50 protein-coding genes and 1 pseudogene (2 of these 51 running past the window's edge) are annotated in these 57,671 nt (G+C 60.8%); 14 read left to right on the top strand and 37 right to left on the bottom strand.

The window, feature by feature from the left end:
- The 7 genes from mmsA to AC3WOG_RS03490 form a co-directional block, all read right to left on the bottom strand.
- A protein-coding gene (gene mmsA / locus AC3WOG_RS03520; protein WP_492576694.1) for a multiple monosaccharide ABC transporter ATP-binding protein crosses the window boundary here: on the bottom strand, nt 1-439 show its 5' end (the start). The gene continues 1,091 nt to the left of window position 1, outside the view; the window shows 439 of its 1,530 coding nt (coding positions 1-439); its start codon is at nt 437-439; its stop codon lies beyond the left edge, outside the window.
- Nucleotides 440-531: 92 nt separating this feature from the next.
- A complete protein-coding gene (gene chvE, locus AC3WOG_RS03515; RefSeq protein WP_492576693.1) occupies nt 532-1,602 on the bottom strand; it encodes a multiple monosaccharide ABC transporter substrate-binding protein in 1,071 nt (356 codons plus the stop codon).
- A 96-nt stretch (nt 1,603-1,698) separates the two neighbouring features.
- Nucleotides 1,699-2,787, bottom strand: coding sequence for a Gfo/Idh/MocA family protein (locus tag AC3WOG_RS03510; RefSeq protein WP_492576692.1), 1,089 nt, complete (start codon nt 2,785-2,787; stop codon nt 1,699-1,701).
- 24 nt (nt 2,788-2,811) lie between these two features.
- The gene (iolG, locus tag AC3WOG_RS03505) at nt 2,812-3,804 is read right to left on the bottom strand and encodes an inositol 2-dehydrogenase (protein ID WP_492576691.1); all 993 of its coding nucleotides are present in this window, start codon (nt 3,802-3,804) and stop codon (nt 2,812-2,814) included.
- A 41-nt stretch (nt 3,805-3,845) separates the two neighbouring features.
- On the bottom strand, nt 3,846-4,727 hold the full coding sequence (locus tag AC3WOG_RS03500) for a sugar phosphate isomerase/epimerase family protein (protein ID WP_492576690.1): 882 nt from the start codon (nt 4,725-4,727) through the stop codon (nt 3,846-3,848).
- A gap of 66 nt (nt 4,728-4,793) precedes the next feature.
- Entirely contained in the window at nt 4,794-5,717 is a 924-nt protein-coding gene (locus AC3WOG_RS03495; RefSeq protein ID WP_492576689.1) for an intradiol ring-cleavage dioxygenase, read from the bottom strand.
- A gap of 144 nt (nt 5,718-5,861) precedes the next feature.
- Nucleotides 5,862-6,776, bottom strand: a complete 915-nt coding sequence (locus tag AC3WOG_RS03490; RefSeq protein WP_492576688.1) for a LysR family transcriptional regulator — start codon at nt 6,774-6,776, stop codon at nt 5,862-5,864.
- A gap of 241 nt (nt 6,777-7,017) precedes the next feature.
- Here AC3WOG_RS03490 and AC3WOG_RS03485 point away from each other — a divergent pair, with 241 nt between their 5' ends.
- Together AC3WOG_RS03485 and AC3WOG_RS03480 are read left to right on the top strand one after the other, a co-directional pair.
- Complete coding sequence (locus AC3WOG_RS03485; RefSeq protein ID WP_492576687.1) at nt 7,018-7,197, top strand: hypothetical protein; 180 nt, start codon at nt 7,018-7,020, stop codon at nt 7,195-7,197.
- A complete protein-coding gene (locus AC3WOG_RS03480) occupies nt 7,176-8,219 on the top strand; it encodes a LacI family DNA-binding transcriptional regulator (RefSeq protein ID WP_492576686.1) in 1,044 nt (347 codons plus the stop codon). The genes AC3WOG_RS03485 and AC3WOG_RS03480 overlap by 22 nt, the downstream gene beginning before the upstream one ends.
- Nucleotides 8,220-8,430: 211 nt before the next feature.
- Here the strand turns inward: AC3WOG_RS03480 and AC3WOG_RS03475 are convergent, their stop codons facing one another.
- From AC3WOG_RS03475 to AC3WOG_RS03365, 23 genes and pseudogenes are all read right to left on the bottom strand, one after another.
- A complete protein-coding gene (locus AC3WOG_RS03475; RefSeq protein ID WP_492576685.1) occupies nt 8,431-9,615 on the bottom strand; it encodes a porin in 1,185 nt (394 codons plus the stop codon).
- Between the two features lie 302 nt (nt 9,616-9,917).
- Nucleotides 9,918-10,988 (bottom strand): annotated as a pseudogene (chvE, locus tag AC3WOG_RS03470) (multiple monosaccharide ABC transporter substrate-binding protein).
- A gap of 724 nt (nt 10,989-11,712) precedes the next feature.
- The gene (locus tag AC3WOG_RS03465; protein WP_492576684.1) at nt 11,713-12,711 is read right to left on the bottom strand and encodes a sugar-binding protein; all 999 of its coding nucleotides are present in this window, start codon (nt 12,709-12,711) and stop codon (nt 11,713-11,715) included.
- Nucleotides 12,712-12,749: 38 nt separating this feature from the next.
- Nucleotides 12,750-13,766, bottom strand: a complete 1,017-nt coding sequence (locus AC3WOG_RS03460; RefSeq protein WP_492576683.1) for an ABC transporter permease — start codon at nt 13,764-13,766, stop codon at nt 12,750-12,752.
- A gap of 20 nt (nt 13,767-13,786) precedes the next feature.
- Entirely contained in the window at nt 13,787-14,527 is a 741-nt protein-coding gene (locus AC3WOG_RS03455) for an ATP-binding cassette domain-containing protein (protein ID WP_492576682.1), read from the bottom strand.
- 119 nt (nt 14,528-14,646) lie between these two features.
- Nucleotides 14,647-14,859: a hypothetical protein gene (locus tag AC3WOG_RS03450; protein ID WP_492576681.1), complete on the bottom strand. Its 213-nt coding sequence runs from the start codon at nt 14,857-14,859 to the stop codon at nt 14,647-14,649.
- A 35-nt stretch (nt 14,860-14,894) separates the two neighbouring features.
- The gene (iolG, locus tag AC3WOG_RS03445; protein WP_492576680.1) at nt 14,895-15,890 is read right to left on the bottom strand and encodes an inositol 2-dehydrogenase; all 996 of its coding nucleotides are present in this window, start codon (nt 15,888-15,890) and stop codon (nt 14,895-14,897) included.
- Between the two features lie 728 nt (nt 15,891-16,618).
- On the bottom strand, nt 16,619-17,827 hold the full coding sequence (locus AC3WOG_RS03440) for an arabinose transporter (RefSeq protein ID WP_492576679.1): 1,209 nt from the start codon (nt 17,825-17,827) through the stop codon (nt 16,619-16,621).
- A gap of 350 nt (nt 17,828-18,177) precedes the next feature.
- Nucleotides 18,178-19,347 carry a Gfo/Idh/MocA family protein gene (locus AC3WOG_RS03435; RefSeq protein ID WP_492576678.1) on the bottom strand — a complete coding sequence of 390 codons (1,170 nt, stop codon included), beginning with the start codon at nt 19,345-19,347 and terminating at the stop codon, nt 18,178-18,180.
- On the bottom strand, nt 19,344-20,411 hold the full coding sequence (locus AC3WOG_RS03430) for a sugar phosphate isomerase/epimerase family protein (RefSeq protein WP_492576677.1): 1,068 nt from the start codon (nt 20,409-20,411) through the stop codon (nt 19,344-19,346). The genes AC3WOG_RS03435 and AC3WOG_RS03430 overlap by 4 nt, the downstream gene beginning before the upstream one ends.
- An 81-nt stretch (nt 20,412-20,492) precedes the next feature.
- Nucleotides 20,493-21,302 carry an SDR family oxidoreductase gene (locus AC3WOG_RS03425; protein WP_492576676.1) on the bottom strand — a complete coding sequence of 270 codons (810 nt, stop codon included), beginning with the start codon at nt 21,300-21,302 and terminating at the stop codon, nt 20,493-20,495.
- A complete protein-coding gene (gene iolE, locus AC3WOG_RS03420; RefSeq protein WP_492576675.1) occupies nt 21,299-22,213 on the bottom strand; it encodes a myo-inosose-2 dehydratase in 915 nt (304 codons plus the stop codon). Before iolE ends, AC3WOG_RS03425 begins: the two co-directional genes overlap by 4 nt.
- A gap of 24 nt (nt 22,214-22,237) precedes the next feature.
- Nucleotides 22,238-24,079 carry a 3D-(3,5/4)-trihydroxycyclohexane-1,2-dione acylhydrolase (decyclizing) gene (gene iolD / locus AC3WOG_RS03415; protein WP_492576674.1) on the bottom strand — a complete coding sequence of 614 codons (1,842 nt, stop codon included), beginning with the start codon at nt 24,077-24,079 and terminating at the stop codon, nt 22,238-22,240.
- A 242-nt stretch (nt 24,080-24,321) separates the two neighbouring features.
- A complete protein-coding gene (locus AC3WOG_RS03410) occupies nt 24,322-25,278 on the bottom strand; it encodes a MurR/RpiR family transcriptional regulator (RefSeq protein ID WP_492576673.1) in 957 nt (318 codons plus the stop codon).
- Between the two features lie 308 nt (nt 25,279-25,586).
- Nucleotides 25,587-26,708: a Gfo/Idh/MocA family protein gene (locus AC3WOG_RS03405; RefSeq protein WP_492576672.1), complete on the bottom strand. Its 1,122-nt coding sequence runs from the start codon at nt 26,706-26,708 to the stop codon at nt 25,587-25,589.
- A gap of 208 nt (nt 26,709-26,916) precedes the next feature.
- The gene (locus AC3WOG_RS03400; protein ID WP_492576671.1) at nt 26,917-27,897 is read right to left on the bottom strand and encodes a hydroxyacid dehydrogenase; all 981 of its coding nucleotides are present in this window, start codon (nt 27,895-27,897) and stop codon (nt 26,917-26,919) included.
- A gap of 1 nt (nt 27,898) precedes the next feature.
- Nucleotides 27,899-28,714: an HpcH/HpaI aldolase family protein gene (locus tag AC3WOG_RS03395; RefSeq protein ID WP_492576670.1), complete on the bottom strand. Its 816-nt coding sequence runs from the start codon at nt 28,712-28,714 to the stop codon at nt 27,899-27,901.
- 10 nt (nt 28,715-28,724) lie between these two features.
- Complete coding sequence (locus AC3WOG_RS03390) at nt 28,725-30,161, bottom strand: NAD-dependent succinate-semialdehyde dehydrogenase (protein ID WP_492576669.1); 1,437 nt, start codon at nt 30,159-30,161, stop codon at nt 28,725-28,727.
- Nucleotides 30,162-30,664: 503 nt separating this feature from the next.
- Nucleotides 30,665-30,871 carry a hypothetical protein gene (locus AC3WOG_RS03385; protein WP_492579855.1) on the bottom strand — a complete coding sequence of 69 codons (207 nt, stop codon included), beginning with the start codon at nt 30,869-30,871 and terminating at the stop codon, nt 30,665-30,667.
- A 155-nt stretch (nt 30,872-31,026) separates the two neighbouring features.
- Complete coding sequence (gene argE, locus AC3WOG_RS03380; RefSeq protein ID WP_492576668.1) at nt 31,027-32,190, bottom strand: acetylornithine deacetylase; 1,164 nt, start codon at nt 32,188-32,190, stop codon at nt 31,027-31,029.
- Nucleotides 32,183-32,860 carry a DUF1028 domain-containing protein gene (locus AC3WOG_RS03375; RefSeq protein ID WP_492576667.1) on the bottom strand — a complete coding sequence of 226 codons (678 nt, stop codon included), beginning with the start codon at nt 32,858-32,860 and terminating at the stop codon, nt 32,183-32,185. The genes argE and AC3WOG_RS03375 overlap by 8 nt, the downstream gene beginning before the upstream one ends.
- Nucleotides 32,857-33,309, bottom strand: coding sequence for a RidA family protein (locus AC3WOG_RS03370; RefSeq protein WP_492576666.1), 453 nt, complete (start codon nt 33,307-33,309; stop codon nt 32,857-32,859). Before AC3WOG_RS03370 ends, AC3WOG_RS03375 begins: the two co-directional genes overlap by 4 nt.
- A gap of 54 nt (nt 33,310-33,363) precedes the next feature.
- On the bottom strand, nt 33,364-34,722 hold the full coding sequence (locus tag AC3WOG_RS03365) for a flavin-containing monooxygenase (protein WP_492576665.1): 1,359 nt from the start codon (nt 34,720-34,722) through the stop codon (nt 33,364-33,366).
- A 264-nt stretch (nt 34,723-34,986) separates the two neighbouring features.
- Between AC3WOG_RS03365 and AC3WOG_RS03360 the strand changes: the two genes are divergently transcribed.
- From AC3WOG_RS03360 to AC3WOG_RS03325, 8 genes are all read left to right on the top strand, one after another.
- Nucleotides 34,987-35,913 (top strand): LysR substrate-binding domain-containing protein, encoded by a 927-nt coding sequence (locus tag AC3WOG_RS03360; RefSeq protein WP_492576664.1) that lies wholly within the window; start codon nt 34,987-34,989, stop codon nt 35,911-35,913.
- A gap of 182 nt (nt 35,914-36,095) precedes the next feature.
- Nucleotides 36,096-37,259 (top strand): aromatic ring-hydroxylating oxygenase subunit alpha, encoded by a 1,164-nt coding sequence (locus AC3WOG_RS03355; protein WP_492576663.1) that lies wholly within the window; start codon nt 36,096-36,098, stop codon nt 37,257-37,259.
- 32 nt (nt 37,260-37,291) lie between these two features.
- Complete coding sequence (locus tag AC3WOG_RS03350; protein WP_492576662.1) at nt 37,292-38,473, top strand: ABC transporter ATP-binding protein; 1,182 nt, start codon at nt 37,292-37,294, stop codon at nt 38,471-38,473.
- Between the two features lies 1 nt (nt 38,474).
- A complete protein-coding gene (locus AC3WOG_RS03345) occupies nt 38,475-39,530 on the top strand; it encodes an ABC transporter substrate-binding protein (protein WP_492576661.1) in 1,056 nt (351 codons plus the stop codon).
- Between the two features lie 37 nt (nt 39,531-39,567).
- On the top strand, nt 39,568-40,821 hold the full coding sequence (locus tag AC3WOG_RS03340; protein ID WP_492579705.1) for an ABC transporter permease: 1,254 nt from the start codon (nt 39,568-39,570) through the stop codon (nt 40,819-40,821).
- 38 nt (nt 40,822-40,859) lie between these two features.
- Entirely contained in the window at nt 40,860-41,687 is an 828-nt protein-coding gene (locus tag AC3WOG_RS03335; protein ID WP_492576660.1) for an ABC transporter permease, read from the top strand.
- Nucleotides 41,688-42,052: 365 nt separating this feature from the next.
- The gene (locus AC3WOG_RS03330) at nt 42,053-42,625 is read left to right on the top strand and encodes a hypothetical protein (protein WP_492576659.1); all 573 of its coding nucleotides are present in this window, start codon (nt 42,053-42,055) and stop codon (nt 42,623-42,625) included.
- Nucleotides 42,626-42,710: 85 nt separating this feature from the next.
- Complete coding sequence (locus AC3WOG_RS03325) at nt 42,711-43,670, top strand: hypothetical protein (protein ID WP_492576658.1); 960 nt, start codon at nt 42,711-42,713, stop codon at nt 43,668-43,670.
- 65 nt (nt 43,671-43,735) lie between these two features.
- Here AC3WOG_RS03325 and AC3WOG_RS03320 read toward each other — a convergent pair whose 3' ends face one another.
- Nucleotides 43,736-44,809: a glycosyltransferase gene (locus AC3WOG_RS03320; RefSeq protein ID WP_492579704.1), complete on the bottom strand. Its 1,074-nt coding sequence runs from the start codon at nt 44,807-44,809 to the stop codon at nt 43,736-43,738.
- Nucleotides 44,809-46,062 carry an oligosaccharide flippase family protein gene (locus AC3WOG_RS03315; RefSeq protein WP_492576657.1) on the bottom strand — a complete coding sequence of 418 codons (1,254 nt, stop codon included), beginning with the start codon at nt 46,060-46,062 and terminating at the stop codon, nt 44,809-44,811. Before AC3WOG_RS03315 ends, AC3WOG_RS03320 begins: the two co-directional genes overlap by 1 nt.
- Before the next feature lie 323 nt (nt 46,063-46,385).
- Here AC3WOG_RS03315 and AC3WOG_RS03310 point away from each other — a divergent pair, with 323 nt between their 5' ends.
- Nucleotides 46,386-47,591, top strand: a complete 1,206-nt coding sequence (locus AC3WOG_RS03310; RefSeq protein WP_492576656.1) for a glycosyltransferase — start codon at nt 46,386-46,388, stop codon at nt 47,589-47,591.
- A 39-nt stretch (nt 47,592-47,630) separates the two neighbouring features.
- Here the strand turns inward: AC3WOG_RS03310 and AC3WOG_RS03305 are convergent, their stop codons facing one another.
- On the bottom strand, nt 47,631-48,926 hold the full coding sequence (locus tag AC3WOG_RS03305) for an acyltransferase family protein (RefSeq protein ID WP_492576655.1): 1,296 nt from the start codon (nt 48,924-48,926) through the stop codon (nt 47,631-47,633).
- 269 nt (nt 48,927-49,195) lie between these two features.
- Here AC3WOG_RS03305 and AC3WOG_RS03300 point away from each other — a divergent pair, with 269 nt between their 5' ends.
- A complete protein-coding gene (locus AC3WOG_RS03300) occupies nt 49,196-50,692 on the top strand; it encodes an O-antigen ligase family protein (protein ID WP_492576654.1) in 1,497 nt (498 codons plus the stop codon).
- Nucleotides 50,689-51,900 carry a glycosyltransferase gene (locus AC3WOG_RS03295; protein ID WP_492576653.1) on the top strand — a complete coding sequence of 404 codons (1,212 nt, stop codon included), beginning with the start codon at nt 50,689-50,691 and terminating at the stop codon, nt 51,898-51,900. Before AC3WOG_RS03300 ends, AC3WOG_RS03295 begins: the two co-directional genes overlap by 4 nt.
- Nucleotides 51,901-51,954: 54 nt before the next feature.
- Here the strand turns inward: AC3WOG_RS03295 and AC3WOG_RS03290 are convergent, their stop codons facing one another.
- Both AC3WOG_RS03290 and AC3WOG_RS03285 read right to left on the bottom strand, forming a co-directional pair.
- Nucleotides 51,955-53,691, bottom strand: a complete 1,737-nt coding sequence (locus AC3WOG_RS03290; RefSeq protein ID WP_492576652.1) for an FAD-dependent oxidoreductase — start codon at nt 53,689-53,691, stop codon at nt 51,955-51,957.
- A gap of 230 nt (nt 53,692-53,921) precedes the next feature.
- Complete coding sequence (locus AC3WOG_RS03285; RefSeq protein ID WP_492576651.1) at nt 53,922-54,569, bottom strand: LbetaH domain-containing protein; 648 nt, start codon at nt 54,567-54,569, stop codon at nt 53,922-53,924.
- 182 nt (nt 54,570-54,751) lie between these two features.
- Between AC3WOG_RS03285 and AC3WOG_RS03280 the strand changes: the two genes are divergently transcribed.
- The gene (locus tag AC3WOG_RS03280; RefSeq protein ID WP_492576650.1) at nt 54,752-55,270 is read left to right on the top strand and encodes a hypothetical protein; all 519 of its coding nucleotides are present in this window, start codon (nt 54,752-54,754) and stop codon (nt 55,268-55,270) included.
- Nucleotides 55,271-55,301: 31 nt separating this feature from the next.
- On the opposite strand, the gene AC3WOG_RS03275 is transcribed toward AC3WOG_RS03280, so the two are convergent.
- Both AC3WOG_RS03275 and AC3WOG_RS03270 read right to left on the bottom strand, forming a co-directional pair.
- The gene (locus tag AC3WOG_RS03275; RefSeq protein WP_492576649.1) at nt 55,302-56,651 is read right to left on the bottom strand and encodes a glycosyltransferase WbuB; all 1,350 of its coding nucleotides are present in this window, start codon (nt 56,649-56,651) and stop codon (nt 55,302-55,304) included.
- Nucleotides 56,652-56,708: 57 nt separating this feature from the next.
- Nucleotides 56,709-57,671, bottom strand: partial view of a glycosyltransferase family 4 protein gene (locus AC3WOG_RS03270; RefSeq protein ID WP_492576648.1) — the 3' portion only. 180 nt of this gene lie beyond the right edge of the window; 963 of the gene's 1,143 nt are visible here — the last part of the coding sequence; its start codon lies beyond the right edge, outside the window — the gene reads right to left on this strand; the stop codon is at nt 56,709-56,711.

The raw sequence follows: 57,671 nt of genomic DNA, 5'->3' as shown, positions 1-57,671 counted from the left end.
TGCCGATGCCGAGCGTGCCTACGGGGGTATCGGGGGAGTCAGTCAGACCGACCTTCGCCAGCAGTTCCTTCGCCCTGGACCGGGAGCCCTGCCAGTCGATCACGCCCCGCCTCGACTGTTCGTTACCCAGAAAGATGTTCTCGGTAATCGAAAGCATGGGCACGAGTGCGAGTTCCTGATGGATGATGATGATCCCCACCTCCTCGCTGTCGGAAATATCGGAAAACGCACGATCTTCACCGTCGTAGACCACATTACCCGCGTAAGAGCCGTGTGGATAGACGCCGCTCAGGATCTTCATCAGCGTCGACTTACCCGCGCCGTTCTCGCCGCATATGGCGTGAATCTCGCCTTTGCGGACTTTAAGATTGACGTTATTCAGGGCTTTGACCGCGCCAAAGCTCTTCTGAATTTCGCTCATCTCCAGAATGGTTTCCATCGTCGTATTCCTCGGGTCGGTCACGTGCAATACGTGTCTGTGTGGTGCCGGCTATAACTACACGCCCGGCACCCACGGAAGCCAGAACTTCGTTACTTCAACTGCGCCTGTGTGTAATACCCGCTCGTGACGAGCTCCGACTGCCAGTTGTCCTTGTCGACGAGGATCGGTTTCACGAGATAGGTCGGAACAATCTTGGCACCGTTGTTGTAGCTCTTCGTGTCGTTCACGGGCACGGGCTTTCCAGTCAGCGCGTCGTCCACGATGTCGGCCGTGATGCTGGCCAGCTTGCGCGTATCCTTGAACACGGTCGTCGTCTGGTCGCCGCGTATGATTCCCTTGACGTTCTGCAGGTCCGCATCCTGTCCCGTGACGACCGGCATCGGCTGTTGCGCCGAACCGTAGCCGACACCCTTGAGCGAAGAAATCACACCGATCGCGATGGCGTCGTTCGGCGTCCACACGGCATCGAGCCGGTTGTTGCCATAGAAGGCGCTCAGCAGATTGTCCATGCGGGACTGGGCCGTGGCGCCGTCCCAGTTGCGGGTCGCGACTTTCTCGAAGGGCACCTGCTTGCTGCGAACAACGAACTTCCCGCTGTCGATATACGGCTTGAGTACCGACATCCCGCCGGCGTAGACCATATGCGCGTTGTTATCGTCCGACGAGCCGCCAAAGACCTCGATGTTGAAGGGGGTCTTGCTGCCCTTCTTCTGCCAGGCGGTGACGATGCTCTGGCCCTGCAGGACACCCACGCCGTAGTTGTCGAACGTCGCGTAGTAATCGACGTCCCTGGTCTGGCTGATCAGGCGGTCGTACGAGATGACCTTGATATGACTCTTTTGCGCAAGCGCCAGAGCGTCGGAGAAGGTCTTGCCATCAATCGGAGCGATCACGAGCGCCTTGACGCCCTTGGCCAGCATGTTCTCGACCTGATTGACCTGAGTCGGCACGTCGTAGTTGGCGTACTGGAGATCGGCGGAATAGCCCTTCGCTTTCAGCGCGTCGACCATGCTTTTGCCATCGGTAATCCACCGCGACTCCGTCTTGTCCGGCAGCGAAATCCCAATGACCCCCTTGTCCTGCGCGTAAGCGGATATTGACACCGCAGACAATGCAATCGAGGCAGCCAGAGCCGCTGCAACGTTCTTGATAATGTTCATCGTTTGTCTCCTGATAAGGACTACATATTTAGCTTCTGACTCTCGTTAGCCAGTTTTTGACGGCAAGCCCTGAAAGGAGGCCTGCCGTTCACCTTCCTAGTCAATAAAGACCTCTGCACCGGCCTGCTTCGACGAAGCGAACATCGCCTCAATGACGCGGCTGATGTTGTATGCCTGTGTGGCGGGAACAACCGACGGCGTGCCGTTGCGAAGCGCGTCGAAGAATGCGTTCGATTCGCGGTCGAAGTAAACCGGGTTCCCGATTTCGGCAATGTCGGGCGAATATTCGGTCTTCTTCGTGGCCCAGATTTCGGGGAAGCTCGTTTCCTGCCATTCGGTCCATCCTTCCGGATAGGCGCCCTTGCCCGCGTCGTAGATCTTGTAGCTCGACGGCAGCGAACGGGATGACATGATGCCTTCGGTACCGTACGCCGTGATGTCCCAGCTTTCCGTCCAAGGCAGCACGTCCCACGACATGAAGTCGATGACGACAATCTTGTCTTCGTAGTTCAGCACGGCGCCTGCGGCATCTTCGCGAGACTCGTCGCCGTGGAAGTTCGGGAACTTCGTGATACGGGCATTGACGGATCGCGGCAGGCCAAAATGCAGCAGAATGCGGTCGACGAGGTGGCAGCCGATGACAAAGACGGCGCCGCCGATGTCGCCCGGCTGGGTCATGTGTGCCGTTCCCGCCTCGTCATGTGAGCAACCGCCGTGCGCACGCACCTGGACGACCTTTCCGAGGCGGCCGCTCTTGAGCGCCGCCTGCATGGCGTCAACCGACGGAGCAAAGCGCCAGCAGTAGCCAACCTGCACGAGACCGCCCGTACGCTCGACCGCTTCGACGATACGTTTGGCATCCGCGGAACTGCGGCCCGCGGGCTTTTCGCACAGCACTGACTTGCCGGCCCCGAGTGCTTCGATGGTCAGGTCGGCCATCTTCTCGCTCTTCGAGTGCACGAGTACGACGTGCACCTTGTCGTCCGCGAGAATGTCTTCTTTCGTGCGCGCTTCGAGGCCGAGCGCATCCACGAACGGCTCAAGCAGCGGACTGGTGTCCCACGCGCCGAGCATTTTTGCGTCGGAACGACGCTGGATTGCCTTGACCCGACCGGACGTGTGTGGGTGGGTAATGCCGAGGCACGCCACGCCTACCGTTTCGTTGGCACCAATCTTTCGCGTCATGTCTTGTCTCCTCCGGATTACCAGTTACACCTTGATCGATTTCCCCGACATCGCGGATTCGAGCGCGCAGTCAGCCAGACGCAATGCCTTGAGGCCGTCCTGCACCGAAGTCGGCAGAGGCGCGTTCGTACGCAGTGCCTCGACGAACGCTTCGAGTTCAGCCTTGTAGGCCGCCTCGTACCGCTCGAGGAAGAAGTTGAGAAGAGGTTCGCGGACATCGGTTGCCTCCTTCGTCCAGCGACGGATCGTCGAAGGCCGGAGGTTCTCCTGCAGGAGCATGCCCTTGGAGCCGGACACCTCCATGCGTTGGTCGTAGCCGTACACAGCCTCGCGGCAGCAATTGATGTGGCATTGCTTGCCCGAAGCAGTACGAAGCTGCACCATCACCGTATCGAAATCGGAGAGCTCCGCCAGCGACGGGTCGACGAGCCGGCTCGCCATTGCCATCACTTCGACCGGCTCTTCGCCCAGTAGCCAACGGGCCATGTCGAGGTCGTGAATCACCATGTCGCGGAAGATGCCGCCGGAATGCTCGACGTAATCGCGGGGTGGCATACCCGGATCGCGACTGGAGATGACAACCTGGCGCACCTCGCCCACATCGCCTGCGTCGATCGCCTTGCGGAATGCCTGGGACGTCGGATCGAAGCGCCGGTTGAACGCGAGCATCACACGACCGCCGAGGCGCTCGACCTCGTTCGCCGCTGCGAGTGACTTTTCCATGTCCAGGTCGATTGGCTTTTCACACAGCACAGCCTTGCCTTTCGCCACCGCTTGCAACATGAACGTGATGTGGGTGTCCGTCGGCGTGCCGATGACAACGGCATCGATGTCATCGCGCTCGAGGACAGCCGAGGCATCTGTCGACGCTTCGCAGCCGAGTCGTTCGGCGAGCGAGTTGGCAGCCTTCTCAAAGGGGTCTGCTACGACAACCAGCTTCGCGTTCGGGCTGGCGGCAACGTTGCCTGCATGAATACGGCCAATCCTGCCAGCGCCGAGTACAGCGATTCGAATCATGTGAGTCTCCAGAAGTACTTTGTGGTTTAAGGTCAAGCGCTTCAGGCGGAAGTCGCGCTTCTTGCCGAGAACTGAGCGATGGTGGTGTCGTAGGCGCGCTTTGCCATCTCGTCGAGCGGCAACTTCCGGTGCTTCTCGGAGATGAGCTCCACGCCGTAGTAAGGAAGCGTGCAACCTGCTTGTTGCAGGGCATCAATAAAGGCGGGACAGTCGCCGGCACCTTCGCCGCAAAGCTGGCGGTTAAAGCTCGAGTCCTCAAACAGCGTCCCTTTAACCTGCGCGCCTACGTCATTCAGCTCTACTCCCTTGATGAAGCGCGCCGGGATTCGGGCGACCTCGCTATAGGGGCTGCCACCGCGTACTACGTGCCAGTGGTCAACCATCAGGCCACCGTTGGGTTGGTCGGCGCCTTCAGCAATCTTCAGCGCGTCGCCGATGTTTCGGATGGGAGAAAAGGGCATAAATTCGATTGCGACCGTCGCGCCAACTGTCGCGACGTCCTGGCAAAGTTTCGCGAATTCGTCGGTCATGCGCGCAAAGTCGGCCGGACTTTCGTCGAAGGGGCTCGCGCCGATTTTCAGATTGCGCATACCAAGTTCGCCGCCCAGTTCGATGACACGGCGACGGAAACTGTCCGATTTGGTACGCGCCTCGCCATCGAGGTACCAGTCCATAAGAATTTCGAGCTCGAAGTTCTTCATGCCCGTGTCGTCCAGAATATTCTTGACCCCGGAGAGCCCGTATTTCTCGACGCTGTACTCGAGGTCATCGAGGATGAGGCCGATGCCGCTCCAGCCAGCACGCGATGCCGCTTCGCAACGGTCTCGCAGCGGGAACGGACTGATTTCGGCCGGTCCACACGGATAGACGTCGCCGGCAATAGTCCAGTACGCAGCCAGCAGTTCAATGTTCTTCGCGCTCATGTGTAGTAGTCCTGTTTCTCAGTTTCATCAGTTCGTCGACGGCACGCGCGCCCGCGTGCCAAACGATTACGGGATTGCCCGCGTGGGGTTGGTGGACGTCGCGAGAGTGAAGTCCCACGACACAGACCAAAACGGAGATGAGAACCCGACGCGCTTACCAGCTTCCGGGTCGTCAATCCTGTTGAATTCGGCGATGAGCTCACGCTTGACGCCGAAGACCGCGTCTTCGGGGAGATACGGGCAGTCAGGCGTGAAAATGTGAGTGATGACGGGATCAAAGCCAGGCGCGGTCACGATGAAGTGCAGGTGAGCAGCTCGGTTCGGGTGTCGGCCCATTGCGCCCAAGAGCTTCCCGACCGGCCCGTCCGATGGAATCGGGTAGTGGCGCGGCTTGACGGACTTGAACCAGTACCGGCCCTCTGCATCCGAGGTGAATACGCCACGCAGATTCGATTCCGGCTGAATCCCCTTTTGCTGGACGTCGTAAAAGCCATCGTCATTGGTCTGCCAGACTTCGAGCTTCGCGTTCGCGACAGGTGTGCCCTCGATGTCCGTCACGCGCCCTGCAACGACCAGAGGCTCGCCCTTTCCGTCGAGGCAGATGTTCGCGCCGTTCTCATATTCGGGTGCATTCGCGACATAGAACGGGCCGAGAATCGTATTCGGTGTGGCCCCGTTCGGCCGGCGATGATTGATCGCGTCGACAAGCATCGAAACGCCGAGGATGTCCGACAGCAGGATGTACTCCTGTCGCCAGTCGGTGCACATCTGACCGGTTTCAGTCAGGAAGCGGATCGCGGCAAACCACTCTTCGTGCGTCGGCTCGATTTCCTTCACCGCCGCATGCAGATGCTTGACCAGAATCGTCATGACCTGTCGCAGCCGCTCGTCGGCATTCTGATCCATGCGAGCGTTGACGACGTCGGCCGAGCGCGCTTCGTCGAAATACGGTGACGGGGGCGGCGAAACAGAGGGTGCTGCATGTTGCATGGAGCGTCTCCTTCAATGTTCTCGTACAGCTTTGAGACGAGTCTATATTCCTCGAAGCCGGCAAAACAGAGCTGAAAAGGGAATCTCTTTCGTGCAAGGTGGGAAAGTGGGAAGGGCCGGCAGGTTGACTGTGCCGCGCGACCGTCATGCGGTCCAGTGCCGCTCGTACTCGTTCTGCTGGAACCGCTCGACAAGTGCGTCGATAAACAGGCGAACCTTTGCCGGCATATGAGCGCGGGTCTGGAATGCAATGTTCATCGTGAGCCGGGGCAGGTCCCAGTCATTCAGCACTGGAACCAGGCGGCCCGCCTTGAGGTCGTCGTACACAATATATTTGGGTTGCACGAGAATGCCCATGCCGTCGAGCGCGGCGACCCGAAGTATCTGGCCGTCGTTGGATTCAAGAAGAGGCTTGATCTTGACGAGAACCGATTCGCCTGTGCGACAGAATGCGAGCTCACGCGGATTGTCGGCGAGTGCGTAATTCAATACCTTGTGCCTGACCAATTCTGCCGGGAAGCACGGCAAACCATTTGCTTCGATGTACGAAGGAGCCGCAACCAGTATTCGCCGGGTCGCGGCAAGCCGCCTGACCGTTATGTTGCTGTCCGCCTCAAGAACCTTGGTACGGATTGCAACGTCAATGCCATTTTCGATGATGTCATAGTAGCGATTGGCTGCCACAACATCCACCGTGACGTCCGGATAACACGCCGTAAACTCACGGAGCATCGGCGCAATATGCAGCATGCAGAACGAGAGCGACGCGGTAACGCGAAGCACGCCACTTGGCCGTACGATCGCTTCCTTGATGACCGACTCAGCTTCGCCGAGGTCTGCCAGGATGGACTTGCAGCGCCGGTGAAATTCTGCGCCAGCCTCCGTGAGATAGAGATTGCGCGTCGTCCTGCGCACCAACTGGACACTCAGTCGAGTCTCCAGCGAGATCAGGTAGCGGCTTGCTGCGGAGATGGAGAGGTCTACAGCCTCCGCAGCCCGACTGATACTGCCCGTCTCGGCAACCTCAACGAATAGCTGTAATTCCTTGAACTGGTCCATCTGCTTGCACCTTCCCACCTTTCCTCAAGCTCACGCAGCACGACAGTGCACGCAGACGAGCGCCATCGATAAATACGTCCAACCAGCCACTTGCCACACGCAGCAGATCATAAGCCAGAAAATCTATCGGCGGGTGACACGAAACACATCAAAAACACATCAATATTCGGAGTTACCCTGACCTGGCCGTGAATTTGCGCCGTGTTGCGTGGCAACGTGTGATCATTTACTCATACGCAATGTGAACGATCTGCTGACAGTCGAACAACGGGATCCGCTGCCTGGCGTCCGCCGCATCACGCGTCGCGCAGCAGTCGCCCTCCTTCTGAAACATGGCATCCGTAGCTGGTGCCGGGATATCATGAACCATCAAAAGACCATCAAACACGAGGCGCAGGAATGGCTCACCGCTTTCTTATAAAGGAGATAGCTCTGCAGGCAGGGCTCGGAGTGGCAACAGTCGACAGGGTGCTGAATGGGCGCGCTCATGTTCGCGAACACACACGCAAGCGAGTCGAACAAGCCATCAAGGAACTCGAAAGACAGGAAGTGCAGTTGGCGAGCGCTGGTCGGAAGCTCGTAGTCGATGTAGTCGTAGAAGCCCCCGCACGCTTTGCTGACGAAATCAAAAATGCACTTGAAGCAGAATTGGCCGCGTTGCGCCCGGTCGTCTTTCGGCCGCGCTTTCTAATGCGCGAAACGATGACAACGGCCGAGGTACTCGAAGCTCTTCGGTCAATTGGACACAGAGGAAGCCATGGGGTTTTCCTGAAGGCGCGCGATGTTCCCGAAATTGCGGAGGCAATAGGCGAACTACAGCGCCGCGGCATTCCAGTGATCACGATCTTCACCGATATCCCGTTGTCCCGTCGCGTCGCATACGTGGGGCTGGACAATCGGGCCGCCGGCGCCACTGCCGCATACCTTCTTGCCTGGTTATTAGGTCCGCAGCCCGGTAACATCCTGATAACGATGAGCGACGAACGCTTCAGGGGCGAGGAAGAACGTGAAATAAGCTTTCGACGCACGCTGAGGAACCGATCTCCACAGCTTACGTTAATTGACGCCAGTGGCGGCCACGGCCTTGACACGCCCACGGAAGAACGAGTCCGCAGGGTCCTCGCCGCACATACCCGTATCGCTGCGGTCTACTCCATGGGAGGTGGAAATCTCGCCATTCTCCGAGCGCTCGAAGCTCAACAGCAATCACCGCTTTGCTTTATCGGGCACGATCTGGACCAAGACAACGTGCGCCTGCTGCGCGAGGGCAAGGTGCAAGTGATTCTATATCACGACCTGCGCCAGGACATGCGATCGGCGTGCCAACACATCATGCACTTCCACAAGCTCCTGCCAGCGTCTGCCGTATCGCCCTCCTCATCGGTCGTCGTCGTGACGCCCGAGAACATTCCAGAGCATATAGCGAGCCGGTTTCGTTCATAACGATGTTGATGGAGGCAGTGTCCAAAGCGAGCGGGGAGCGGGTTGCGACTGGCCGCCTCCTGTCGGCTCCTAATCTCGCGGTCGAACCTCGCTCGCAAATCGTCTGGCGCGAAGTCAGCCTTCGGGCGGGAACGGTTAGATAACACGGAAAAGTGCGCCCGCCCCAGTCGAGGTTCGAGATACAAACTGTCCCGAACCCCTTCCACGCGCCCTAGAACTGGTGGGCGATACCCGCGATTACGCCGAACTGGCTCTTGCCATAGTTCGGGTTTGTGCTGGACGCGGCGCTGCTCACCGGGTCGTTATTAGTGTTCGCGCCATACAGCCCGCTGTCTAGCCCAAGATTGGACGTCGAACTATTCCGAACGTAACCGAGCTCGGTATAGAGGAGCGTGCGCTTCGACAGCGAATAGTTCGTGCCCAGCGTGTATAGCGTCGCGTTACCATTGCCGTGATTGGCGTTTGCGTGATACACCGCACCGGTGATCGAAAGCGCTGGCGTGGTCTGCCAGATGGCCCCAATCCATTCGTGATTTACTGCTGTCGGCAGCGATGTGCCTGACGGCAGCGTTGTCGGAGTGGCCGTACCAAAGTATCCTGCATTGGACGCGTTGGGTGCGCTGAGGTGCTGATAGCCAATATACGCAACCACGGGGCCAAACGCGTAGGTCGCACCCGTAAGGATAGAGCGCGAGGCCAGGTACACATTGCTGAACTGGCCGTTGGGATCGCGGACCTCATCATATGTGGCCTGCCAGTAAAGGCCGCCTGTCTGGTACGACAGCTTGATGCCGTCCGATCGCCCCTGAGCGCTACCCAGACCGCTCGATGAGCCCAACTGGCCCGGCGCGCTTCCCGGATTCCCGGAGTTCCATTTCGTCGAGTTCGTCAGGTCGTATTGACCCTGCAGCGTAAATCCCGCGAGCGTCGGCGACAGATACTCAATACCGTTACCCGCCTGCGAAAAGATCCGGCCACGCACCAGCGTACCAATCGCATATTTCTTCGTCTGCTGAGGGTCGACATCGCCCGAATACTGACTTATTTCGGCCGAGCCCATGTTGCCGAACTTCAGTTGACCCCATGTGTCGTTGTGCAAACCTACAGTCGCCTGCCCCTCGAAGAAACTGCCGTTGGCGAGGCTACCGTTTTGTGTGTTGAGGCGGGACTCAAGGTGGAAAATAGCCTGTGTACCGCCTCCGATATCTTCAGTGCCTTTGAGACCGAATCGCGACTGGGCCCATCCTCCACTCTGTGCGCCGAACACGTGCCCTTTCGGCAAGCCAGTCTCGTATTGAAGTCCGTTGTCTACGATGCCATACAACGTGACGTTGCTTTGCGCACTTGCCGACGCCGCTGCCGACACCGCAACCAGTCCACACACAATCCTTTTCATACCATCTCCTCTGCGTAGTACTACGAATTTAATAGTCTATTTGTCAATCTGATTCTGCCAGCTGTACCGGGACATTCGAGAGCGCAAGACCGAGCCATGGCCACAGCCCGTCAATCACGCGGGAAGCCTCCTTCCGACACCCGCTCGGGCAATGCGCGCCGAGTGACCACTTTCGTTGCCTTCGGAATCCGAGAGCAAGGAGCGCGACATCCCCGGTAACGAATCCCCTCTCCTTCGGGCCCGACCGCAAAGCCCGGAAGGATACCGGCCTCCCTGTCACGCGGTATTTGTCGACTGTCCTGCTACTTCACCTGCGCCTGTGTGTAATACCCGCTCGTGACGAGCTCCGACTGCCAGTTGTCCTTGTCGACGAGGACCGGTTTCACGAGCTAGGTCGGAACAATCTTGGCGCCGTTGTTGTAGCTCTTCGTGTCGTTCACGGGCACCGGCTTTCCAGTCAGCGCGTCGTCCACGATATCGGCCGTGATGCTGGCCAGCTTGCGCGTATCCTTGAACACGGTCGTCGTCTGGTCGCCGCGTATGATTCCCTTGACGTTCTGCAGGTCCGCGTCCTGTCCCGTGACGACCGGCATCGGCTGTTGCGCCGAACCGTAGCCGACACCCTTGAGCGAAGAAATCACACCGATCGCGATGGCGTCGTTCGGCGTCCACACGGCATCGAGCCGGTTGTTGCCATAGAAGGCGCTCAGCAGATTGTCCATGCGGGACTGGGCCGTGGCGCCGTCCCAGTTGCGGGTCGCGACTTTCTCGAAGGGCACCTGCTTGCTGCGAACGACGAACTTCCCGTTGTCGATATACGGCTTGAGTACCGACATCCCGCCGGCGTAGACCATATGCGCGTTGTTATCGTCCGACGAGCCGCCAAAGACCTCGATGTTGAAGGGGGTCTTGCCGCCCTTCTTCTGCCAGGCGGTGACGATGCTCTGGCCCTGCAGGACACCCACGCCGTAGTTGTCGAACGTCGCGTAGTAATCGACGTCCCTGGTCTGGCTGATCAGGCGGTCGTACGAGATGACCTTGATATGACTCTTTTGCGCAAGCGCCAGAGCGTCGGAGAAGGTCTTGCCATCAATCGGAGCGATCACGAGCGCCTTGACGCCCTTGGCCAGCATGTTCTCGACCTGATTGACCTGAGTCGGCACGTCGTAGTTGGCGTACTGGAGATCGGCGGAATAGCCCTTCGCTTTCAGCGCGTCGACCATGCTTTTGCCATCGGTAATCCACCGCGACTCCGTCTTGTCCGGCAGCGAAATCCCAATGAAGCCCTTGTCCTGCGCGTAAGTCGAGGCGCTCGCTGCAGCAAATCCAAGCACCACAGAAACCGCCAATGCCAAAGTCTTCGCCATATTCATCTTCTGTCTCCTCATTAGTCTTACTTATTTTAAAATTTCTTTTTAGTTTGATTCTGCTTGCAAGGTGCACGCCCTGAAGCGACACCAGTTCAGTACTTTGATCGATGGCAAACCGGGCAACGTTAGGTCGATCACGAAGACGGTGCGGCTAACACCCTCAGGCGATGGCATGCGGCCAGCAACAGCCTTGTTGCACGAAGGTGTACGGGCTCACCCACCATCTCGCAGCGATAAACTTTTCCGGCAGGAATAGCAAAACAGAGGGGACTGCTCAGCGCCTGTAGTGTCTCCGTCGATAATTCACTGCAACTTTTTCGCGAGTGTATATTTCCCAACCTTGAAGACACAGAGCCAAAAGGGGAAACTCTTTCGCAATGGAAGGGAAAATAGACATCCGGTAAAGATGGCTACGTGAGGGCACACCCCTACCTTCGCCATCTTCTGCCGTTTCCCTGTATTCATTTGAGTAGATAGTGCGTCCTGTCCGGATCAGTCTTCATGATCGACAGATGCCACCGACTGACAATGCCCGCAAGTATCCGTGCTTCGGCACAAAGCAGTAGACGTGCTCGCCTGAGATTCGCAGCCAGCGCCGGACGCTAACATCGTGACCAGAGCCTCGCCTCGCACTGGATTTTGCCAATGGTATTCACTGAACGGCACAGTCCTGGCTCCGCAGGGCGACGGAAGAAAATCCCGTCGCCGCTGCGGAAGTTGGCGCCCGTTAATGCTTGAGACAGGTGTCCAAGGTGTCGGCCGTGCAAATATCGATGCCGGTATACGTGGGGTCCGAAACCTTCTTTCCAGATGAAATTTCCTGGAGCATCAGAATCGCCTTTGCACCCATCTCATACGGTCTCTGCCCCACATTGCCATTACTGTAGCCATCTTTTAGCTGCTTCAACTGCATGGGCAGCGTGTCCGCAACAAGAACGACGAGCTGCTTTGACTTGATCCTCGGAAGTACCGATTGTACGGCCTGGCGGTATGCGTTATCCGACCACTGGGTAAATGCTCCAGTCGATACAAACGCGTCCAGCTGACTTCCGTACTTCGTCAGAATATCCGACAGTTGCTGATCCGCTTTTGCGCTGTCGTCGTTCGTGAAAAGCGGACACCCGTCGACCTCTGTCCAGCCATGTTGCCCCGTCAAGCGGTTTCCAGGCGGGGTGCTGCCATGTGTGCCAGCCAGCGTGTCTCGAATCCCCTGCAGCCGTTCATTGTGGTTCGCGGCGGCAGCCCCGCCCGACTGCAGACAGATCTTGCCTCCCTGCGGTTTCATTTGCTGCAGAAGCTTCGCCAGATTCACACCGATATCGTAGTTCTTCGTCCCGACGTAGGCCTGCCGATATGATTTGTCTTGCGGGAGAAGATCCGAATCCCAGGTAATCGTCGGAATGCCGGCCTCCTGCGCCGCCTTCAAGGCACGTGCGATCGCCGGCGCATTTGCAGGTGACACTGCAATACCCTTGACGTGACGCGTAATCAAATCCTGAATGATTTGAATTTGCTCCTGCTCGTTGGCTTCCGATGGGCCAACATAGAGGCATTTCCCGCCCTTCAACTTGTCGGTTACGCTGTTGCATCCGTCACGCGCCAGGTCGAAGTAGGGATTGTTCATTGCTTTGGGAACTAGCGCATATACATCCTCAGCGCGAACAGTGAGCGACTGGACGCACAGGGCAGCCCCGAGCGCCAGCAGCGGCAACAATGCTTTTTTCATCGTGCACTCCTCCATAATGTTATTAAGAATCGGTCGAGTCAGTCACTCGACTTGCGGCGCAACTTCTCCAGCATGACTGCAAGAATGATGAATCCGCCGAGGAACGTGCCCTGCCAGTAGGGGTCGACGCCGGCCAATAGGAGGCTGTTGCGGATAACCTCGATTAACGCTGCGCCGATCGGAGCGCCGATGGCATAGCCGATACCACCGGCTAGATTTGCGCCCCCGATAACAGTCGCCGCGATCACTTGCAACTCACTTGATAGTCCTAAGGCGTTCGTTACCGAGCCAAGCCAACCGACCATCAGAAAAGCGGTGATGCCTGCTGTAAGACTCGACAGGACGTAGACCGAGACGGTAAGTCTCTCAATGGCGATACCGCACAGCTTCGCCGCCGCGGCGTTTCCGCCGAGCGCGAAAACATGCCGTCCCCATGCCGAGTAGCGGTACACGAGGACAAAGATCACCGTCATGATCGCCAGTACCCAGGCAGGGTTCGCAATGCCCGCCGTCGTTCCTCCTCCGATTTGAAACAGAAGTGCCTGATCAGGTCCAAACTCCCAAAAGAGCTTGTTGTTCGAGAAAACCAGAGCGAGCGATCTGGCAATCGCGAGCATCCCGAGTGTTACAACAAACGACGACATGCGGAAATATGCAATCAGCACCCCGTTAACCAGACCACACACTGTCGCGGTCAGGAGACACGCTGCTAGTCCGATCCAGATCGAGTGCCCTCCAGCCATTACTATCCCAAGCACAATTCCTGAGACGCCCATCACCGAACCGATCGACAAATCGATGCCGCCGGTGATAATTACGGTCGTCATACCCAGTGCCATGATGCCTGTAAAGGCAAAATTTCGACTCGTGTTGAAGAGGTTTTGTGTCGACAAAAACTTGTCACTCACAAAGCTCATTACGAAGCAGACGAGCAGCATCGCCAAAAAGACCCACACTGGCTGAGCATGTGTAATGGACTGTAGAAAGCCAGACTTGCGCCGTTGGACGATGGCGCTAAAATCATCAATCCTCGTTGCGGATTGCCTGTTCATCATAATTTCCTCCTGGATCGCTGTCAGGCCGATTCGATCGCACCCGTGATCAGCCCTGTGACTTCTTCAGGCGAACTTGAGGCGATGCTCTTATCCGCAACTTTCCGACCGCGACGCATGACGAGAACGCGGCTGCAAACCGCAAAGACGTCGGGCATGCGGTGGCTGATCAAGATCACCGTGTGATTCGTGTCTCTGAGCCGCTCGATCAGGGCAAGGACTTCGGCGACCTGTCGAACGCTTATGGCTGCGGTCGGTTCGTCCATGAGAACGAGCTTCGGATTGGAAAGACGAGTACGGGCGATTGCCACAGCCTGGCGCTGCCCGCCCGACATTCTCCGTACGAGTTGCCACGGGCGAGTCTCAGATTTCAGTTCCGCAAAAAGTTCGGCTGAGCGTTCGGCCATGGCTTTGTCATCCAGGATGCTGAACGGGCCAACTTTGCGCTTCAGTTCACGGCCGAGGAAGACATTTCCGGCGGCCGTCAGGTTATCGCTCAGCGCCAGATCCTGATAAACCACCTCGATACCTTTGTCTCTGGCATCGATTGGCCGATTGAAATGACAAAGCTCGCCGTCCACAGAAATCTGACCACCGGTCGGCGAAAAGTTGCCGGCAATCATTTTGACGAGCGTAGATTTTCCTGCGCCGTTGTCTCCCATGAGGGCGACTACTTCGCCCTTTCCAATCGAACAGCTGACGTCCGAAACGGCTTGAATCGCGCCGAAGCTTTTCGATACATTCCTTAACTCGAGAATAGCCATAGACCACGTCTCCTGATTTTGTAAGCGTCACGGCATCAAGGCCGTGATCCTTCGGTGACTTACGACACGTTGAGCAGACTCCTCTCTCGCGAGGAGCGAATGGAAGTGTCGATAACCTTTTAAATCTCCCGTACCTTGCGAAAGTCCGGTCCAGTCATCGGCCCGCCTGCGATCGCCTTCAGGAAGTCAGCGATCTCGATTATTTTCAAATCGTCGAAGCCGGGTTGATGACCGGGCGCAACGATGAAATTGCCGTAAATCCTTCGCTGATCTGATCCCGCGTGCGTAGGGCAGAAATTGACAATCGCGCTAACGTCGCCATTGGCAATCATGGAACGGGCCAATTGCAGAGCCAGCGGGTCGCCCCTTAGTCGACCTTTACCATTCGTCCAGTTCTCACGGATTCCACTGCGCAATCCGCAAGCTTCAATGCCTGACGGCCATCCTTTGGCGTGACCGGCATTGGCAGACCGTCGCGCAATGCCGTAAGGAATGCTTCGAGTTCGGCCCGATATGCGTCGGCATAGCGCTCAAGGAAAAAGTTGAGCAAGGGTTGCCGAGACTCGGTTTGCTCCGCCGTATATCGACGCACGGTTGTAGGCCTCAAATTCTCGTTCAGCAGCATTCCCCGCGAGCCGAAAATTTCGAACCGCTGATCGTATCCATAGACGGCTTCCCGGCAGCAGTTGATGTGACATTGCTTCCCAGACGCCGTTTGCATGATCACCATCAATGTATCGAAGTCGTCGAGTTCTGAGAGCGTGCTCTCCACGACCCTGCTCGCAACAGCCATCACCGACACGGGTTCTTCACCGAGCAGCCATCGCGCCATGTCGAAATCGTGGATGGTCATATCTCTGAAGATTCCGCCCGAGTGCTTCAAATAATCCAGCGGCGGCAGCCCGGGGTCTCGGCTCGAGATGATCACCTGTCTGACGTCGCCAATATCGCCGGCGTCGATGGCACGTCGAAGCTCGATCGAGCTAGGATCGAAACGCCGGTTGAATGCCAGCATCACCCGTGCCCCCAGTGCCTCGAGTTCTGCCACCGCGGCGTCGGCGCGCTTAATGTCCAGATCCACCGGCTTTTCGCAAAGCACAGCTTTCCCCGCACGCGCCGCAGCCAACATCAAGTCGACGTGCGTGTCGGTTGGCGTGCCAATGATCACAGCGTCTACATCTGCACGCGAAATTGCGTCGAGGGGATTCGAAACCGCCTCGCATCCAAGTTGTTCTGCGAGCGACTGAGCGGCATTTTCGAATGGATCAGCTACGACGACTAACGACGCGTGCCGGCTAGCAGCAGCGTTTGCAGCATGGATTTTGCCGATTCGTCCGGCGCCCAATACGGCAATGCGAGTCATACCATGTCTCCAATTTGATTGACGATCGCCGGGTCCGACCGGCTAGTGTTGATTAACGCTCAGGCGCCTGGCGCGCCGAGTACATCGATGCAAAACTAACTTTCACCAGGTTTCTTGCTGCCATTCAGAGGCGACTGACAGTCGTGCGAAACGGGTCATTCCATCATTCGTCGATGGGGCTATGGGACGGCGCTCTGGCGCAAGAGGCACTTAATGTTGCATAATCTATATTATGCAATTTTTGTTGCGTGTCAAGGTTTGCGTGCGCCTCAACGATCTTCCCGAGATCGCCCGGATCGGCGGAGATCCCCTTGCAACAAGGCTTTTCCTCGCCAGGCAGCGCGATCTGCAAGGTGAACCGAGGGAAAACGATAGGTTCCGCGAATCACCGCACGGTGTGTCTTGCAGCACGAGTCGAACCGTTAGTTCAAGTCGTAAACACTCCGTTCTGTTCAGCAGCTTCACCACCTCTATTTAATATGTTGTACGAAATTTATATGTATTGAATCAACCAATTCGGCATCTTTGCCGACGTCGCTATCAGGTTTTAAACCGTTGCCGCGAAGCGTGTTTGTGTCGGCAATGAAACCTGGCCGATCTCGAACAACCTGCGCGAGACTGCAATAAGACTCTTCAGTCGAGCGGCGCCTATGCGCACCCTATCGAAACGCACGACCGCACGACCAAACGGGTGCGCAACTGACGGCCTGCCGCATACTGATAAGCAATCATGTTGCCCGTTTGCTCCAGACCGTCATGGCGACGCCGGCACACGACGTAATCACACCTGCTCCGAAGATGGCCTGGTACCCCAGCCCTGACGCGATCAGACCCGCAAGCGGGCCCGTTACGAAATAGGCGACATCCTGGAAAGCGGTAAAGGTTCCTATGGCGACGGCCCGGCTGTGCGATGGCATTCGCTTCACGGTCATCGATCCGAGCGCCGGAAACATCAACGAACATCCCACTCCTGTCACGGCCGCACCCAATACGGCGATCGCACTATTGGACGCCACGCACATGATGAGTTGGCCGACTGCCTCGACACACATCGATCCCAGTGCGACCCGATACCCGCCCAACCTATCAGGCAACGAACCGAGCAACAGCCTGACCAGAACGAAAGCAAAACCGAAGCTTGATAAAGCCAGCCCCGGATTTGCCCATCCCCGCGCAACGAAATAAAGGGAAACAAAGGAGCTGATTGCAGCAAAACCAAAACCTTGCAACGCAAGGGTTATCCCGGGGCGCCAGACGACTCCGAGTACCTCACGAAAGCCGCTGCGATGCCCCCCGCTGGCCGGGACCGCTGAAAGGGTAAGCACCACAATGCACGCAATCAACGGCAGCCCAATCATCGCGACACCGACCAGAGTGAAGCCTCCGATGTGAACTAGTGCCATGCCGCATGGCGCACCGACTGCAATCGCGCCATATAGCGCCATTCCGTTCCACGCCATCACCTTGCCCGAGCGCTGCGCACCCGCCAGGCCGATTCCCCAGGTCAACGCACCTGTGATGAGCTGGCTTTCTCCCAAACCCGAAAACACTCGACTGACCATGACACACGCCAGCTGAAAGACGGGTGCCCCCGTAAACAGCGTTGCACCAGCGAAGGCCACGCCGGCAGCCGAGCACGCCAACAAACCGCGCAACATCGACCTGCGGGCTCCCAAATGGTCAGCCTCACGCCCGGCATATCCGCGCGTGAGCAGTGTCGCAAGAAAATGCGCGCTTACAGCCGTACCGGCAATGACATCGCTGAACCCGAGCAGTCGCCCGACGAAAATAGAAACGACCGGCAACAGGGCGCCAAAGGTAATCCCACAGATAAAGACCGCCGCACTGAGGCAAAACACGCTGCGTCCCACCGCAGTCCCGGGAGTCTCTGGAGTCGTGGCAGTCACCGCGGTAACGAGTTTCGAATTGCAATTCATAAGAGGCTGCTTCCCGATTGAAAACTGTCTCCTCGTCGACCGTCGGCGTCAGACAGTTCCCGGACAGGTTCACTTGCAAGACCACGCCGGGATTTTCCCGTTACGAAAGTCAGCGGTACTGCCCGGCATATATCGTCGTCGCAACGCCGAGATAGCCTCTGGCTGCTCCGGTCTCCAGAATCCGGGTCATGTCTGCCAGATCACCAACGTCCGTAAGAATGAACGATCAGGTTCTATTGAATAGCATTACTGATAAAATAATTAATAACACCATCGATAGAACTGCATTCCTCCGCCCCGGAAGTCGCCAGCGTCCTGCTTGCTGGATTACCGACCGACTCCTCGCGCCACTAGACGTACTCCGGTTTTACCCATACCGATCCGCGCTCGAAACTGTCTACCACCGCGTCAACAAACGCTACGCCTTTCAAGCCATCGTAGGCGACCGGTATGTCCCGGCCGAGCGGGCCGACTTGCCGATCGTCCATCCGCGCCCGAATCGCTTCGGCGAATCCGCCATAGAGATTGGCAAAGGCCTCGATATATCCCTCCGGGTGTCCGGGGGGAATGCGCGTCCGGACTCTTGCCGCGTCTGAAACATCGTCACGGCCGCGCTTGATCGTGGCGGGCGCGCCGCCGAGTGGTGTATGAAGGAGCTCATTGGGTTGTTCCTGAGCCCATGCGAGACTGCCTTGGTCGCCAGTTATCCGAAGCCGCAACCCATTGGAATGACCAATCGCTACCTGCGACGACCAAAGCAGGCCACGAGCGCCTCCTTCATACCTCAACATCACGTGCGCGTTGTCATCCAATGATCGACCCGGAACGAAGGTCGCCAGATCGGCGCATAGCGCGTCGAGCTTTAATCCGCTCACAAAGGCGGCGAGATGGTAAGCATGCGTGCCAATGTCTCCGATGCTTCCGCCCCGCCCGGATCTTTTTGGATCCGTCCGCCATTGCGCCTGGGCATTTCCCGCGGCCTCGATCGCCGTAGCCATCCACTCGAGCGGGTATTCGACCTGCACCACCCGCACCGTGCCGATCATGCCTTGCGCGACCAGCGCGCGGGCTTCGTGCACCAATGGATATCCGCTATATGTATAGGTAACGCCGACGAAGCGGCCGCTCGACTGAGCCAACTGATGCAAGCTCACGGCGTCCTCCACGGTGGTCGTCATCGGCTTTTCGCAAATGACGTCAAAACCTCCTTCAATCAATGCCTTTGCGATCGGAAAATGCGTGTGGTTTGGTGTACAGATTGAAACGACATCTGCCCTGTCTGCTCTCTTACGTTCACCTTCGATCAGTTCGAGGTAGCTGCCATACGCGCGATCGCTTGCGACACCAGCGCTCCCAGCAAACGCCCGCCCTTTTTCGGCGGAGATGTCGAACGCACCCGCTACAAGCTCGTACTGGTCATCGAGACGCGATGCATAACGGTGGATGCCACCGATGTATGCGCCTTCGCCTCCGCCAACCATAGCAAGACGCAAACGCCTGTTGATCCTTGTGCTGTTCATTGCGCCGCCTGTCCGAGGCCGAGGATCGCCCGGTTCGACGCGCGGTCCGCGCCCGATTTCACGAAATCGTCAAACGCCCGGTCGGATACGCTGATGATGTGATCGCGAATAAAGCGTGCACCTTCAGCCGCGCCATCCTCGGAATTTTTCAGAAAGCATTCCCACTCGAGGACGGCCCAGCCGTCGAAATCGTAGGTTGAGAGCTTCGAGAAAATGGACTTGAAGTCAACCTGCCCGTCTCCGAGTGAACGGAACCTGCCGGCGCGACTGGCCCAGGGCTGGAAGCCACCGTACGCCCCGGTTTTGCCGTTCGGGCGGAACTCTGCGTCCTTTACATGAAACATACGGATGCGTTCGTGGTAGTGATCGATGTAGGAGAGGTAGTCGATCGATTGCAGGACCAGGTGGCTCGGGTCATACATGATGTTGCAACGAGGGTGATTGCCGACGCGCTCGAGGAACATCTCAAAGGTCAGGCCGTCGTGCAGGTCTTCTGCCGGATGAATTTCGTAGCACAGGTCGACACCCTCGTGATCAAACGCGTCGAGGATGGGCCGCCAGCGACGTGCCTGCTCATCGAATGCCTCATCGATCAGCCCTTCTGGCCACTGCGGATAAGGGTACAGGTAGGGCCAAAGTAACGTGCCCGAAAACGTGACATGACGATCGAGTCCTAGCCGGCGCGAAGCCTTGGCAGCCAGCAACAATTGCTCTCGAGCCCATTCCTGACGCTGTTGCGGATTGCCGCGCACCGCCTGCGGTGCGAACGAATCGGCGATCACGTTGTAGGCGGGATGAGAGGCTACCAGTTGGCCCTGGAGATGCGTCGCAAGTTCAGTCACCGTCAGACCGCGTGCCGCTGCCACGCCCCTGATTTCGTCCGCATACGTCTGGCTCTCAGCGGCCTTCGCGAGATCGATGACTCTCGCGTCCCACGCCGGCAGTTGAACTCCCGTGAAGCCCTTGTCTGCAGCCCAGTCAACCAGTCCGGCAAACGTGCTAAAGGGGGCCTCATTGCCTGCGAACTGGGCCAGGAAAACGCCCGGCCCCTTGATGGTACGCATGATTTCCACGACCTCATTCAAGTTCGAGAAATGCGGCGCGACGTGCGCCGCGATCACTGGCGGCCCGAGTTCGTTGACCGGTCACAACGCCGCGTTCGGGCTTGGGGGCTCGTCGTATCCTCCCCACACGGACTGGTCATACTCGAGCACGGACCCTGTCATTAGCCCGGACTCGTCACTGCTCAGGAACGCTACAGCGCGTGCCACCTCGGCAGGATCGATCAGGCGGCCAAAAGGCAATTTCTGCGCGGCCTCATCGAGCCAGTTGTCCTTTGCCCCGTGGTACGTTTTCATGATCCGGTCTTCGCCCTCGGATGCCATCCATCCGATGTTCAGGCCGTTCACGCGAATCCGGTTCTTCAGCGCCGCAAACGCGGTGTTTCGGGTGAGGGTGGCCAGTGCGCCCTTGGAAGCGGAGTAAGCGCAGATAAACGGTTGCCCCGCCAGACTCGCCATCGAACAGATGTTGACGATCGTGCCTTTGGTTTCCGTTCGAAGCATGAGTTTGATCGCGTCCTGCATCAGGAAGAACGGCGCACGCACATTCGTCGCAAAAATCTCGTCAAACCGTTCCGGCTGGGTGTCCAGAATCGTGCCGCGATCGCTGATGGCTGCTGCGTTGACGAGCGCGTCGACCCGACCAAACGACTGGTCAGCGGCCGCGATGACCGCACGGCAGTCCTCGACGCTTGACAGGTCCGCTGGTACGAACACCACTTTCGCCTTTGTCGCGGCAGTCAGTTCTCTCGCTTTTGCTTCGCCCTTCTCACGCGAGCGACCGCAGATGATGATTCCCTCTGCGCCTCGCTGTGCAAAGAGCGTGGCAATTGCGGCGCCCAGACCTTGAGTGCCACCGGTGACAACAGCAATTTTTCCCTCGAACTGATTCATGCCGCGCTCCTTTCGATGTCGTAGCCCGCTCGCTGCAATGCCATGGTGAGCGAACGATGTCCAATTCTCGCGTACTCGAGCGGCGGAGCGTTGGCGGGATCCTGCTCCGCCTCGACCACGAACCAACCCTCGTAACCAATGTCGGCAAGTTTTTGCGCGACAGTCGCGAAATCGATCGCGCCGTCTCCGGGCACCGTATAGACGCCTTTGAGCACCGCGTCCAGAAAGGACTCATGTGAACGGTCCAATCCGGTCAGAACACCGTCGCGGATGTCCTTCGCGTGCACATGAATAACCCGTTTTCCGTGCCGGTTCAGGATCGCGATTGGATCGGCGCCGGCAAACACCGCGTGCCCGGTATCGAGCAGAAGATGCACGGCCTCGCCGGTATGGGCCATCAGACGGTCGATGTCCTGTGCGTTTTCAATCGCGGTACCCATGTGATGGTGAAACGCGAGCGGCACGTCCTGTTCGGCACAGAACTCGGCGAACTTCGTCAGCTTGCGGCCATATGTCACGAAGTCGTCGTCGTTGAGCGTACGTCGACCTGTCAGAGGGACATTCTGGCGGTTCTGGATGGTGCCAGCGGTCTCGCCGTACACCAGGCACGCGGCGCCACATTCGCGAAATAACGCAAGCTGCGCCAGCACTTTGTCCTTTTCCGCTTCAAGGTCTGAGTCAAGGACGGTGCCTGAATACCACCCCGACACAAGCCGCAGGCCAAAGCGCGACAGCAGCGGCTTCAGCTCGGCACTCGTCTTCGGAAACTTCCCGCCCGTTTCGACGCCGAGGAACCCGGCTTCAGCGCTCTCGGCGAGGCACGTCTCGAGCGGCGTATCGCCACCCAGTTGCGGCAGGTCATCGTTGGACCAGGCGATTGGAGCAATGCCCAGCTTTGCTTTGAGTGTCATATCTCTTTTCCGTAGAAGGAGTGATCAAACGCCGATGCGCTGTTTCGTACGGCCCTTTTCCTGATCCTTGCGCGCGGCCTGCACCTCTTCGCGCTCACTTACCTGCGGAACGCCGACGTCCCACCAGGCGTCGCCCGGCGTCCACGCGAATGCATCGGTCACGATCGAGACGACGGTGGTCCGGTCATTCGACTTCGCCCACTTCAAGGCATCGCGCAATTCGTCGAGCGTGTTAGCGCGGCGAGCAAGTGCTCCCATCGATTCGGCATGACGGATGAAATCAACCGGGAAGGCCTCCTTGACCTTGCTGTCCTTCAGCAGGTTGTTGAACGATGCTCCGCCCTTGCCGTTCTGAAGCCGGTTAATGACGCCGAAGCCGCCGTTGTCACACACGAGAACAATCATCTTGTGCCCCGCCAGCACGGACGAATAGATGTCGGAGTTCATCATCATGTATGAGCCATCGCCGACCATGACGAAGACCTCACGTGACGGATCAGCCATCGCCGCGCCCCAACCGCCGGCGATCTCGTAGCCCATGCAGGAAAAACCGAACTCGCAGTCGAACGTCCCTGGCGCCTTGACTCGCCAGCCCTTGACCAGTTCGCCGGGCAAACCGCCCGCAGCAGAAATGACATAGTCGCGCTCGGCCGCTTCTTCATTCACGACGCCGACAACCTGCGCGTACGTAGGCACGGCGGCATCTGTGCGCTTCTGGCCCGCAGCCAGCGCATCGTTCCAGCGTGCGAACTCACGCCGGCCATGCTCGAGCCACGATGCATCCACGTGCCAGTCGCCGAGCGCGGCATCCAGCTCGGCGACGGTTTCCCGCGCGTCCCCGATTAGCGCAAGCGACCGGTGCTTGACCGCGTCAAAGCGCGCTGTGTTGATAGCAACAAACTTCGCGCTGTGTGAAAAGCAGCTCCACGAGCCGGTAGTAAAATCCTGCAACCGCGTGCCGATCGCGAGAACAACGTCCGCCTCGCCAGCAAGCGCGTTGGCCGAGGTCGATCCGACGATGCCTAGCGGTCCGATGTGAACCGGATGATCGTGTGTGAGCGTGCCTTTGCCCGCGATTGTTTCGACGACTGGGATACCGCGCTCCTGAGCAAGCTTCACTACGGCCTGCTCAGCGTCCGAATAGCGCACGCCCCCTCCTGCGATGATGATGGGACGCTGTGCCTCCTTGAGCACCGCCACGGCCTGCGCCACACGAGCGCTATCGGGCCTCGGCCGGGGAATCGAGTGAACCGTCGGCTCAAAGAACGCTGCCGGATAGTCGAATGCCACTTCCTGGATGTCCTGACACAAACCGAGGAAAGCCGGGCCGCAGTCCGCGGGATCCAGCATCACGGCCACCGCCTGGGGCAGCGATGAGATGATCTGCTCCGGATGCGTGATGCGGTCCCAGTACCGGGTGACCGCCTTGAACGCATCGTTGACCGTCATCGACGGATCGTTGAAATGCTCGACCTGCTGCAAGACAGGATCCGGACGGCGGCTTGCGAAGGTGTCGCCGGACAGGAAGAGAATCGGCAACCGGTTGGCGTGTGCGAGGCCAGCTGCCGTCACAAAGTTGGTCGCACCAGGCCCGATCGACGAGGTGGCGACCATGATCTGGCGCCGACGTTTCGCCTTCGCAAAGGCAATCGCGGCGAGCGCCATCGATTGCTCGTTCTGGCCACGCCAGGTAGGGAATTCGTCTTTTACCGCTTCGAGCGCTTCTGCAAGACAGGTGACATTGCCATGTCCGAAAATACCGAAGACGCCCGGGAAGAGCGGAACACGCTTTCCGTCGATCTCGGTAAACTGGCTTTTCAGATAACGCACTATGGCTTGGGCCACGGTGCAGCGAATGGTCGACATTGTCTTCTCCTCACACGTTCGAATAACCGCGGGCTCGGCGCACCGCTCTGATTTTTCAAACTTTATTGCAGAGAAGATGTTGTAGCAATGAAAATTGCTTAGGGGTTTTTCCCAGTGCGTTTTGCACCTTGCGCACGAGCGCCTACAGCCCGGTGACACCGGGCATCAAAGGGGCATGCGGGAAGAAAATCCGGAGCGGCTACTATGCCGGACGGACGTGATTCGCCTTTATATCAGCCGCATCATTCCGTGCGCTGTCGGGACCGTTTGCCCCGGTTCCGTTCCTTCTCTGTGACGGTCGCAATGCGCGGCGCTCCGTCGTGACCGGGCTGAAGAAGCGCAGCGAGGGCAATGCCGATGCACTGCGTCAGGCACATGGGAGCAGCAAGCGAACGCGAGAACGTGTACTCCTCTTCCGGAATGGTAAAGAGCACGCCTGCGTCCTTCGCAAGAGGTGAAAGCTGGCTGTCCGTAATCGCCACAATGGGCACGCCCGCCCGCGCCGCGATGTCCGAGATCATGACGACTTCCTTGGCATAGTGACGAAATGAGATGGCGACCAGCACATCTTCCCCGGCCATCGTCGAGGCCATTTCCGGTGCCAGGCCGCCGGACGCGTCCAGCAGAATCACCTTGCGTTGCAGCATCGTCAGGATGTAGCGCAGAAATTGCGCTATCGGTTCCGAACGAAGCTGGCCAGCGATGTAAATCGTCTGCGCGTTCTTCAGATAGTGCGCTGCCTGCGTAAGGCTTTCCTCGGTCACGCTGCTCAACAGCGCCTGAAGCGTCGCGATGTCGCGCACCACGAGGTCATGCAGAAACCCAAGGTTGCCCTGATCGACGTTGCGCTTGAGATCCACCTCCAAGGCATTGATGCGCTCACGAAAACCCGGAGCGGTGGTCGCAAGACGGGTCTGAAACACCGCCTGGAGTTGCTTGAAGCCGGAATATCCGAAGTGCTGTGCAAAACGCACGAGAATGGAAGGATGCGCTCCGCATTTGGCCGCGATCGCGTTGATCGACTCCAGCGCCACGACGTTGGGATTCTGTGTGAAAAACCGCGCTACCTGCTGATACCGCTCGGACAGCTTGGGGTACTCCGCGGTGATGACGTTGACGATCCCCTCGTAGTTCTCCTCCGGGATAAGCTGCTCGCCGGTCGTTTCCTTGGCTATCTTCGGTTTCTTTTCGCTCGTCATTCCGGTTGCGTCTCGTGTCGCTGGTAGTCCTGTCAGCCGAACGATGCCACCAGTGGTCGCCTCCGGCAAGCCTGAGTTGCAATACCCGGTCAGCGTCGCCGATGTGGCCGTCCTCAATCGATCATCTCACACCTGTTCACACTGTCCCGAATGACTCCCCCGCCAACCCGCCGGACCGGGAGGCCGCGGCACGGCCGCGACGAAGCGCATGCTCTCCCGCAACCTTCCTGCACCGTACTGTCGATCGATTAGCCTGGTCCGGCCCGGCGCGCCCAACCCGAATGCCCAGTCCGGGCGCGCCGGGTGTTTCACGAAACAGCGAGCCAGCGCCTCTCTCTCGAAGACTGGATAGCGGTGTCGATAACCTTCTGGATCTCCCATGCCTCGCGGAAATCGGGCCCTCTTCGCTCGCCGCCGACGATGGCCTGCAGGAAATCGGCGACTTCGATCGTTTTCAGGTCATTGAAACCGAGCTGGTGTCCGGGGGCGACGATGAAGTTTCCGTATGGCGTGTGTTGCGGCCCGGACTCGATACGGACAAAACCTGCCGTATGGGGATCAGTACCGGCGCGATAGAACTGCAGTTCGTTCAGGCGTTCCTGCGAAAAAACGAGCGTGCCCTTCGTGCCTGTCACTTCGAAGCCCAGTTGCATCTTCCTGCCCAGCGCGACCCAGTTGGCTTCGATGCTGCCGCTGCAACCGCGTTCGAACCGCACGATGGCCCGGCCGATGTCATCGACCTCGACCTTCCTTCGCTCGGTCGCCCCCGGACCGACCGGTCGAGTCTTCACAACTGTCTGCAGATCGGCGTTGATCTCCACGATCGGCCCCAGCAGGAAGCGCGACATTCCGATTATATGGCTGCCGAGATCGGCAATCGCACCACCGCCGCCAGAGGGGTCCACTCGCCAATTGTATGGCGCGTCGGCGTCGGCCATGTAGTCCTCCGCGTGAATGCCGCGAAAGCTCACGATGTCACCGAGTTCACCTGAAGCGATCATCGACCGGGCGAGACCCAGGATGGGGTTCTTGATGTAGTTAAAACCCACCTGCGTCACTACCCCGGCGGCCTCTGCCGCTTCCATCATGATCTTCGCGTCCGCAGCACCAGGCGCGATCGGCTTCTCGCAATGCACGTGCTTGCCCGCGGCAATTGCCGCAAGCGCCTGCTCCTTGTGCACCAGGTTGGGCGTAGTGATCGACACAATGCCGACCGCTGGATCAGTCACGAGCGACTTCCAGTCCGAGCTCGCTCGCGCAAAGCCAAACTGCGCTGCGGCGCGCTTCGCGGCGTCTGCGTTGATATCGGCAACCGCAACGAGTTTCGGACGTAGACATTCAGGGAACACGCCTGCCACGGCGCGATAGGCCAAGGCGTGCGTTTTTCCCATGAAGCCGGTACCGATAATGCCAATGCCAATTTCCTGCATGATGTATTCATCCTTATGTATCAAAACCTGACTCGACCTGACGCCCCTTAGCCGACCATCACCGTTCTACCCGTCCTCGCCGACTCCGGCGCCCAGTTCGCCAATCGCAAGCTGTCTCAAGGCTCCTGGGTCGTCGACGACGTGACGTAAAAGTCCTTCGCATGTGTTCGGCAGGCTCTGCCCATCGGCCCAGCACTCAGTCCATCGCTCAGTCCATCGTCGCAGGCGGGGCGATTCTCACGTCGTTGACCACCAGCGCCGGATCCAGACGGCCAGCGAAGAAGTTAACAATGTTCGTGGCAGCGGACACCGCCATGCCGGCCGCCGCTTCCTCAGTCAAGCCCGCGGAGTGCGGACTTAATACGACATTCTCAAGCGCAAACAGGGGATTATCCGGCTCGGGCGGCTCGCTCTCAAACACGTCGAGGCCCGCACCGGCCAGACGGCCTGCGCGGAGCGCCTCCTGCAGTGCCCCCTCGTCGACGATTCCTCCACGCGCTGTGTTCACGACGATCGACGAGGGTTTCATCCACCCCAATTCCCGGGCGCCGAGCAACGGACCATTTGCCGACTTTGGCATGTGAACTGACACAACATCAGCCTCAGCGAGAGCTTGCCGCAGATCGCCGACAGGCGTCACACCCAATGCACTCATTGTTTCGCCTGCAACGTAGGGATCGTAGGCGAGAATTTTCATGTTGAAACCCGCGGCCATTCTCGCCATCGCCTTGCCAATACGACCGAACCCTAGCAGCAACAACGTCCGGCCGTTGAGTTCCCATGCGTCGTAGCTATTTCGATATTGCCAGGAAGAGGCCCGGGTCTTCTGGTCGTACACGATCGTCCGCTTGGCGAGCGCAAGCACCAGCATCATGCTGTGCTCGGCGACCGAGTTCGAGATGACGTCGCCAATAATCGCCAACGGGATGGATCGCTCCGTCAATGCTCCGACATCAACAGCATCGAACCCGACGCCATGGCGGGACACGAGCTTGAGTCGGCTTGCAGATTCGATTACCGCACGCGGCAGTGGCTGGGTACGGATGAGGATCGCATCCGCTTTCGGCGCTAGTGGCGCATAGGACTCGACCGAAATTTCCTCGACGAGATCAAACGTTACACCGCTAGCATTGCGCAGAATATCCAGTCCCGCATCGTGAATGCGTCCGGCTACCAGTACGTGGGGCATTTCAGTAACCTCCCGCCAGCTTTGCGTCCGAAGGCGTCGTCTTGCCGAGCAACGCGCGCAGGGACTTCACGCTTGCCTGTGCCGCTCCGGCAAGCAGCCGCACGTCGCTGGACACCGTCACGAGGTCGAAACCCCACTCCACAGCGCGAGCCGCATATTCCGGCGTTCCGTTATGCAACGCTGCCTTAATGCCGGCGTGATGCGCACGCTTCAGGATGTGCTGGATGGCCTCGACCATTTCCGGCTCCTCGCGGTCGAATCCGCGCGGATATTTCTTGCCAGTCAAACCGAGCGTCAGATCCGCCGGTCCGATATAGACACCGTCCAAACCTGGTGTCGAGACGATCTCGTCAATGTTCGCAAGGGCTTCGGCGGTCTCAATCATCGCAAAGCAGAGAACCTGCTCGTCAGCGTGCTGGCCATAGTCAGCGCCAGCGGAAATATTCGCGCGTATCGGTCCGAAACTGCGCGAGCCCAAGGGCGGATAACGCACGTAGGAAACCAGCCTCGCCGCATCCTCCGCGGTATTGACCATCGGACAGATCACCCCGTAAGCGCCTGCATCGAGCGCTTTCATGATGTCGCCCGGGTCGAGCCATGGCACCCGGACAAGCGGGACCACCGCGCTTGCGCGCATCGCCTGTAGCATGGTGGTCGCAGCCTCGTAGCCAACCAGGCCATGCTGCAGGTCGATCGTGATCGAGTCATATCCTTGCTCGGCCATGATCTCGGCGGAAAACGGACATGCAAAGGCAAGCCAGCCGTTTACGACAGGTTTGCCGTCTGCCCACAGCGACTTGATATTATTGAGTTTCATAGCCCCTCTCCTAGACTGCGATCTGCGCGAGCTTGACGTTCATGAAGTCAAGGACACCTTCGACTCCGCCTTCCCGTCCCATGCCACTCGATTTGATCCCGCCGAACGGCACTTCGGCTGCCGCGAGTGCGAAACTGTTCACACCAATCATGCCCGCCTCTATCCGTGACACCGCTTCCCGGATTCGCCCCGGGTCCCTTGTAAATACATAGGCGGACAGGCCGTATGGGGAATCGTTAGCCCAGCTATAGGCGTCCTCTGGGTCACCGAATGGAGTGATCGCAGCGATCGGACCAAAATTCTCTTCAGCTAGCGCCAGTGCCTGTGGAGGAACGTCGCACAGCACCGTCGGTTCGAAGAAGAAGCCATTCCCGAACCCTGGCGGACGGTGTCCTCCCGCTGCGACGCTTGCCCCGAGAGCGACGCTGTCTGCCACGATCGACTCGATGGCCTCGCGTCGGCGCTGATTGATAAGCGGCCCCATCTGCGTCGCATCGTCGAGCCCATTGCCGAGGCGCAGTGCCTTGGCACGCTCGCTGAAACCGGCAACGAAGCGGTTGTAGATGCCCTTCTGGACATAGAAGCGGTCGGGCGTGACGCACACCTGCCCCGCGTTTGCATATTTTGTCGCGACGGCCAGATCCAGAGCGGTTTCAAGATCGGCGTCATCGAACACCACAAGGGGTGCATTCCCACCCAGTTCCATGCTGACGCGTTTCAGCGTCTGTGCCGAATCGCGGATCATCTGCTGGCCGACAGATGTCGAGCCGGTCAGCGTGATCTTTCTCACCTGAGCAGAGGCAACGAGTGTGGCGTAGGTCGTCGAGGTCGGACCGCTCACGAGATTCGCCACACCGGCCGGCACACCAGCCTTGCGCAAACACTCGAAGATGACCATCGCCACACCCGGCACTTCGGTCGACGGACGCACAATGATCGAACACCCGGCGGCGAGCGCTGGCGCAACCTTGCGGGCAATGAGTACCGCAGGAAAATTCCACGCCGTAAAGGCTGCCACGATCCCGACCGGCTCGTGCAGGACTTCGAACCGGCCACCCGGAACGCGACTTTCCACAATCCGTCCATATATGCGCCGCGCCTCTTCGGCATACCAGCGAAACTGGTCGATGCTCAGTTGCCATTCCCGCTTCGCCTGAACGAGCGGCTTGCCGGATTCGAGCGTGATGCGCCGTGCGCCCTCTTCTGTCGCCCGGAGCATTTCATCGGCCACCCGATGCAGGATGTCCGCACGCGTCCAGGCAGGCGTCTGCCGCCAGAGCTTCAGGCCAGTAGCCGCCGCATCGATCGCCTGCTCCACGTCTTCGACCGAAGCCTGGGGTATGTGGCCGAGAACGTCCTCCGTGGCAGGGTCGATCACCTCTGCGGAGCCATGGCCCCGCGTGGAACGCCACTCGCCGCCAATGAATAAACCGAACTTGTCATACATGACTCCCACTCCTCCTGTTCTCTGCCGCTGCGTGACGCCCGTAGTGCGATCCAGGCGTGGCTGGCAACTGGATATCAATCTTTATGCAATTAATGTTGCTTTACTCATACTACGCAATTTTTGTTGCGTGTCAAGGAAGTGCAACCCGCTGCATACGGCAGGCGGCGGGAGGGAAGAGGCGGATGTGGTGCCGTACAGACGGGTTGCAGCTTTGTGGATGCGCGTCGGTCAGTCGTCGGGTAGGGGAAAACGATCACATGAGCCCCGAGCAGGAAACCCGATCGACGGACCCTGTGCTGATCGCCGCGCGACCCGGCAACAGCTGCAGCAGACAGATGTGGAAAACCACAACGCAAATTTAATTGCTTAATTGTATTTTCGGCAATATATTTTGAAAGACGGTAAAACCCTACAATGCCGTCCATCGAACTGCATCTGGCAAACCACTAAGGAGACGAGTGCAATCCACAAGAAGGTCCGATTTGAGCGCTCCGATAAAATCTTTAGTCATGCTTCTTATCCGGCGAAGCCACCGGCAAATAGTCCAGAAAATGCGATCCCGCCTCTGGCGAGCCGATCGTGCAGCCGAGGTAGGTCGCCCAGAACGTCGATGCGATGCGCACGTTCTCCGGCAGATAGCGCGAATAGTCGGAAACGTACGGGGCGAAAGCAATTTGCGTTGGCGCTTCGGCGCCGTACTCCCGTCCCATGCATGGTTAGGCGTGTTCGGTCTACTGAATCGCCATGCCTGGCATTCGAAAGTATTTGAGTTGAGTGGTCTTGCGGATCGTCTTACTTTGGCGCGAGACAATGGCCTCGCTATTTGAGGGCGCGCCGCCACGGCAGCGTCCTCGATGTATACGTCTCAGGACGCGGCCGAAACGTAGTCTGCCAGGCGAGCCAGCATCGCATCGCAATTGCGCAATTGCTCGACGGTGACAAATTCGTCCGGCTTATGACCTTGGTCCATGCTGCCGGGTCCGCAGACCACCGTTGGAATGCCCGCCTGATCGAAAAGCCCGCCCTCGGTGCCGAATGCGACCGTGCCGAACTCAATGGAGCCGCTGAGCAGCGCCAAAAGACGCGCCGCTTTACTGTCTGGCGATGTGGCCAATCCCGGATAGGCGGAGAGCGGCTGAAGGCGGATGTCGGTGTCGGACTTCACTGCGCGCATCTTCGGCAGCAGCTCGGCCTCGGCGTAGGTCCGCAACTCGTCGGCTACCTGGTTTGCGTCGAAGCCAGGCAGCGCGCGCACTTCGAAGTCGAATTCGCATTCGGCCGGCACGATGTTGAGCGCTCGGCCGCCTTTGATCACGCCCGTCTGCACGGTCGAGAACGGCGGATCGAATCGCTCGTCGCGATGCTCGGGCTGCGCCAGCTGCTCGCCGATCGCTTCCAGACGGCCGATCATCCGCGCCGCGTATTGAATGGCGTTGACTCCATACGGCGCATAGGCCGAATGGCAAGGCGCGCCTTTCACCTGACAGCGCATCGCCAGCTTGCCCTTGTGGCCCAGCACCGGCTTAAGCTCGGTCGGCTCGCCGATCAGGCACAGCGCCGGCTTGTGCGCACGCCGCTCCAGTTCCGCCAGCATCGGCCGCACGCCGAGGCATCCGACTTCCTCGTCGTACGAAAAAGCGAGGTGCACCGGCAGCTTCAGCTCGCGCTCGAGAAACCCGGGCACCGCCGCCAGCACCGAAGCGATGAAACCCTTCATGTCGGCCGTGCCGCGGCCATACAGCCGCCCGTTGCGTTCGGTGAGACGGAATGCATCGACGGTCCACGCCTGGCCATCGACGGGCACCACGTCGGTGTGGCCGGACAGCACGATGCCGCCGCGCTCACGCGGACCGATGGTCGCGAACAGATTCGCCTTGGTACGCTCGGCGTTGTAGAACAGCTCGCTCTGGACACCGAGTTCCTCCAGGTAAAGCCGAATGAATTCGATCATGTCCAGATTGGAGTCCCGGCTGACCGTGGCGAAGCCGATCAGCCGTTCGAGCAGCGCACGGCTGGATCGGTCATTCATTGCCGGGCACTCCGTAGCTGGGCGCGGCGGTCGGATTCAACGCCCGGGTCAAGTAGTCCCGCATCTGCGGCCGATACGCCCGCCATAGACCGTCGAGCTGGCCGATGGGGTCGTCATCCATCCAATCGACCCGCAAATCGACGATCGGCCAGCTCACGTCACCCACGATCTTGAGCGCCGCCGAATGCACGGGCCCCGCTTCGCCGCCGGCAGCCATCGCGGCATGCATGGCCGCGAGCAGGCGGTCGGCAAGCGTGCCGGATGCCTGCTCGAACGCCGGAAGCATTGCCTCGATCACTTCGACGCCGGCGAGCATGTTGCCTGCGGCTACGCACTGCTTGCCAGCGACAGCGTGATACGTGCCCAACGCTTCGTTGCCGCTGAAGAACGCCGTGCGACCCTGGTCATCGATCACCGTCACCTGGCGGTACTCGCTCCACTCGCTCGCGCCGAGCACACGGTCCAATGCGGCGGCGGGATCGAGTTGCCCGTTCTCCAGAAGATCGAGAATCTGCGGGCCGAGCGCGGGCAGCGTGACGTTCTGTGTCGCCACCGCGCCCACGCCTGCGCGCACCCACGGGCATCGAGCGCCCACCGCGATGCTGGACGAACTGATCGCGATACCAAGCTGCCCGGATTCCGGACAACGTCCGACGATAGAGAATGTCATGTCCCGCTCCTTAGGGCCTTCGGCGGCGTCCACCCATCCGGAATGACCGCGATAACGTCGATCTCCATCAACCACTGCGGCTGACCCAACGCGACCACCACCAGGCCGGTCGAAATAGGAAACACGCCCTTCAACCACTTTCCGACTTCCTGATAGACCGGCTCGCGGTAGCGGATGTCGGTCAGGAACGTCGTCGTCTTGACGATGTGAGACAGGTCGCTGCCCGCTTCTTCCAGCAACTGCTTGACGTTCTTCATCGCTTGCTCGGCCTGGGCGCGCGGATCGCCGATGCCGACCAGACGGCCTTCGAAATCCGTGCCCACCTGACCGCGCACATAGACCGTGTTGCCGGCGCGCACGGCCTGACAAAGATCGTTGTCGAGCGTCTGGTTGGGATACGTATCCTTCGTGTTGAACATGCGGATACGGGTATGCGTAGGTTGGCTCATCAATGCACCTCAATGCTGGGAAGAAATGGATCGCGGATTAAAGAGGCGTACGCATCAATTCACGCCCATCTCGCTGACTTTGTGGACGCGTGAATCGGCGGATGTGTTTTCAACGCTTTCAACGCGTTCCTCGCTGCGGCTCTGTGCCTGGCGTTGCGAGTCATCGTAATAAGCCAGGTATTTACGCTGCGTGACGATGTGATCGGCGATGTGTTTCGCGTCGTGCCACACGCCCCAGATGAATGCGGAGCCACGGCGCGATAGCCAGGGCAGACCGAGGAAATAGATGCCGGGCTCCTTCGATACGCCGCGCTGATGTTTCGGCTTACCCTTTTCATCGAAGGCGTTGACGTTCAACCAGCCGAAATCGACTGCATACCCGGTCGCCCAGACAATCGACGTCACGCCGGCTTTCGCCAGATCGAGATCGTGCAACGGGTGCGTCACGCATTTCGGATCCGCGGGAATGACGCGGGCTTCGGGCTCTTCGGGAAGATCGAGACCGTTGCGCTCGGCATACGCGTCGGCCGCGTTCAGCAGCGACAGATAGTTTTCGTCGCCGCGCGCGATGTTCTCCGCGAGATCTGCTTCGAAGGTCGCCACGCCGTCATCGAACGATTTCGTGAGACCGACGAGCGTGATGCCCTGATTCGCGAGACGCCGGAAGTCCACCGTATGGCCGCCACGCGAACCGCTCACCGCAATGGTGACGTGCTCCCTGCCGGGCTTCACGACCTCTGCATCCCATTCGCCGAGCACGCCGAGCCACCAGCAGAAGTCGCGACCGCGATAGGCGCGCGGCGGACGATCGTGCGCTCCGACCGACAGATAGACGCGCTTGCCCGCACGTTGCAACTCGTCCGCGATTTGCACGCCCGACGATCCCGCCCCCACCACCAACACGCCCCCTTCGGGCAATTGATCGGGATTGCGATAGTCGGCGGAATGAATCTGCGTCAGACTCGAATCTTGCGGCGCGATTGGCGGAATGACGGGGCGCTGGAAAGGCCCAGTCGCGACCACCACGCGATTGGCCTCGATCGTGCCCTCCGATGTTTCGATGGTGAAGCCCTGCCGCCCTGCATTGCGCACGACCTTCTTCACTTCCACGCCGGTGCGGATCGGCGCTTCAAATTTCTTCGCATAAGCGACGAAATAGTCCGCGATCTGCTCCTTCGAAGCGAATGCGTCCGGGTCGAAGTCCGCGAACTCGAGATTGGGGAAGCGATCGTGCCACGCGGGGCCATTGGCAACCAACGAATCCCAGCGTCCCGTGCGCCAGCGCTCGGCGATGCGAGCACGTTCCAGCACGAGATGCGGCACGCCAAGCTTGCTCAAATGTTCGCTCATGGCGACGCCGGCCTGACCGGAGCCGACCACGAGCGTGTCGATTGACGTTGTTTCCACTGTCATGGCGGTGTCCTTCTGAAAAGGCGGAATGTTTCGATTCGATCGCGGCGTCGCGGCCTTCGAGCGCTCGCGACCGTTGCGGACCCAGCCGTGTTTTCCAACAGCGCGTTGCCGCCTGGTCCGTTCGTCTTTCGTGAAAATCTACGCGCCCCTTCAGAATCTGAAAAATATATTTAAAAAATGCATGGCATCGGATTTACCTATGCAAGCCTTTTTGACCGCTTCACAATGCCGCCCATTGAAGACCTTGAACACGGAGCGTCGTCGATGGAGAGTCACCCGTTGCGCTACTCGTTGCGCCAGTTGCGTTATTTCGTGGTCACCGCGGAAGCACTGTCCTTCACCGCCGCCGCGAAGCGTCTGCACATCTCACAGCCGTCGATCTCGACGGCGCTCGCGGACCTCGAAGTGTCGTTCGGCGTGCAACTCTTCATACGGCATCACGCGAGCGGTCTCTCGCTCACGCAAGCCGGTCGCGATCTGCTCGGGCAAGCGCGCAATCTGCTGAAGATCGCGGAGGAATTGCAGACGACCGCGAAGGAAATGGACGGCGGCATGACGGGCGCCATCGCGCTCGGCTGCCTCGTCTCGCTTGCGCCGCCGCTCATGCCGGGGCTGATCAGTCGATTCACGGGCGAGCACGCGGGCATCTCGTTTCGCACTGTCGAGGCGCATCAGGATGGCCTCCTGCGCGGCCTGCACGACGGCTCGCTCGACATTGCCCTCACCTACAGCCTCGACTTGACAGAGGACATCGCCTTCACGCCGCTGCTCTCGCTGCCGCCTTATGCGATCCTGCCGAGGACGCATCGTCTGGCACGCGCGCGCAAGGTATCGCTCGCGGACCTCTTGCCCGAGCCGTATGTGATGCTCGACCTGCCGCACAGCCGCGAGTATTTCGCCGCACTCTTCGATGCGGTGGGCAGCCGTCCCGTGCCCGCGTTCCGTTCGTCGCAGCCGGAGGTCGTGCGCGGCATGGTGGCCAACGGTCTCGGCTATAGCCTCCTGAACTTTCCGCTCAAATCGAATCGCACCGTGGATGGGGAAGAATTCGTCATTAAGCGTTTCAAAGACAACGTCAACGCAACGATGCTCGGCATCGCGCAATCGCGCACGATGAAGCCGCGCCAGGTCGTGCATCGCTTCGCGTCGTTCTGCGAGACCTATATTCGGCGGCTGCATCTCGACGCATGATTAGGAAAGCGCGATCGTCTGCTTTAAGCCTGCGCACGCTGCATAGGTAAAAGCTTTGCTTTGTATCTGAAAACAATATTTTGGCTTGCAATTTGGCTTGATAGATTGGTGTCCATGTTGAGCGCTACGCCGCAAAGCCTCGCGTTGCCGCGCTCTCACCGTGACGAATCAAGGGGGACACCATGGCCAACCCGGCAAGGACGATCGCAGTGCAAGCGCTTGTCGACGAACTGCAGACGGGTTGCGAACGGCCATTCAGCGATGCGCATGCGATGCCGCCCGGTGTCTATACGTCGCCCGAATTCCTCACGCTGGAAGCGCGCGCTATCTTCGAGCGTGAATGGCAATGCGTCGGCCGCGCCAGTGCGCTCAAAGTGCCCGGCGATTACATGACGGCGCGGATTGGAACGCAACCGATCATCGTATTGCGCGACCAACAGATGCAGCTCAAGGCGATGTCGAACGTGTGCCTGCATCGCATGTCGGTGCTGCTCGAAGGACGCGGCAACGTGCGTCGCATCGTCTGCCCATATCACGCGTGGAACTATTCGCTGGACGGCGCGCTGCAAGGCGCGCCGCTCATGGATCGGCAAGAGGGCTTCTGCAAGGAAAGCTACAAGCTGCCCGCCGTGCGCTGCGAAGAATGGCAAGGCTGGATCTACGTGACACTCGACGAAAACGCGCCGCCCGTTCACGCGCAGCTCGCCAAACTGAGCGAGCTCATCGGCGCATACGGCATGTCGGACTACATCGAAACCTTCTATGAAGAGCACGTGTGGGACACGAACTGGAAGATCCTCGCGGAAAACTTCATGGAAAGCTATCACCTGCCCATGCTGCATCGCGCGACGGTAGGACCGCATTCGCGGCTCGATGAAATGGAATGCCCGCCGGGCTATCCAGCCTTCAACACTCACTGGATCACGAAGGAAGCGTCCTTGCCCATCGGCAACGCGCATCCGGACAACACGCGCCTCACGGGACATTGGCGCAAGACCACAGCGCTGCTCGCGATCTACCCGACGCATCTCGTCACGCTCACGCCGGGTTACTTCTGGTATCTCGTGCTGCAGCCTCAAGGCGTGGAGCGCGTGCATATCCGCTTCGGCGGCGGGCTTGCGCCGGAGTTCATCGCCGATACCGAGGCCAACGCGCACATGACGACGTTGAAGAAGCTGCTCGACGAAGTGAACGCGGAAGACAAACGCGGCGTGGAAGCCGTCTTTCGCGGCGTGCACGCGCCGCTCGCGAAGCCCGGTCACTTGAGCCATCTCGAACGCCCCAACTATGACTTCGCGCGCTATGTCGCTAGCAAAATCGCCGCGACGCAGCTCGGCACGCATTGATTACGACGCACCATCGACAGGACGCGATCACGATGTCAAACCCTTCCTTCATTTCGTTCTCGGGCGTGAGCAAATCGTACGACGGCGCCCAATACGTCGTCGATGACTTGAACCTCGACGTGCGCAAGGGAGAATTCCTGTCGCTGCTGGGTCCGTCCGGTTCGGGCAAGACGACGACGCTCATGATGCTTGCGGGATTCGAATCGCCCACGCACGGCGAGATACGCCTCGACGGACGGCGGCTCGACGACAAGCCTCCGCATCAGCGCGACATCGGCATGGTGTTTCAGAACTACGCGCTCTTTCCGCATCTGACGATTGCGGAGAACGTCGCGTTTCCGCTCTCCGTGCGGCGCGTGAGCCGCGCCGAGCAGAAGATGCGCGTGAAGCGCGCGCTCGAGATGATCGAACTGCCGCATCTGGCGAACCGGCGTCCCGCGCAGCTCTCCGGCGGACAGCAGCAGCGCGTGGCGCTCGCGCGCGCGCTCGTGTTCGAGCCGAGCGTCGTGCTGATGGATGAGCCGCTCGGCGCGCTCGACAAGCGCCTGCGCGAAACCATGCAATACGAAATCATGCGCCTGCATCGCGAGCTGTCGCTCACGATCGTCTACGTGACGCACGATCAGGCCGAGGCGCTGACGATGTCGGACCGCGTTGCCGTGTTCTCCGATGGCCGTATTCAGCAAGCCGCCACGCCCAGCGAACTCTACGAGAACGCGCAGAACGCCTTCGTCGCAAACTTCGTCGGCGAGAACAACGGGCTGACCGGGCGCGTCGTCAATGCGGGCGAGGACTGGGCGACGCTCGCGCTCTCGGACGGCAGCGTCATTCGTGGCCGTTGCGAACCCGGCCTGCGCGCGGGCGACGAAGCGATGCTCGCGCTGCGCCCCGAACGCGCGCATATCCCGAGCGCCGAAGGCGCGCACGTCGACGAACACAGCAACGTGGTGCGCGCGCGCGTCGACGAACTGGTGTATTGCGGCGATCATCATCGCGTGCACCTCGCGCTCGGTTCGCGCGATTCCTTCGTCGTGAAAGTGCCCAATACGCAGCGCCATGCGCTGCCTTCGCCCGGCAGCGCGATCGAGATCGCATGGCGCCACGACGACTGCAAGATTCTCGCGATGAGCGCGCCGCGCAGCGCGCCCGTGATCCATGCATCCACACCGCTCTCACCTTCCATCATCACGACCGCACCCGCAGGAGCCAATTGACATGCGCACCCTCATCAAAGCACAAAGCGCCGCACTCGCCGTACTCGCCGTACTCGCATTTGCCACCGTGACCACCCAGGCAGCCGAGACGCTCTCCGTCGTGACCTTCGGCGGCGCGTACGAAGCGGCTGCCAGGAAGGCCTATTTCGAACCGTTCACGCAGGCCACCGGCATCGGCTTCTCGACCGAATCGTATGACGGCGGCCTCGCGAAGCTCTCCGCGATGGAGCAGGCGAAGAACACCACGTGGGACCTGATCGACCTCGAAACGAACGATGCGATCACCGCCTGCGATGAAGGCCTGCTCCAGAAGTTAGACAAGAAGACACTCGGCAAGACGAGCGACTTCATCCCCGGCTCGATCGGCGATTGCGCGGTTGCGAGCATGGTCTGGTCCACGGTCTACGCGTACGATACGAGCAAGCTCAAGACCGCGCCGACGACTGTCAACGACTTCTTCGATCTGCAGAAATTCCCCGGCAAGCGTGGTCTGCGCAAGTCGCCGAAGGTGTCGATGGAATGGGCGCTGATCGCCGACGGCGTCGATCCGAAGGACGTCTACAAGGTGCTGGGCACACCCGCGGGCGTGGATCGCGCGTTCAGGAAGCTCGACACCATCAAGAAGAACATCGTGTGGTGGGAGTCGGGCGCGCAGGCGCCGCAGTTGCTCGCGGACGGCGCGGTCGTGATGACGCAGGCCTACAACGGCCGCATCGACGATGCTGCGAAGAAGGACAACAAGCCATTCAAGGCCGTCTGGGACGCGCAGGTCTACGACTTCGAATGGTGGGGCGTTCCGACGGGCGCGAAGCACGCCGACGCCGCCGCGAAATTCATCGTCTCCGCTTCGCAGCCGAAGGCGTATGCGGATTTGTCGAAGTACATCGCCTATGCGCCGCCGCGCAAGGACGCAATCGCGCTTGTCGACAAGCAACGCCTCGCCGATCTGCCGACCGCACCCGAGAACTTCAAGCGCGCCTTGCAGATCAACGCGAACTTCTGGGCCGACAACGCGGACCAGATCAATAAGCGCTTCCAGGTGTGGCTGACGCAGTAACACCATCGTCCGACGAGAGCCCAACTTGACTACCCACATGCCCGCTTCGGCCCGAGCCACGGCCCCGGGCTCTCCGACGAGAGCCGACGGCCGCGCGTCGTTTCAAAAGGCGCGCCGCCGCGCATCGGTGCAGGCGCTTTTGCTCGCGCTGCCGCTGATCGTATTTCTGCTTTCGACGTTCATCGCGCCGATCGCGCTCCTGCTCGCGCGCAGCGTGGAGAACCGCGAAGTGTCCGACAGCATGCCCGCGCTCACGCGCGCGCTCGATGCGTGGGACGGGCACGGCGTGCCGGACGAGCGCACGTTCGCCCTGCTCGCCGCAGGGCTCAGAGAGGCGCAGCAAAACGGACAGCTCGGCACTGTCGCGCGGCGGCTGAACTTCGATCAGGCCGAGTTCCGTAGCCTGCTGATGCGCACCGCGCGCCAGCTGCCCGCCGATGCGCCGCCCGCGTGGAAACCGGCGCTCGTCGAACTCGACGAACGCTGGAATTCGCCGGAGATCTGGCGCTTGCTGAAGCGCGCCGCCACGTCGCCGACGCCGGACTATCTGCTCGCGGCCGTCGATGCGCAAGTGACACCGCAAGGCTCGGTCGCGTTCGTGCCGGACAACGCTTCGGTCTATCGGCAGGCGTTCGTGCGCACGATCTCAATCAGCGCCACGGTCACGCTACTGTGCCTTGTGCTCGGCTATCCGGTCGCATGGCTGCTCGCGAACTTGCCTGCGCAAAGCAGCAACCGCCTGATGCTCTTTGTGATCGTACCGTTCTGGACCTCGCTGCTCGTGCGCACGACCGCGTGGTACGTTTTGCTGCAACCGGGCGGCGTCATCAACAGCCTGCTGATGGGTCTCGGTTTCGCCACACATCCACTGCCGCTCATCTTCAACCGCGCGGGCGTGCTCATCGGCATGACGCATGTGCTCTTGCCCTACATGATTCTCGCGATCTACTCGGTGATGAAAAGCGTATCGCCCGTGTACGTACGGGCCGCGCAATCGCTTGGGGCGCACCCGTTCACCGCGTTCGTGCGGGTCTACATGCCGCAGACGCTGCCGGGCGTGGGGGCGGGCTGCTTCCTTGTGTTCGTGCTCGCGCTCGGCTACTACATCACGCCCGCGCTGCTCGGCGGCGCAGGCGACGAGATGATCAGCCAGCTCATCGCGATACAGACCAATACGCAACTCAACTGGGGCCTCGCCGGTGCGCTCTCGGCATATCTCGTGATCTTCACGGCGATCTTCTATTTCCTGTTCAACCGCATCGTCGGCATCGACCGCTTGCGCTTCGGTTGAGACTCGGTCGAAACACGCGGACACGACGAAGGAACCACATGCAAGATCAACCCAACAAGGTGCTGACGGAACGCATCGCCGCGCGCTGGGTGCGGCTGCATACAGCGCTTGTGCTGTTCTTCCTGATTGCGCCGATTCTCGCGATCATCCCGCTCTCGTTCAATTCGGGCTCGTACTTCTCCTACCCGTTGCAGGGCTTTTCGCTGCGCTGGTATGAGCAGGCGCTCACGAGCGCAGACTGGCAACGATCGCTCCTGAACAGCATCGGCATCGGCGCGGCGTCGACGCTGATCGCCACGTGTCTCGGCACGCTCGCCGCGCTGGGCATTTCGCGCGCGCAGTTTCCGCTGCGCTCGCTGATCATGCCGATCATCATCTCGCCGATGATCGTGCCGATCGTCGTCGTCGCCGCGGGCTTCTATCTGATCTTCGCGCCGCTCGGCCTGGTGAACTCGTATCCCGGCGTGGTGCTGGCGCATGCGGCGCTCGGCACGCCATTCGTCGTGATCACCGTGACGGCGTCGCTGCTTTCGTTCGATCAGAGTCTGTTGCGCGCCGCTTCCGGGCTCGGCGCGACGCCTTGGGTCACATTCAGGCGCGTGACCTTGCCGCTCATCACGCCGGCGGTCGCGACCGGCAGCGTCTTCGCTTTCGCGACCTCGTTCGACGAAGTAATCGTCATTCTGTTCATCGGCGGCCCGGATCAAACAACCGTGCCGCGGCAGATGTGGAGCGGTATTCGCGACTCGATCGACCCGTCGATCCTCGCCGTGGCGACGATGCTGATCGTGTTCGCGGTGCTGCTCTTCGCGAGCATTAACTGGCTGCGCGGCAGCACGGCCGCCGCCAGCAAAGCACTCATCTGACGACGCATCGAGGCCACCTGGGGCCGAGCTTATGTAAGCTTCGATAACAGGAAAGTCGCTGATAGCCCCTGAAAAACAGCAACTTAAAAACCCCGACACTTAGCCCCACGCCCAGGGATATCCCCTACAAATTGCGCCAAATCGCCCGCGAACTAACAAATATGTCCTGATTCGACTGCAGGATGGCGTTTACGCGCGCTATCCGGCGCATTCCGTCGCCAAAGAGCGGTGTTACGCTGAAGAGGCAGCCTGCGCGTTTGTGAGCCGCCTTTTAGCGGCGGGTTCGGCTGCCATGAGACATACCTACGAAGAGCGGCGACTGAACCACCCGAGATCGCCGAAACGTCGCTGTGGGAGCGTCTGCGATGGGACACAAAATAACGATCGGTTTAATGCTGCTGCTGTTGTTGTTAAGCAGTGCTGCCCAGGCGTGGCAGCCGGTGATCTATCCGATTCGAAGTCAGAGCCCGTATCAGCGCAGCATCGACACGGCGATGTGCTACGCCACCGCCAACAAGCAGACGAAAATCAACATCGTCCACGAATCGCAAATTCCGCCGCGCAAACCCCCGCCGACGAAAACCTCGTCGACAGGTATCCCGTCGCGGCCGCCGTTGCCCCCCAGCAGCTTTTCAGCGACCCCTATGGGCCCTATGGGCGCGAGCATGCCTGCTGCCGCGACCGCGCCTGCTGCAAGCGCGCCTGCTGCGACCACGGCAACGAACAAGGCAGCGTCCGCACCGACTGCACCGACTGCGGCATCGTCGACCAGCGCCGGTACCGGCGCCTCGGAGACGGCGGCGGCCAGTGCGCCACAGACGGCCCAAGGGCCCGAGGTGAAGCTGCCACCGCTGCCGGCGCCCGAACCACCGATGACACAGTACTGGGCGGCATATGGGGCATGCATGCAAGCGCGGGGTTACGTCGTGATGCAGTAATCCCCGTTGCAGCCCTGTTGCCGTGCCTTGTTCTGTGCCTTGTTCTTTTTGACCGCGGCGCCGGCAGTCGACGCCCGTTTGCGACATGGCAATGCTTAGCGACATCACTTCCGATCAGCATGATTTCCCCCGATGCGGGCACTGCGGTGCCGCGCTAGCCGGACGCTTCGCGTCCTGCCCTGCGTGCCATGCGCGCCCGATCGATTCGCTCGCCGTGCGCCCGGCACCTGCGTCGTCCACCAAAGTCGCACTGGGCCCGACCCAATCGTTGCTTGCCACGCGGCCGTCGCTGCCGAAGCCCTGGCACGCCTCCTCGAGGGCCGTAAGCGATTCGTTCTATCTGACCTGCGAGCCGGCCATCACCATACCCAGCCATCGAAGGCTGCTCCGGTCGGCAGCCCTTGGCGTGCTGTCTCTCGTGCTGGCATTCGTCGCGTATCTCGGCTTCATCAGACAGAGCAGCGACCTGGACACCAGCGCCCCGGCGGTATCCGGCAGAGTGACGACCCAGAAAGTCAAGCCGCCTGCTGCCACTGCCGCCATTGCACAGCGGCCCGCCGCCGTGCCGCCGCCTGTTGCGGCGCCGCCAGTTCCACGTCGCGCGACAGCGGCAGCGGCGCCGCCCGACGTGAAGCGCACCGCAAGCAGCAAGCCGGACAAACCTCGTGTCGACGTTTCGAAGCACCTCCGAGCCGCGCGCGCCGACCTGCAACAGAGCAATTTGTCGGCGACCAAAGCAAGACTCAAAGCGGCCATCGCCGCGCAGCCGGACAACCTCGACGCGTTACGCATGCGCTCTACGCTGAGCGAGCGCGAACAGCAGCGCGACTCGCTGCTCAGCGTCGCGCGCGGCTGCGAATACATCGCGCAGTGGGCATGCGTCTGGCACAACGCCGGCACCGCGCTGTCAGTCGATTCGAGTAGTGGAGAAGCGAAGCGCCTCGTCGAGCATGCAATGCGGGAGTCGGAACTCGCGAGCGCAGCGCCGGCCGATCCCGCGCCCGCCCCGCCGCACGAGGAAAGCAATCCGGCAATCCATCATTGAGCCGTCATCGATCGATGCGCGGACAGGCAGGACTGCGACCGGCCGCAAAACTAAAACTACTGGGACTACTGAGCCGGCACAGCAAGACACACTTGATGCGCAATCGCCCGGTAGCGGGCGGCGGTATCCCGGAGCGTCAGACCGGCGAGCGAGCGTTGCGCCCGCGCCTGCCCTAATGCGAGAACAATGGCGTCCGCATAGCGCTCTGCATCGTCGGTCTCGACAAGCTGCACGCACGGGAATCCGTTCGCGAATGCAAACGACGGAATCTTGCTGGCCACGATCGGGATGCCTGACGCCAGCGCTTCAAGAAACGCCACACTGTGCGCCTCGGAGCGCGACGGCATGACGAAAACGCTCGACTCCGACAGCACGGTCGCGACATCGGTGCGCGGTCCGGCAACCACGGCGCAGTGCGCGAGTCCCAACTGGTCCACCAGGTCGATGACCGCACGCTGATAGTCGGGATCTTCAACCACACCGTACAACGTCAGGCGCGCGTCTTTCACCTGCTTGAGCACCTCGCTGAACGCGCGCACCGTCAGAAGCTGATTCTTCACCGACGCGTACCTGCCGATCTGCACGATCTGCGGCGCGCGGCCGCTACGCTCCACACCGTCGGTGAACGCGAACCGTGCGAGGTCCACGCCATTGGGAACGACGATCATCGACGGATGCGGACCGATTGCCTGAGCGTAGTCCGTCACGCCTTGCTGCGACACACCGATCACGGCCCGGGCGCGTCCCGAGAGGATGTGTTCGACGCGCCGGAACAGCGGGCGCTCGAAGTCGTTGGTCGCCGAATGCATCACATAGACGACTGGGACGCGAAGCGGCAACGCGCGGGCGTAAAACGACGGAATCGTGGCGTGCGCGAAAATCACGTCCGGGCGGAAGCGGCGCACCGCGAAGAACAGATTCCACAGCTTGCGGGCGGCGCGATGGCGCCGCCGCGGAAACCAGCACAGCACACCGTGATCCTGGAGTTCGTCCTGCAGCGGCATGAATTCGGCATGCGACGGCAACAGCGATGCCACGCAAACCGCCGTGCCGTCGGCGCGCTGATCGATGGCGAGATCCTTCGCGAGAACTTCGGCGCCGGACAGGCGTGGTGCCAGAACCAGATGAAAGACGCGCATCATGAAGTCCTTGCAGTCAGCGTTCGAAACAGCATCCATGCCGCGGCGCAGCCAAGGCCGAGTGTCATCGACCACGCGATGCCCGTGACACCCCACCAGTGCGTCGCAAGCGGCGCGCTGACTAGCAGCACGACGACCTGAATCGCCGAGGCATGCACCGTCGCCTTCGCGTCACCCACCGCGCGCAGATACGCGACAAGCACCGCAATCAACGCGCCGATCGCCATGTTGATCACCAGAATTCTGAACAGCGGCACCGCGGGCAACCACGCCGCCCCGAGAATCAGGGAGAACAGCGGTTGCGCAATCAGCCTCAGCGCTTCGACGAATCCCGCCAGCCCCAACGCGATCACCAGCAGATAGATCTTGATCAGCCGTGACGCGGCGCGCGGGTTCCTGCGATGATGCGCTGCAAACGTGGGAAACAGATATTGCGACATGGCGATCGCCGCGTCGGCCAGCAGCATCTGAGCGAGTCTCGACGACATTTGATAGCTGCCCAGTTGCGCCGGGCCGAGCAGCTTGCCGACGACCACCTTGTCGAACTGATTCAACAGCAGGTTGATGACACTGCTTGCCCAGATCCACCGGCTAAAGCCCACGTATTGACCGATGCCCGACCACACCGCGCGCACCGGCGGGCGCGGCGTCATCGTCAGCCAGGTCAGCGTGCTTTTCAGCGTTTCGCCGGCGACCAGACCGAGCAGCACCGAGGCCGCGCCGGCGCCAAAGTACGCGAGGCCAAGCCCAACCGAGCAATCGACAAATGCCGCCGCCACCTCGACGCCGGCGATATGCTGGAAGCGCCGCTCGCGCTGCACGACAAAATAAGCAGGCGACGCGAGGCCCCGCAACAACGGCAGCGCCGCGGCAAGCTGCAGCAACACGAGTGATCCGTCGAGGTGAAACTGACTGCCCAGCAACGGCGCCAGCGCGAGCAACAGCAGCGAGATCAGCACACCGCGCGCTGTCAGGGTCGTCCACACCGCGCCGAGTTGCGAACGCGTCGGCGGATGTTCACCTTGAATGACCGCTTGCGCGAGGCCGGTGTCCGACAACGCTTCGGCTATCGCTACCGCAAGCAATGCCACGCTCACGCTGCCGATCGCCGCGGGTCCGAGCATGCGGCCAATCGCAAGAAACTTGATCGCCACCAGTCCGCGCACGACGAACTGTTGCAACAGTACCCAAGTCGCCGCGCTCGCACCGAAGCTGGCCGCTATCGAGAACGCCGGAAGCCTGATCGCCCGCAAGCTATTTCTCCGTCGAATCGGCACGCCGTTGACTCGGCTACGCAACGACTCAACGGAATCGCTGCGTTATGCCGCCGGCGCATAATTAGTGAGGTGCACCAGCAAGCTGGCGACGCTTTCATCGAACTCTATGCACGACCTTACCGCGAGAGAATCGGCGACAACCGCCATCAGCTAGGCCGGTTCAGCCGAAGCTATTGCGTTGTAGTACGTTTACCCACAGAACAGGTCAAATTGACGGGTTCACTCACGCCCGCGGTGCTAACGTTGTTCTTCTAGCGGCGCGGGAGATTCGCCGTCCTGGTGCCTTTTCCGCAACGCACATGCCAACCGACGCGATGGAACAAGACTACGTCCTGATAGTGGAGCCCAATCTCACCGGCCATCGCTGGCGTTATGTCGAGTGGACCATGCAGGCCTGTGCGGAAGCCGGGTATCCGTGCATCCTCGCGACCGAATGCGCCAACGAAGATCATCGGCTTCCCAGACAGATCGTCGCCGCCAACCGGCCTGACATGGAAATCGCGTTTGTCGATCCCGAGGAGCGGCCGCGCGGCCTGCTGCGCGACCCCAACGAATACTGGCGATTTCACCGCTATTTCAAGCGCGTGCATAAGGTGGTCAGCCGCGCGCAACCGATCAGGCTGGTGGTCGTTCCCTACGTCGATTATTTTCTCTATGCGCTGCCGTTTCTCGGTTCGCCATTCCGCAAGACGCCGTGGATCGGCATCACGATGCGCTCGACCTTTCATCATCACAAGGTCGGCATCAAAGCGCCGGATCGTCCATTGGTCAATGCGATCAAGGCGCAACTCTTCAAACGCGCAATCAGAACGGAGGGCTTGCGCACGTTGCTCACCATCGATCCCACGCTGCCGGAATGGGCAGCGCACCGCGCATCGAGGGCAAGCGCGGCCGTCGCCTATGTCGCGGATCCCTTTCCGGACGAGCGGGCGGAAAACCCCGTTCTCGCCCGCGAACGGCTCGGACTGGACCCCACGCAGCGCTACCTGCTGGTGTACGGCGCCATTACCGAGCGCAAAGGCATCTACGAACTCGTCGAAGCGTTAGCGCGTCTGGACAATGCACCCACGCTGATCGTCGCCGGTGAGCAGGACGCCGGCACGCGCCATTTCATGCGCAATCATGTCCGCAGCCTCACACCCGCGCCGCTGATACTCGACTCGTTCATCGCCAACGACATCGAGCGCGACCTGTTCTCCGCCTGCGACGCGGTCTGGCTGGGCTACAAGGGACACTACGGGATGAGTGGTGTGCTCGTGCAGGCGTACCGCTTCGGCAAGCCGGTGATTGCGACGGAAGACGGGCTGATCGGCTGGTTCAGCCGGCGCTGTGAACTGGGGCCGATATTGAGCGACCTGAGCTCGGCATCGATAGGCAAGGCCATCACCGAGATCGCGACCTCGTGGCCGCATGCGCCCGAGGCCGTCCCGTCCGCCCGCGAAGATCTGCTGTCCCGGCATACGCTCGGGCAGTTCAAGCAGACCTTGCTTCAGCAGATGGCCTGATCCGGCCAACCCATATCCGCACACCACACGCCGGCGCGATCAGCCGGCCGGTTCGCCGCCCGCTCCCGGCTCGGTAGCGCGCCGCGCGGCAAGCACCGCGATGCGCGGATCGGCAGCAGGCTCGACTGTCGCCGTCGAACTGGCTCCCTCGGTGACCGGCCGCACAGGCCGCGCAGGCCGTTGCCGCCGGGGTGGCTGGTCACCGGCGGCAAGCACCTGTTCGCGCACCGCGCTGCTGCGCTTTTCCGGAAAGAGTGCGTTGCGCATGAGTAGAAACGGAAACTCGATCGCGCGCGTTGTCACGTAACCGATCAGGATGGCAAACGCGAACTGTGCGGCAAGCGCGACAATCCACGTCAGGCTCGGCGCCAGGCCGAGCGCGGTTGCTTTGCGAATCAGCATATCGCCGGGCGCGAGCGCGAGCGAATGCCATAGATAAATGCCGTAAGAATAAAGGCCGATCCAGGCAACCGCACGATAGACCATCGACGAGCGCAGCGATCCGGAATGCTCGAGCACCAGCACGAGCAAGGCGGCGAAACCGAGCGCCTGAATCGTATAGCCGATGCTTTCGTCCAGCGCCAGATTTCTCGTCGCGAACGCGAGCCACGCGCACAGCACCGCGACGATCGCGACCAGCATCCATTTGCGTTTTGCGAACTGCTGATAGACGCCCGGTCTCATCCAGTAGATCGCGGACAGAATCACGCCGACCAGCAGACTGTCGATCCGGTATTGCGTGTACGCGAAGGCGCCTTGCAGGTCGCCACCCGCGACAGCGAAGCAGCGCGCGGTGAGCACCACCGCGCAGATAGCGGAAAGCACGCCGACGATGGTCCACACCCCCAGACGCCAGCGGGCGAACAGCAACAGCAGCGCCGGCAGGACCAGGTAAAAGTGTTCTTCGACCGCGAGGCTCCAGGTTTGGGTAATTGAGGTACCCAGATAGTTCTGAAGATGGGTCAGGTTCTGCCATAGAAACGTATTCCACGGATGGCGGCCAGCCAGCAGATGGAAAACGATCAGTACGTAATACGCGGGCCAGATGCGAAAAATACGCCGGATGATAAAACGCTTTGCGTCGACGTGGCCTTTTTCGGCGTACTGCCTGAGCAGGAGGCCGCCCACCAGAAAACCGCTCAGCGTGAAGAACAGATTCACGCCTTCACGTCCAAAATTTTTCAGTGGGTACTCAATAATCTGGAGTAGAAAATTGTTGGTATGAACAGTGTGGAAGTGAAACCCCATCACCGCGATAATCGCGATACCGCGGACGAAATCGAGCTCGACTGCCCTGCCGGCTCTTGCGGGTCCCGCCCCGCCGAATAATTTCATGTTGTTCTCCCTGTCGCCACCCGCGGGCCGATGTCCCTTTTTGCATCTTCGGTGGCGCAACGCGCGCGTGCGCGCCAACTTCAAGGCATTGCCCGACAACCTGACGGCGATCCGGGGCGTCTTGCAACAGTCCACCTTTCCTCTGTCGCCAGAACCCAGGCAATCGGCGACGAAACGGGTAGGCGTAATTGGCAAGCGAGGATATTCCCCCACAATGACTTGAAGCGAGACCGTCTGGTATAGACCAACGGCGCCGGGGAGGATCAACAATGCGCCATCAGTATGCGACGCCGTGGATATGGATTTTTCTGTTACCGCTAGCGCTGGACTACAAAGCGACCGACGCGAACACGGGCCATTTCGCCCAGTTTGTGTTCGTCCTCCCGGTGCTTGCCGCCGGGCTGGCTCTGGCGCTGATTGCACCACGCTTTCACGAACGCTCACGCCTGCGCTGGTTCGTCACCGCTAGCGTGATGCTGTGCGCGTTCGGCAGCATTGTCGCCCAGCTGATGCAGGACAACGACACCGGCAACTATCTGCGGGTATTGCTGCCGTTCCTGCTGTTCCTGCTGGGCTACATCGTGGCCTGCCATCCGTGGAGCGAATACAGAATCTCGCAGTTCGAGAAAGCCCTGTTCGTTGCCAACACCATCAGCCTCGTTTTCACCTGCGTCTATGGCGTGGCGACGGCAGGCGGTCTTGAGGAAGTCCGTTACCGGATCATCTCCGTCACGCTGCTGGGACTGCAAGGCGTGCTGCTGCACGAATTCGTCGTCGCCAAACGCTTTTCCTTTTTTACCGTCTCCGTATTCGCCTTCAGCGTGATCGTCGAATTGCTGAGCGTCACACGCAGCTTGCTGGTCGGCACGGTATTGCTGTTCCTGATCGCCATGGGACTGTGCGCGCCGACCATTCAGCAGATCTGGCGCGCGATGGCGCGCAGCCTGATCGCATGCGCGGTGATCGCCGGCGTGGCAGGCGTGGCGGTATTGAGCTTTCCAACCGTCACCCAGCACTGGACGCAGCGTATTTTTGCGTCGGAGGTAACCCCCTCCGGCAAGGATCCGACCACGATCACGCGCCTCGCCGAAATGCGCGATCAGTACGACCAGGTGACCGAGTCGCCCGAGACGCTGTTATTCGGCACAGGCTTCGGGCACTACTATCGCTACTCCCCCGCCTACCTGCCGGATCTCGCCGGTCAGATCAGCGAGAAGGACTTCTATGCGATCAGGGAATGGGCCGCCGGTCATAATTTCTGGGTGTATCAGTTGTTCGCGGGCGGGCTGCTGTTCGGCATCGGCATGCCTGTTGCGGTACTGATCGCGCTGGCGATGTGTTTCCTCTCCTATCGTCACTGGCGTGCAGCCGTGCCGGGCGCGCCGATGCTTCCCGTACTCGGGCGAGCCATCATGCTGTTTGCGGCGCTGCCGGCTACGTCGATAGGCGGCAATCCGCTCGGACCGCGTTTCTCGGGACTGGTGTTCGGCATCGCGCTCGGCCTGATGATCGCCACGCATGCGCGGCTGCAACGCGCACTTCCGGCCCGGCCGAAGCGCTTTCGCACGCCGCCGCGCGTGCGCCTGGCGACCACCCTGCCGGAGTTGCCGGGCAGGATCCAGCCCGGCACGGGCCGCGCGGATCTTGCGACGACCTTGGGTATCTCACGCCCGGCAAGCACCGCGACTGGGTCCGGCCGCTTCGGACCGCTCGCGGCCGGTACACCGTCGACGCGCAGCGTCAACCGATCGAATCTCGTCCGATGAAAATTCTCCACCTGCTCGCAAGCGTCGATCCACGTGCCGGCGGCCCCGTAGAAGGCGTGCGCCGCAGCGGCATAGCGATGCAAGAAGCCGGACACCATATCGAAGTGGCCACCTGCGATGCGCCGGGCGACGCGTACCTCGCGGCCTTTCCGTTTCCGGTCCACGCCTTTGGCCCCGTTCCCAGCCGCTACAGTTACAGTGCACGGCTCGCGCCCTGGCTCGACGCCAACGCGCGCCGCTTCGACGCGGTCATCGTCCATGGCTTATGGCAATACCACGGCCTCGCCGCGTGGAAGACACTCCGAAGAAGCGAGGTGCCTTACTACGTGTACGTTCACGGCATGCTCGATCCGTGGTTCAAACAGGCGTATCCGCTCAAGCACCTCAAGAAGTGGTTGTATTGGCCGTGGGCCGAATACCGTGTACTGCGCGACGCACGCGCCGTCATCTTCACGACGGAAGAAGAGCGCACGCGCGCCCGGCAATCTTTCTGGCTATATCGGGCCAATGAACGGATTGTGCCGTTCGGCACGACCGTGCCGCCGCTCGATGCCGAGTCTGTACGTGAAGCGTTCCTGCAAGCCGTGCCAGGTTTGCGCGGCAAACGCATCGTGCTGTTTCTCGGACGCGTGCACGCCAAGAAAGGCTGCGATCTGCTGATTGATGCATTCGCGCGCATCGCCGGCCGCGATCCGGCATTGCACCTCGTCGTCGCGGGACCGGACGAGACCGGCTGGGTCGCGCATCTGCGCGCGCAGGCACAAGCGGCCGGCGTCGCACACCGCGTCAGCCTGCCGGGCATGCTGCAAGGCGATCTCAAGTGGGGCGCGTTTCACGCGAGCGACGTGTTCGTTCTGCCGTCGCACCAGGAGAACTTCGGCGTAGCGGTTGCCGAAGCGCTCGGCTGCGGGCTGCCGGCGCTGATCTCCGATAAGGTCAACGTCTGGCGTGAGATCGAAGCGGATGGCGCGGGGCTGGTTGCCGCCGACACCGTCGAGGGCACCGAACAGAATCTGGTGCGCTGGTACGAACTCGACGACGCGGCCCGCGCGAACATGCGCGCGCAGGCACGCCGCACCTTCCATGCGCGCTTTCGGGTCGAAACCATGGTCGGCTCGTTGACGGCGCTGCTTGAAACCCAAGGCAGCGTCGACGCGCGCGAGCACACGCTCACCGCTCTGCGAGAAGCGGCTCAGCATAGCCAGTGACGGGATGCGCGTTGCACCCCGTCGCCGGCTGGCCGGGTCATTGCTCCTTCCGGGTTACTGTTCCTTCATCAATGGCGTCAACGTAGCGGCTGCGATCGGCAGGTCGTCGATTTGAGCCTGGGTCTGAATCGTCATCGGGGAACTGTTGGCAGCGTCGGCTCTGGTGCTGCCCACCATGTCCGGCATATCGAGTTGCCGGATGAGATGCCCGGCTAAGCGCAGCGAAAGCGCGGCAATCGTGATGGTCGGGAAATTGGCGCCGACCGTCGGAAAGACCGAGCTGCCGGCCACATAAAGATTGCCTATCCCGTGCACCTTGCAATCGCGGTCGACCACGCCTTCGCGTGGCGAATCGTGCATGCGCGTCGTGCCCATGTGGTGCCACGTTCCTTCCAGCTTCCCGGGCCACGGCCGGCCTTCGAGCGGCGCGTCGAGTTCGACGTCCGCGATCCCGGCCATCTGCAACTCCTGCGCAAGCAACGCGAAGGTTCTGTCGAACGTGCGCTGAACCTGCTCGCCTAGCCGCCATGCCACTTTGACGCGCGGCATGCCGAGCCGGTCGCGTTGATCGGACAAGGTGACGCGGCTGTCACGATTGGGTTCCGCTTCGACGATTGCCTGCAGGGTCACGCCGGTGACCAGCGCCGGCCACTGATACAGCCGCGTCAAGCCGTATCCCACGGTATCGAGCGGATGCGAGGCCATCGTGATGAGATCGGCCTTCAGGCTGCGGCCCGGCTGGTCCTTGGACAACAGCGCTTCCTTACAGTGGATCAGCGCCTCGGACCCTTTGCTGCCTTCGCCGTAAAAGCGCGAATAGAGCCATACGCGCGAATTGAGCAATTTCTCGCGCTCCATCAGCTCCTGCTTCGGCGCGAACTGCGAGGAGATCTTCGTACCGTGCGCGGAGACCGCGGCATTCTGGTAGTGATACTTGATGTCGTACAGTTTGTTGCGCGCGAACCCAGGGCGGAAACGCACTTTCCCACACATCATCCGCGGATGATCCATGAAGAAGCGGCCCACCAGATCGTTGCGATTGCCAAGCCCGGCTGCCTCGACATTGTTCGACGCAAGCAGCATGCGCGCGTTCTCGATGCCACCGGTCGCCAGCACGAAAATCTTGCTCATCACCGACATCCTGCGACCGCTGAGCGTCGCCACCTGAACCCGCGAAATGGTCGACACGTGGGCGTCGGCATCGATGTTCAGGACATTCGCGTACAGGAACACGCGCACGTGCGACGAACGGGACAGCTCGTCGCGATACAGCTTGCCGAAGCGCACAGGCGGGCTGAACTGCGCCACCGTATCGCGCATATCGCCCGTCGCGAGCGGAATGCGGCGCACGTCATGGCGCCCGATCTCGCGCTCCCAGTAAGCGGGGTCGAAATTTTGCGGACCGAGCTTCAGCAACTCATGCGTGCGCGCGTAATACGGCGCCAGTTCGTCGAGGCCGAACGGCCAGCCGCTGTGCGGTATCCAGTCCCGTTTCTCGAAGTCCCACGGATCCAGCGGGCGGCACCATCCGCCCCAGCAATTGCTGCTGCCGCCGAAGTAGCGGCTGCGGGACCCGTCCGCAAATGAATAGGGAAGACCGGCGTTCTCGCCGCGATAGAGGTCGCGCGTTTCGTCGTCAGGGCCGAAGCCGCCGCTTTCGAGCATGCAGGTATCGATCCCCGCCCTCGCCATCTCGCGCGCGAGCGTAATGCCGGCGACCCCGCCGCCGATGATGCAGACTGCCGTCTCGATGACCGTGTTTTGTTCGACATTGCGAGTATCGATAAACATCCCTGCTCCCCATCTTTCTTCATGCAGTTCTGGAGTGCGTCAATCCAGTTGCTCATCCAGCCGGGCTGGCGAGCAACCACGCACACGCCGTTTCCGACCACCTCATCGGCGCCACAGCGGGCATCGACCGGCAATCGTCAATCGACAATCCCATTGCAGCCGCCGACATCCCGGCGGGAAACGACCAAGGCCTCCTCAGCGTATTGACGCTGCGGTTCTATATCTGTGCTTTAAGCCACGGAATCGAAGCGATTCCTGATGAAGCGGCATGGATTGCCGCCATACACGCCCTCCGGCTCGAGCGAGCGATGCACGACGGACAAAGGCGTCACCACGGCAGAACGGCCGATCGTCACGCCCATCTGCACGACACACTTCGACGTAATCCAGACACCGTCCTCGATGACGATGGGCGCGACGCGCAGATCCATCGTGGTGCTCATGTCGTGAGATCCGGCGCTCAGAAACGTACCTTGGGAGATGCAGACGTTCGAGCCGATACGGATCATCGCCTGGTTGTAGATCCAGACATCGACGCCGAACCAGCAGTTGTTGCCCACCTCGAGATTCCACGGCGCTTTCACGCGCAGCGGATGCACGAAGCGGCAACCCGTGCCGATCTTCGCGCCGAACAGGCGCAACAGCGCAACGCGGATAAATGAAAGAGGCAGCAGTTTGTTGTTGATCACACAGGCTTCAACGACAAACCATATGAGTTCGATCAGCGCGCCGCGCTTCGCGCGGTAGTTGCCCTTTCCAGCGAGACTCAGATCGATGACGCGGCCATGCTCACGCGTGCCGCTCACGGCCGGCGCATCGGGTGCGTCGGGTGCGTCCGGCAGGCGGCCGATCTGCGGATCGTCGGCAACGTTACCCATCAGCTTTCTCCTGACCACGAGCGGTAGTAAACATACCCATGCGTACCGCGCGTGGTCCCATTATGTGGCGGCTCTCCGCGGCACTTTGCTCTATGGCCGTACAGGGAAGCGTTTTGGCGGCTACGTGCGTGCTGGTTGGCGCACGATAGGCTTGTCGCGACCGCATCTGTCCGGGGAAAACGATGAACATCCCGCTTCGTCATACCGCTACCTCGCTGTTCGTCGCCATCGCGTGGTGCGCCGCTGTGCCGGCTCTCGCACAAACGGCCGCTCCCGCGCCAGCTGCACCGGCTGCAGCTGCCGCCACGGCGCCGGGCTACGGCGGCGGCATGAACGCCGCCGCGCCGAAAAACGGCCGGGCGGCTCATCGTGCGAGTGAAGAGAAGCTGCTCGGCGCCCCGCAGGAATACGGCGCGGCCGATGCACCGCAGCGCAATACCGCCGACGCCCAACGGGCAGCCTTGCTCGACGAGCAGCGTATGAGCGTGACCGGCGCGGGTCGGGGCGCCTTGGCGGCGCCGGGCAAAGGTCAGCGCATCAAGGCGCCGGCCGCCGCCAATGGCAATGCACGCGTCGCCGGCCAGCCGCGCCCGACTGCGAACGACGCCTTGATGCCCGCAGCAGCGGCGAAAAACACTTACGCTGACCCGTACGACCTCACCGCCTCGGGCAAGCACGGCGTTTACCGTTCCCCGTGGTGATGTCGCATTCATAAAAGCGCCGCGTGCCGGATCAATCCGGCGCGGCTTTCTCCACCGTAGCCGCCGTAGCCGGCTCGCTCCGCCTCGCCGCCCCGGCCGCAGTCGAAGACCCCGCGCCGAAATGCGTCGCCACGGCTTTCGCGTGTTGCGCGCCGCCCGCCGCGCGAACCAGCACCGCGAGCCGCTCCTCGAACGTACGAATCGACATCTGCGGGGATAGCGCGCGCTCGGCGTAATCGCGTCCAGCCCTGCCCAGCGCCGCACGGCGTTCGGGATCGCCCGCCAGCGCGCTGATCGCCTCGGCGAGTGAGCGCACGTCGTTGGGCGGCACCACCACGCCACGGGGCGAAACCTCATCGAATAGACCTGTATCCCGACGCGCCATCGCCACGACGGCCCGTCCGCTCGCGAACATGCCGGTGAGCTTGGACGGCATCACCAGATCCGCTGCATCGCAGCGTTGCGGCAAAACGTGGATGTCGGCAAGGTTGAGCAATTCGTTCAAACGCTCCGCCGGTTGCAACGGAATGAAAATGCAGTTCGTCAATGCCGAGCAGCGCTCCAGCAAGCTCTGTTTCGCGGCCCCGCTGCCGCAGAAAACGAACGTGACGTCAGTGCGTTCGGCCAGCGCCTCAGCCGCATCGGCGAGCGTCTCGATGCCCTGCTTGGCGCCCATGTTGCCCGAGTACAGAACCACCTTCTGTCCATCCGGAATGTGCAACAGGCGCCGATATGCGCTCGCGCGCGCGAGCGGAAAAATGGTCGAAGCGTCGACCCAATTGGGCAGGCTCACGACCCGCGACGGGTCCACGCCCTTGGTCAGCGCGCGCGCGGTCATCGGGTGGGAAATCGACGACACCGCATCGAAGCGCCGCAGCAACGCACTTTCGATCCAGCGCGCAAAACGGGCCGCGCGCGAGCTCTTCAACAGACCGAGACCGAATGCCGCGTCAACCTCGTAATCCTGAATATGCAGCCACGCACTAGCGTTCGCGACGCGTGCCAGCGTAAGCGCGCCGGGCGCGCACATCAGGGTCGGCGCAATCAGCACGACCGCATCGGGACGCCACAGCGCCTGCCAGGCGAGCAGCGGCAACGATGTCATCGCGAAGCTCGCCAGATGGACCATCCGCTTCATGCCGCTGGGCCGCGACGGCACCCAGAGCGGCGCGCGCCAGACCGTCACGCCGTCGCGCATCTCGCGGTGAAACCGCCATGACGAATATCCCTCCGCAACGCGCCATTCCGGGTAATACGGCGGCGCGCACACCACGCGAACCTCGTGTCCCCCGGCAGCCAGAAGCACAGCCATTTCCGCCGTGTACTTGCCCGTCCCCGTCAGTTCAGGCGCGTAATTGAGGCCGTAGATAAGAATCTTCATGGTGGCAGCCAGAACGTGTTTTAGCTTTGCGAACTCAACCCGGCGAGGCGCCGCGCGTCAGTCGCTCAACATCAGCGCGCAGCCGCGCGCGATGTTGGCCGCGGCAGAAGGCGGATCGAACCGGCGAATCACATCCATGCAGCGACGCGCGGTGCCGCCGGCGTCGGCAAACGCCTCGATCGCCTTGAGCATCGTGCGCTGCAATGCCGCGACATCGCCGGCGGTGAACGCATACCCGCTCACGCCGTCGATCACCAGTTCCGGAACGCAGCCGCAACTCTCGCTGACGACGGCCGGACAGCCATGCGCGAGCGCCTCGTTGACGACCAGCCCCCACGGCTCGCTATAGCTCGGCAGCACCAGACAGGTCGCACCGTAGTACTCCTGTGTCAGCGGCTCGTCCTGCAGACTGCCGGCGAAAGTCACGGCGTCGCCGAGCGCGAGTTCGGCGACCTTCGTGTGAAGGATGTCGGCCATCGGCCCGGTGCCGACAATGCGTAATTTCGCGGCCGGCATACGCCGCCGCAATCCGGCGAAGGCCTCGATCAGCGTGCCGATGCCCTTCTCCTCGGAGAGACGGCCAACATACAGGAACACCGGCGGGTTGCCGGCACGGCGGGCGACCCGTTCGACCAGCGCGCGTTCCGGCGAGAACGACCCGGGCATCGCGGCGGCCTGACACGGCACGAAAATCTTGTCGCGCTTGGCGCCGAGCGACAGCAGATAATCGCGGCTGCGCTCGCCGAAACCGAAGTAGCCGTCGCAGAGGGAGAAGAACACCCGTTTCGGAATCGAGGTGAGCAGCCGCTTTGGCTTGTCGCGTGCGGTCGAATCGACGAACACCGCGCGCCGCTTGCCGGTCACGATGCACGCCGCAAGCATCGCCCAGTACTCCGGACGGTGATAGCCCGGCAGAATGATCAGATCCGACCTGGCGCGCAGCACTTCCCATGTGAGCCGCGCGATCATCTTCAGCGTCGGCACGTCTTCATAGCAACCGTCGAACAACTTCTGCATCGG

Source organism: Paraburkholderia sp. FW306-02-B (assembly GCF_058782725.1).
Note: the sequence above shows the minus strand (reverse complement) of the source record. Positions and strands in the feature narration are given on the sequence as shown.

Coding starts and splice junctions, on each gene's coding strand:
- AC3WOG_RS03450 (WP_492576681.1), bottom strand. CDS start 14,859: ATGATTGCCAATGGCGACGTTAGCGCGATTGTCAATTTCTGCCCTACG.
- AC3WOG_RS03390 (WP_492576669.1), bottom strand. CDS start 30,161: ATGTATGACAAGTTCGGTTTATTCATTGGCGGCGAGTGGCGTTCCACG.
- AC3WOG_RS03275 (WP_492576649.1), bottom strand. CDS start 56,651: ATGAAGATTCTTATCTACGGCCTCAATTACGCGCCTGAACTGACGGGG.
- AC3WOG_RS03475 (WP_492576685.1), bottom strand. CDS start 9,615: ATGAAAAGGATTGTGTGTGGACTGGTTGCGGTGTCGGCAGCGGCGTCG.
- iolG (WP_492576691.1), bottom strand. CDS start 3,804: ATGATTCGAATCGCTGTACTCGGCGCTGGCAGGATTGGCCGTATTCAT.
- AC3WOG_RS03355 (WP_492576663.1), top strand. CDS start 36,096: ATGGCCAACCCGGCAAGGACGATCGCAGTGCAAGCGCTTGTCGACGAA.
- AC3WOG_RS03320 (WP_492579704.1), bottom strand. CDS start 44,809: ATGCGCGTCTTTCATCTGGTTCTGGCACCACGCCTGTCCGGCGCCGAA.
- AC3WOG_RS03435 (WP_492576678.1), bottom strand. CDS start 19,347: ATGAACAGCACAAGGATCAACAGGCGTTTGCGTCTTGCTATGGTTGGC.
- AC3WOG_RS03365 (WP_492576665.1), bottom strand. CDS start 34,722: ATGACAGTGGAAACAACGTCAATCGACACGCTCGTGGTCGGCTCCGGT.
- AC3WOG_RS03300 (WP_492576654.1), top strand. CDS start 49,196: ATGCGCCATCAGTATGCGACGCCGTGGATATGGATTTTTCTGTTACCG.
- AC3WOG_RS03280 (WP_492576650.1), top strand. CDS start 54,752: ATGAACATCCCGCTTCGTCATACCGCTACCTCGCTGTTCGTCGCCATC.
- AC3WOG_RS03395 (WP_492576670.1), bottom strand. CDS start 28,714: ATGAAACTCAATAATATCAAGTCGCTGTGGGCAGACGGCAAACCTGTC.
- AC3WOG_RS03310 (WP_492576656.1), top strand. CDS start 46,386: ATGCCAACCGACGCGATGGAACAAGACTACGTCCTGATAGTGGAGCCC.
- argE (WP_492576668.1), bottom strand. CDS start 32,190: ATGAATGACCGATCCAGCCGTGCGCTGCTCGAACGGCTGATCGGCTTC.
- AC3WOG_RS03410 (WP_492576673.1), bottom strand. CDS start 25,278: ATGACGAGCGAAAAGAAACCGAAGATAGCCAAGGAAACGACCGGCGAG.
- AC3WOG_RS03405 (WP_492576672.1), bottom strand. CDS start 26,708: ATGCAGGAAATTGGCATTGGCATTATCGGTACCGGCTTCATGGGAAAA.
- AC3WOG_RS03465 (WP_492576684.1), bottom strand. CDS start 12,711: ATGAAAAAAGCATTGTTGCCGCTGCTGGCGCTCGGGGCTGCCCTGTGC.
- AC3WOG_RS03495 (WP_492576689.1), bottom strand. CDS start 5,717: ATGCAACATGCAGCACCCTCTGTTTCGCCGCCCCCGTCACCGTATTTC.
- AC3WOG_RS03455 (WP_492576682.1), bottom strand. CDS start 14,527: ATGGCTATTCTCGAGTTAAGGAATGTATCGAAAAGCTTCGGCGCGATT.
- AC3WOG_RS03385 (WP_492579855.1), bottom strand. CDS start 30,871: ATGGGACGGGAGTACGGCGCCGAAGCGCCAACGCAAATTGCTTTCGCC.
- iolE (WP_492576675.1), bottom strand. CDS start 22,213: ATGACACTCAAAGCAAAGCTGGGCATTGCTCCAATCGCCTGGTCCAAC.
- AC3WOG_RS03330 (WP_492576659.1), top strand. CDS start 42,053: ATGGGACACAAAATAACGATCGGTTTAATGCTGCTGCTGTTGTTGTTA.
- AC3WOG_RS03290 (WP_492576652.1), bottom strand. CDS start 53,691: ATGTTTATCGATACTCGCAATGTCGAACAAAACACGGTCATCGAGACG.
- AC3WOG_RS03350 (WP_492576662.1), top strand. CDS start 37,292: ATGTCAAACCCTTCCTTCATTTCGTTCTCGGGCGTGAGCAAATCGTAC.
- AC3WOG_RS03375 (WP_492576667.1), bottom strand. CDS start 32,860: ATGACATTCTCTATCGTCGGACGTTGTCCGGAATCCGGGCAGCTTGGT.
- AC3WOG_RS03425 (WP_492576676.1), bottom strand. CDS start 21,302: ATGAATCAGTTCGAGGGAAAAATTGCTGTTGTCACCGGTGGCACTCAA.
- iolG (WP_492576680.1), bottom strand. CDS start 15,890: ATGACTCGCATTGCCGTATTGGGCGCCGGACGAATCGGCAAAATCCAT.
- AC3WOG_RS03490 (WP_492576688.1), bottom strand. CDS start 6,776: ATGGACCAGTTCAAGGAATTACAGCTATTCGTTGAGGTTGCCGAGACG.
- AC3WOG_RS03510 (WP_492576692.1), bottom strand. CDS start 2,787: ATGACGCGAAAGATTGGTGCCAACGAAACGGTAGGCGTGGCGTGCCTC.
- AC3WOG_RS03400 (WP_492576671.1), bottom strand. CDS start 27,897: ATGCCCCACGTACTGGTAGCCGGACGCATTCACGATGCGGGACTGGAT.
- AC3WOG_RS03480 (WP_492576686.1), top strand. CDS start 7,176: ATGGCTCACCGCTTTCTTATAAAGGAGATAGCTCTGCAGGCAGGGCTC.
- AC3WOG_RS03345 (WP_492576661.1), top strand. CDS start 38,475: ATGCGCACCCTCATCAAAGCACAAAGCGCCGCACTCGCCGTACTCGCC.
- AC3WOG_RS03440 (WP_492576679.1), bottom strand. CDS start 17,827: ATGAATTGCAATTCGAAACTCGTTACCGCGGTGACTGCCACGACTCCA.
- iolD (WP_492576674.1), bottom strand. CDS start 24,079: ATGTCGACCATTCGCTGCACCGTGGCCCAAGCCATAGTGCGTTATCTG.
- AC3WOG_RS03430 (WP_492576677.1), bottom strand. CDS start 20,411: ATGCGTACCATCAAGGGGCCGGGCGTTTTCCTGGCCCAGTTCGCAGGC.
- AC3WOG_RS03325 (WP_492576658.1), top strand. CDS start 42,711: ATGGCAATGCTTAGCGACATCACTTCCGATCAGCATGATTTCCCCCGA.
- AC3WOG_RS03500 (WP_492576690.1), bottom strand. CDS start 4,727: ATGAGCGCGAAGAACATTGAACTGCTGGCTGCGTACTGGACTATTGCC.
- AC3WOG_RS03285 (WP_492576651.1), bottom strand. CDS start 54,569: ATGGGTAACGTTGCCGACGATCCGCAGATCGGCCGCCTGCCGGACGCA.
- AC3WOG_RS03305 (WP_492576655.1), bottom strand. CDS start 48,926: ATGAAATTATTCGGCGGGGCGGGACCCGCAAGAGCCGGCAGGGCAGTC.
- chvE (WP_492576693.1), bottom strand. CDS start 1,602: ATGAACATTATCAAGAACGTTGCAGCGGCTCTGGCTGCCTCGATTGCA.
- AC3WOG_RS03360 (WP_492576664.1), top strand. CDS start 34,987: ATGGAGAGTCACCCGTTGCGCTACTCGTTGCGCCAGTTGCGTTATTTC.
- AC3WOG_RS03460 (WP_492576683.1), bottom strand. CDS start 13,766: ATGATGAACAGGCAATCCGCAACGAGGATTGATGATTTTAGCGCCATC.
- AC3WOG_RS03340 (WP_492579705.1), top strand. CDS start 39,568: ATGCCCGCTTCGGCCCGAGCCACGGCCCCGGGCTCTCCGACGAGAGCC.
- AC3WOG_RS03370 (WP_492576666.1), bottom strand. CDS start 33,309: ATGAGCCAACCTACGCATACCCGTATCCGCATGTTCAACACGAAGGAT.
- AC3WOG_RS03335 (WP_492576660.1), top strand. CDS start 40,860: ATGCAAGATCAACCCAACAAGGTGCTGACGGAACGCATCGCCGCGCGC.
- AC3WOG_RS03295 (WP_492576653.1), top strand. CDS start 50,689: ATGAAAATTCTCCACCTGCTCGCAAGCGTCGATCCACGTGCCGGCGGC.